The organism is Vitreimonas flagellata, assembly GCF_004634425.1.
Classification (GTDB): Bacteria; Pseudomonadota; Alphaproteobacteria; order Caulobacterales; family Aquidulcibacteraceae; genus Vitreimonas; species Vitreimonas flagellata.
This window is the reverse complement of record NZ_SBJL01000001.1, coordinates 704,702-760,088: the sequence shown is the minus strand read 5'-3', so window position 1 is coordinate 760,088 and position 55,387 is coordinate 704,702. Positions and strand designations below refer to the sequence as shown.

Annotated in this window: 54 protein-coding genes and 1 tRNA gene (2 of these 55 cut by a window edge); 32 read left to right on the top strand and 23 right to left on the bottom strand. The window is 61.0% G+C overall.

The features are described 5' to 3' along the window. Nucleotides 1-152 carry the 3' end of a hypothetical protein gene (locus tag EPJ54_RS03870; protein WP_135210343.1) on the top strand. It extends 388 nt beyond the left edge of the window, so 152 of the gene's 540 nt are visible here — the last part of the coding sequence; its start codon lies beyond the left edge, outside the window; its stop codon occupies nucleotides 150-152. An 81-nt stretch (nucleotides 153-233) separates the two neighbouring features. After that, nucleotides 234-310, top strand: a tRNA-Asp gene (locus EPJ54_RS03865). Nucleotides 311-1,568: 1,258 nt separating this feature from the next. Here the strand turns inward: EPJ54_RS03865 and EPJ54_RS03860 are convergent. The 4 genes from EPJ54_RS03860 to EPJ54_RS03845 all read right to left on the bottom strand — a co-directional run bounded on the left by EPJ54_RS03860 (nucleotide 1,569) and on the right by EPJ54_RS03845 (nucleotide 4,388). Next, nucleotides 1,569-1,862 carry a hypothetical protein gene (locus EPJ54_RS03860; protein WP_135210342.1) on the bottom strand — a complete coding sequence of 98 codons (294 nt, stop codon included), beginning with the start codon at nucleotides 1,860-1,862 and terminating at the stop codon, nucleotides 1,569-1,571. A gap of 103 nt (nucleotides 1,863-1,965) precedes the next feature. Beyond that, nucleotides 1,966-2,211 carry a hypothetical protein gene (locus EPJ54_RS03855; protein WP_135210341.1) on the bottom strand — a complete coding sequence of 82 codons (246 nt, stop codon included), beginning with the start codon at nucleotides 2,209-2,211 and terminating at the stop codon, nucleotides 1,966-1,968. 146 nt (nucleotides 2,212-2,357) lie between these two features. After that, nucleotides 2,358-3,467, bottom strand: coding sequence for a relaxase/mobilization nuclease domain-containing protein (locus EPJ54_RS03850; protein ID WP_135210340.1), 1,110 nt, complete (start codon nucleotides 3,465-3,467; stop codon nucleotides 2,358-2,360). Between the two features lie 405 nt (nucleotides 3,468-3,872). Beyond that, entirely contained in the window at nucleotides 3,873-4,388 is a 516-nt protein-coding gene (locus tag EPJ54_RS03845; protein ID WP_135210339.1) for a S26 family signal peptidase, read from the bottom strand. Nucleotides 4,389-4,578: 190 nt separating this feature from the next. Here EPJ54_RS03845 and EPJ54_RS03840 point away from each other — a divergent pair, with 190 nt between their 5' ends. The 4 genes from EPJ54_RS03840 (at nucleotide 4,579) to EPJ54_RS03825 (ending at nucleotide 8,065) form a co-directional block, all read left to right on the top strand. Beyond that, on the top strand, nucleotides 4,579-5,289 hold the full coding sequence (locus EPJ54_RS03840) for a hypothetical protein (protein WP_135210338.1): 711 nt from the start codon (nucleotides 4,579-4,581) through the stop codon (nucleotides 5,287-5,289). Between the two features lie 173 nt (nucleotides 5,290-5,462). Further along, on the top strand, nucleotides 5,463-6,770 hold the full coding sequence (locus EPJ54_RS03835) for a hypothetical protein (RefSeq protein WP_135210337.1): 1,308 nt from the start codon (nucleotides 5,463-5,465) through the stop codon (nucleotides 6,768-6,770). A gap of 207 nt (nucleotides 6,771-6,977) precedes the next feature. After that, complete coding sequence (locus EPJ54_RS03830; protein ID WP_135210336.1) at nucleotides 6,978-7,205, top strand: hypothetical protein; 228 nt, start codon at nucleotides 6,978-6,980, stop codon at nucleotides 7,203-7,205. A gap of 578 nt (nucleotides 7,206-7,783) precedes the next feature. Then, complete coding sequence (locus EPJ54_RS03825; protein ID WP_135210335.1) at nucleotides 7,784-8,065, top strand: hypothetical protein; 282 nt, start codon at nucleotides 7,784-7,786, stop codon at nucleotides 8,063-8,065. Nucleotides 8,066-8,268: 203 nt separating this feature from the next. Here EPJ54_RS03825 and EPJ54_RS03820 read toward each other — a convergent pair whose 3' ends face one another. Beyond that, nucleotides 8,269-9,393: an acyltransferase family protein gene (locus tag EPJ54_RS03820; protein WP_135210334.1), complete on the bottom strand. Its 1,125-nt coding sequence runs from the start codon at nucleotides 9,391-9,393 to the stop codon at nucleotides 8,269-8,271. Nucleotides 9,394-9,629: 236 nt separating this feature from the next. Between EPJ54_RS03820 and EPJ54_RS03815 the strand changes: the two genes are divergently transcribed. After that, nucleotides 9,630-10,013, top strand: coding sequence for a VOC family protein (locus EPJ54_RS03815; RefSeq protein WP_135210333.1), 384 nt, complete (start codon nucleotides 9,630-9,632; stop codon nucleotides 10,011-10,013). A gap of 198 nt (nucleotides 10,014-10,211) precedes the next feature. Then, nucleotides 10,212-10,637: a DoxX family protein gene (locus tag EPJ54_RS03810; protein WP_135210332.1), complete on the top strand. Its 426-nt coding sequence runs from the start codon at nucleotides 10,212-10,214 to the stop codon at nucleotides 10,635-10,637. A 139-nt stretch (nucleotides 10,638-10,776) separates the two neighbouring features. On the opposite strand, the gene EPJ54_RS03805 is transcribed toward EPJ54_RS03810, so the two are convergent. After that, nucleotides 10,777-12,012 (bottom strand): SUMF1/EgtB/PvdO family nonheme iron enzyme, encoded by a 1,236-nt coding sequence (locus tag EPJ54_RS03805; protein ID WP_167755564.1) that lies wholly within the window; start codon nucleotides 12,010-12,012, stop codon nucleotides 10,777-10,779. A gap of 93 nt (nucleotides 12,013-12,105) precedes the next feature. Here EPJ54_RS03805 and EPJ54_RS03800 point away from each other — a divergent pair, with 93 nt between their 5' ends. Both EPJ54_RS03800 and EPJ54_RS03795 read left to right on the top strand, forming a co-directional pair. Further along, nucleotides 12,106-14,067 carry a dynamin family protein gene (locus EPJ54_RS03800; protein WP_135210330.1) on the top strand — a complete coding sequence of 654 codons (1,962 nt, stop codon included), beginning with the start codon at nucleotides 12,106-12,108 and terminating at the stop codon, nucleotides 14,065-14,067. An 84-nt stretch (nucleotides 14,068-14,151) separates the two neighbouring features. Continuing rightward, nucleotides 14,152-16,140, top strand: coding sequence for a dynamin family protein (locus EPJ54_RS03795; RefSeq protein ID WP_167755563.1), 1,989 nt, complete (start codon nucleotides 14,152-14,154; stop codon nucleotides 16,138-16,140). Between the two features lie 185 nt (nucleotides 16,141-16,325). On the opposite strand, the gene EPJ54_RS03790 is transcribed toward EPJ54_RS03795, so the two are convergent. Continuing rightward, on the bottom strand, nucleotides 16,326-17,294 hold the full coding sequence (locus tag EPJ54_RS03790) for an ArdC family protein (RefSeq protein ID WP_135210328.1): 969 nt from the start codon (nucleotides 17,292-17,294) through the stop codon (nucleotides 16,326-16,328). A 103-nt stretch (nucleotides 17,295-17,397) separates the two neighbouring features. Beyond that, nucleotides 17,398-17,739 carry a single-stranded DNA-binding protein gene (locus tag EPJ54_RS19710; RefSeq protein WP_167755562.1) on the bottom strand — a complete coding sequence of 114 codons (342 nt, stop codon included), beginning with the start codon at nucleotides 17,737-17,739 and terminating at the stop codon, nucleotides 17,398-17,400. Nucleotides 17,740-18,135: 396 nt separating this feature from the next. Here EPJ54_RS19710 and EPJ54_RS03780 point away from each other — a divergent pair, with 396 nt between their 5' ends. Next, entirely contained in the window at nucleotides 18,136-18,423 is a 288-nt protein-coding gene (locus tag EPJ54_RS03780) for a helix-turn-helix domain-containing protein (RefSeq protein ID WP_135210326.1), read from the top strand. A gap of 23 nt (nucleotides 18,424-18,446) precedes the next feature. Here the strand turns inward: EPJ54_RS03780 and EPJ54_RS03775 are convergent, their stop codons facing one another. Together EPJ54_RS03775 and EPJ54_RS03770 are read right to left on the bottom strand one after the other, a co-directional pair. After that, nucleotides 18,447-18,779, bottom strand: a complete 333-nt coding sequence (locus tag EPJ54_RS03775) for a hypothetical protein (RefSeq protein ID WP_135210325.1) — start codon at nucleotides 18,777-18,779, stop codon at nucleotides 18,447-18,449. A 151-nt stretch (nucleotides 18,780-18,930) separates the two neighbouring features. Next, entirely contained in the window at nucleotides 18,931-19,173 is a 243-nt protein-coding gene (locus EPJ54_RS03770) for a helix-turn-helix domain-containing protein (protein ID WP_135210324.1), read from the bottom strand. A gap of 106 nt (nucleotides 19,174-19,279) precedes the next feature. Here EPJ54_RS03770 and EPJ54_RS03765 point away from each other — a divergent pair, with 106 nt between their 5' ends. After that, entirely contained in the window at nucleotides 19,280-19,750 is a 471-nt protein-coding gene (locus EPJ54_RS03765; protein WP_135210323.1) for a hypothetical protein, read from the top strand. Nucleotides 19,751-19,774: 24 nt separating this feature from the next. Here the strand turns inward: EPJ54_RS03765 and EPJ54_RS03760 are convergent, their stop codons facing one another. Further along, complete coding sequence (locus EPJ54_RS03760; RefSeq protein ID WP_135210322.1) at nucleotides 19,775-20,506, bottom strand: helix-turn-helix transcriptional regulator; 732 nt, start codon at nucleotides 20,504-20,506, stop codon at nucleotides 19,775-19,777. A gap of 179 nt (nucleotides 20,507-20,685) precedes the next feature. On the opposite strand from EPJ54_RS03760, the gene EPJ54_RS03755 reads away from it, so the two are divergent. The 13 genes from EPJ54_RS03755 to EPJ54_RS03695 all read left to right on the top strand — a co-directional run bounded on the left by EPJ54_RS03755 (nucleotide 20,686) and on the right by EPJ54_RS03695 (nucleotide 36,551). Beyond that, nucleotides 20,686-22,698, top strand: a complete 2,013-nt coding sequence (locus EPJ54_RS03755) for a type IV secretory system conjugative DNA transfer family protein (protein WP_135210321.1) — start codon at nucleotides 20,686-20,688, stop codon at nucleotides 22,696-22,698. Between the two features lie 4 nt (nucleotides 22,699-22,702). Continuing rightward, on the top strand, nucleotides 22,703-23,167 hold the full coding sequence (locus tag EPJ54_RS03750) for a hypothetical protein (protein WP_135210320.1): 465 nt from the start codon (nucleotides 22,703-22,705) through the stop codon (nucleotides 23,165-23,167). Continuing rightward, nucleotides 23,164-24,132, top strand: a complete 969-nt coding sequence (gene trbB / locus EPJ54_RS03745) for a P-type conjugative transfer ATPase TrbB (RefSeq protein WP_135210319.1) — start codon at nucleotides 23,164-23,166, stop codon at nucleotides 24,130-24,132. The genes EPJ54_RS03750 and trbB overlap by 4 nt, the downstream gene beginning before the upstream one ends. Next, nucleotides 24,129-24,461 (top strand): TrbC/VirB2 family type IV secretion system protein, encoded by a 333-nt coding sequence (locus EPJ54_RS03740; protein ID WP_135210318.1) that lies wholly within the window; start codon nucleotides 24,129-24,131, stop codon nucleotides 24,459-24,461. Before trbB ends, EPJ54_RS03740 begins: the two co-directional genes overlap by 4 nt. A 42-nt stretch (nucleotides 24,462-24,503) precedes the next feature. After that, entirely contained in the window at nucleotides 24,504-24,767 is a 264-nt protein-coding gene (locus EPJ54_RS03735) for a VirB3 family type IV secretion system protein (protein ID WP_135210317.1), read from the top strand. 12 nt (nucleotides 24,768-24,779) lie between these two features. Continuing rightward, entirely contained in the window at nucleotides 24,780-27,230 is a 2,451-nt protein-coding gene (gene trbE, locus EPJ54_RS03730) for a conjugal transfer protein TrbE (RefSeq protein WP_135210316.1), read from the top strand. A 9-nt stretch (nucleotides 27,231-27,239) separates the two neighbouring features. Next, nucleotides 27,240-27,962, top strand: a complete 723-nt coding sequence (locus EPJ54_RS03725; protein WP_135210315.1) for a TrbJ/VirB5 family protein — start codon at nucleotides 27,240-27,242, stop codon at nucleotides 27,960-27,962. A gap of 1 nt (nucleotide 27,963) precedes the next feature. Then, a complete protein-coding gene (gene trbL, locus EPJ54_RS03720; RefSeq protein WP_167755561.1) occupies nucleotides 27,964-28,986 on the top strand; it encodes a P-type conjugative transfer protein TrbL in 1,023 nt (340 codons plus the stop codon). Next, on the top strand, nucleotides 28,983-29,666 hold the full coding sequence (trbF, locus tag EPJ54_RS03715; protein ID WP_135210313.1) for a conjugal transfer protein TrbF: 684 nt from the start codon (nucleotides 28,983-28,985) through the stop codon (nucleotides 29,664-29,666). The genes trbL and trbF overlap by 4 nt, the downstream gene beginning before the upstream one ends. Next, nucleotides 29,663-30,505 (top strand): TrbG/VirB9 family P-type conjugative transfer protein, encoded by an 843-nt coding sequence (locus tag EPJ54_RS03710; protein WP_135210312.1) that lies wholly within the window; start codon nucleotides 29,663-29,665, stop codon nucleotides 30,503-30,505. Before trbF ends, EPJ54_RS03710 begins: the two co-directional genes overlap by 4 nt. Further along, entirely contained in the window at nucleotides 30,502-31,563 is a 1,062-nt protein-coding gene (locus tag EPJ54_RS03705; RefSeq protein ID WP_135210311.1) for a TraB/TrbI/VirB10 family type IV secretion system protein, read from the top strand. Before EPJ54_RS03710 ends, EPJ54_RS03705 begins: the two co-directional genes overlap by 4 nt. Next, complete coding sequence (locus tag EPJ54_RS03700; protein ID WP_135210310.1) at nucleotides 31,560-31,874, top strand: helix-turn-helix transcriptional regulator; 315 nt, start codon at nucleotides 31,560-31,562, stop codon at nucleotides 31,872-31,874. Before EPJ54_RS03705 ends, EPJ54_RS03700 begins: the two co-directional genes overlap by 4 nt. A 153-nt stretch (nucleotides 31,875-32,027) precedes the next feature. Then, nucleotides 32,028-36,551, top strand: coding sequence for an AAA family ATPase (locus EPJ54_RS03695; RefSeq protein ID WP_167755560.1), 4,524 nt, complete (start codon nucleotides 32,028-32,030; stop codon nucleotides 36,549-36,551). Nucleotides 36,552-36,653: 102 nt separating this feature from the next. Here EPJ54_RS03695 and EPJ54_RS20360 read toward each other — a convergent pair whose 3' ends face one another. Beyond that, on the bottom strand, nucleotides 36,654-36,836 hold the full coding sequence (locus EPJ54_RS20360) for a sigma factor-like helix-turn-helix DNA-binding protein (RefSeq protein WP_420823025.1): 183 nt from the start codon (nucleotides 36,834-36,836) through the stop codon (nucleotides 36,654-36,656). Here EPJ54_RS20360 and EPJ54_RS20015 point away from each other — a divergent pair. Beyond that, nucleotides 36,771-37,040, top strand: coding sequence for a helix-turn-helix domain-containing protein (locus EPJ54_RS20015; RefSeq protein WP_239590742.1), 270 nt, complete (start codon nucleotides 36,771-36,773; stop codon nucleotides 37,038-37,040). The two genes, EPJ54_RS20360 and EPJ54_RS20015, sit on opposite strands and share 66 nt — an antisense overlap. An 80-nt stretch (nucleotides 37,041-37,120) precedes the next feature. Here EPJ54_RS20015 and EPJ54_RS03680 read toward each other — a convergent pair whose 3' ends face one another. Together EPJ54_RS03680 and EPJ54_RS03675 are read right to left on the bottom strand one after the other, a co-directional pair. Beyond that, a complete protein-coding gene (locus EPJ54_RS03680) occupies nucleotides 37,121-38,452 on the bottom strand; it encodes a hypothetical protein (RefSeq protein ID WP_135210306.1) in 1,332 nt (443 codons plus the stop codon). Next, entirely contained in the window at nucleotides 38,449-39,978 is a 1,530-nt protein-coding gene (locus EPJ54_RS03675; protein WP_135210305.1) for a DGQHR domain-containing protein, read from the bottom strand. The genes EPJ54_RS03680 and EPJ54_RS03675 overlap by 4 nt, the downstream gene beginning before the upstream one ends. 180 nt (nucleotides 39,979-40,158) lie before the next feature. Between EPJ54_RS03675 and EPJ54_RS03670 the strand changes: the two genes are divergently transcribed. Further along, nucleotides 40,159-40,773 carry a BglII/BstYI family type II restriction endonuclease gene (locus EPJ54_RS03670; protein ID WP_239590741.1) on the top strand — a complete coding sequence of 205 codons (615 nt, stop codon included), beginning with the start codon at nucleotides 40,159-40,161 and terminating at the stop codon, nucleotides 40,771-40,773. After that, the gene (locus EPJ54_RS03665; RefSeq protein ID WP_135210303.1) at nucleotides 40,706-41,467 is read left to right on the top strand and encodes an MT-A70 family methyltransferase; all 762 of its coding nucleotides are present in this window, start codon (nucleotides 40,706-40,708) and stop codon (nucleotides 41,465-41,467) included. The genes EPJ54_RS03670 and EPJ54_RS03665 overlap by 68 nt, the downstream gene beginning before the upstream one ends. A gap of 392 nt (nucleotides 41,468-41,859) precedes the next feature. On the opposite strand, the gene EPJ54_RS19700 is transcribed toward EPJ54_RS03665, so the two are convergent. The 3 genes from EPJ54_RS19700 to EPJ54_RS03650 all read right to left on the bottom strand — a co-directional run bounded on the left by EPJ54_RS19700 (nucleotide 41,860) and on the right by EPJ54_RS03650 (nucleotide 45,427). Continuing rightward, nucleotides 41,860-42,036 (bottom strand): hypothetical protein, encoded by a 177-nt coding sequence (locus tag EPJ54_RS19700; RefSeq protein WP_167755558.1) that lies wholly within the window; start codon nucleotides 42,034-42,036, stop codon nucleotides 41,860-41,862. Next, the gene (locus EPJ54_RS19695) at nucleotides 42,033-42,347 is read right to left on the bottom strand and encodes a single stranded DNA-binding domain-containing protein (protein WP_167755557.1); all 315 of its coding nucleotides are present in this window, start codon (nucleotides 42,345-42,347) and stop codon (nucleotides 42,033-42,035) included. Before EPJ54_RS19695 ends, EPJ54_RS19700 begins: the two co-directional genes overlap by 4 nt. 314 nt (nucleotides 42,348-42,661) lie before the next feature. Further along, nucleotides 42,662-45,427 carry an AAA family ATPase gene (locus EPJ54_RS03650; protein ID WP_135210300.1) on the bottom strand — a complete coding sequence of 922 codons (2,766 nt, stop codon included), beginning with the start codon at nucleotides 45,425-45,427 and terminating at the stop codon, nucleotides 42,662-42,664. 179 nt (nucleotides 45,428-45,606) lie between these two features. Here EPJ54_RS03650 and EPJ54_RS03645 point away from each other — a divergent pair, with 179 nt between their 5' ends. Beyond that, nucleotides 45,607-45,834: a hypothetical protein gene (locus tag EPJ54_RS03645; RefSeq protein WP_135210299.1), complete on the top strand. Its 228-nt coding sequence runs from the start codon at nucleotides 45,607-45,609 to the stop codon at nucleotides 45,832-45,834. A 55-nt stretch (nucleotides 45,835-45,889) separates the two neighbouring features. Here EPJ54_RS03645 and EPJ54_RS19690 read toward each other — a convergent pair whose 3' ends face one another. Next, complete coding sequence (locus EPJ54_RS19690; RefSeq protein ID WP_167755556.1) at nucleotides 45,890-46,063, bottom strand: hypothetical protein; 174 nt, start codon at nucleotides 46,061-46,063, stop codon at nucleotides 45,890-45,892. Between the two features lie 470 nt (nucleotides 46,064-46,533). After that, on the bottom strand, nucleotides 46,534-46,848 hold the full coding sequence (locus EPJ54_RS03640; protein ID WP_135210298.1) for a hypothetical protein: 315 nt from the start codon (nucleotides 46,846-46,848) through the stop codon (nucleotides 46,534-46,536). 227 nt (nucleotides 46,849-47,075) lie between these two features. Between EPJ54_RS03640 and EPJ54_RS03635 the strand changes: the two genes are divergently transcribed. Further along, nucleotides 47,076-48,833: a toll/interleukin-1 receptor domain-containing protein gene (locus EPJ54_RS03635; protein ID WP_167755555.1), complete on the top strand. Its 1,758-nt coding sequence runs from the start codon at nucleotides 47,076-47,078 to the stop codon at nucleotides 48,831-48,833. Here EPJ54_RS03635 and EPJ54_RS03630 read toward each other — a convergent pair. Further along, on the bottom strand, nucleotides 48,830-49,648 hold the full coding sequence (locus tag EPJ54_RS03630) for a hypothetical protein (RefSeq protein WP_135210296.1): 819 nt from the start codon (nucleotides 49,646-49,648) through the stop codon (nucleotides 48,830-48,832). The two genes, EPJ54_RS03635 and EPJ54_RS03630, sit on opposite strands and share 4 nt — an antisense overlap. A gap of 253 nt (nucleotides 49,649-49,901) precedes the next feature. On the opposite strand from EPJ54_RS03630, the gene EPJ54_RS03625 reads away from it, so the two are divergent. Further along, a complete protein-coding gene (locus EPJ54_RS03625; protein ID WP_135210295.1) occupies nucleotides 49,902-50,642 on the top strand; it encodes an endonuclease/exonuclease/phosphatase family protein in 741 nt (246 codons plus the stop codon). A 547-nt stretch (nucleotides 50,643-51,189) separates the two neighbouring features. On the opposite strand, the gene EPJ54_RS03620 is transcribed toward EPJ54_RS03625, so the two are convergent. The 3 genes from EPJ54_RS03620 to EPJ54_RS03610 all read right to left on the bottom strand — a co-directional run bounded on the left by EPJ54_RS03620 (nucleotide 51,190) and on the right by EPJ54_RS03610 (nucleotide 54,633). Beyond that, complete coding sequence (locus EPJ54_RS03620) at nucleotides 51,190-52,506, bottom strand: hypothetical protein (protein WP_135210294.1); 1,317 nt, start codon at nucleotides 52,504-52,506, stop codon at nucleotides 51,190-51,192. Next, entirely contained in the window at nucleotides 52,490-52,822 is a 333-nt protein-coding gene (locus EPJ54_RS03615) for a hypothetical protein (RefSeq protein ID WP_167755554.1), read from the bottom strand. Before EPJ54_RS03615 ends, EPJ54_RS03620 begins: the two co-directional genes overlap by 17 nt. 104 nt (nucleotides 52,823-52,926) lie before the next feature. Next, the gene (locus EPJ54_RS03610) at nucleotides 52,927-54,633 is read right to left on the bottom strand and encodes a patatin-like phospholipase domain-containing protein (protein WP_135210292.1); all 1,707 of its coding nucleotides are present in this window, start codon (nucleotides 54,631-54,633) and stop codon (nucleotides 52,927-52,929) included. 214 nt (nucleotides 54,634-54,847) lie between these two features. On the opposite strand from EPJ54_RS03610, the gene EPJ54_RS03605 reads away from it, so the two are divergent. Next, nucleotides 54,848-55,387, top strand: partial view of an endonuclease gene (locus EPJ54_RS03605; RefSeq protein WP_167755553.1) — the 5' portion only. The gene runs 300 nt beyond the window's last position; only the first 540 of its 840 coding nucleotides appear in the window; it begins with the start codon at nucleotides 54,848-54,850; the stop codon falls past the right edge of the window.

Genomic DNA, 55,387 nt, shown 5'->3' with positions numbered 1-55,387 from the left:
CTTTTGTCGGCGTAGCCGGGCAGGGTGGCTCTGAAGCGCTGATCCCGAATGATCGGCTCGAAGCGCTGCTGCGCGTGACCTCGCCGACCATGCGCTGGGAAGACCCGATCCGCGCGCCGCAATTGGCGGCATTGCCGGACAGCACGCCTTAGAGGCTGCAGCTACAAAACCCGTCCGTGCGCGCTTGACCGCCCGAACGGGTTGGCCTAATTCCGCGCCTCTCGCGAAGAGACGCGGGTGTAGCTCAGTTGGTTAGAGCGCCGGCCTGTCACGCCGGAGGTCGCGGGTTCGAGCCCCGTCACTCGCGCCATATTTTCCAAGGACTTCCTGGGAAATTGGTGATGGAACGGCCTCACGTTCCATCGGATTTCTAGAGCGATGTTCCATCGCGCCACGATTTTTGCCCTTAGCTTCAGCCTCGATAAGCGCCTGCGCCTTCGCGCGCTTTGAGAGCGATTGGCGCGACTTCACCACCGTCGAAGGCGTGTAGGTCGCTTCCAGGAAGGCCGACTTATCCAGATTGTTGGCCAGGAGTTCGGCCCGATCCTCGCGGCTCATGCCGCCGATATCGGCCTCGACATTGGCCGTCCGGCGGATGTCCAGCATGACACGGGTGTCGCCGGGCATGATTTCCTCCCGTGTTAGCCGGAAATGGCGCTCCCAGCGGTCTTTGACATAAGGCCGCCAGCCATCCGGCTGCCTAAGCAACTGATCGTCCTGGCCCAGCTCCACGCCCTCGGCTGCGGCGCGAGCGAGATAGCGGTCGAGCCGGGCGCACGTATCCGCCGACAGGGCGTGTTTCATCGCCCGCTTGGTCTTTTTGCGGCTTGTCTCGATCCAGCGCTCCTTGCCGGTGCCCAGGACGTTTCTGAGCGCGATTGAACGCACATCCACGGGCGAGAGGCCGGTGTCATAGGCAATCCCGATGCCGAGCGCTAAACCCCAGCGCCCGCGCGCCTCAGCGCCTTGCTGGAGCGCTCGGATCTCGGAGGCGAGGAATATCCCGCTCCGTCCCGCCGGCTGAGGATTGGGCACGCGGCCGATCGGAGCCTTGGCGATGAGCTGGTAGGAGGCCGCTGCATTGAGCAGCGCCCTCCAAATCTTGAGCACCCGGTAGCGGTGGGAAGCGCTGCATTCGCCGCGCTCGGCAGCGTTATGGAGCTGGCGATGAAAGCCCTCGCTGTCGGCTGTGGATATCTTTGTCAGGCGCTTTAGCGCCAGCCGGCGTCCATCGACCTCGGCTGTGTCAATCACCGGCCAGACCCGGTGGTAGTCTTCCTGGCTCTTTCCCTCCTTGGCTTTCCAAGCCTCGGTGCGCTGGTAGCGCTCAAAGAAGTCGCCAAGGGTGCCGACCGGATAGATTGACTGCGGCCCAGGCCCATCGCCGTTCAGGCGCGCGCGCTCGGCCTCGAGGTTCAGTTTGCGCGCCTTCTCCCAGGCGTCGGGGCCATCGGGACCCAGCGGCACGGATTGAAAGCCGAGCTTTCGAAGTGCGGCTTGTGGCTGCCAGTAAGCGCGATTGTTTCTTTTGACGACGTAGAAGGGGATGTTGATCGCGGTCATACCGCTCACCTCCGTTTGCGTCCGCCCAGTCGCGCAACGCCCATCTGCTCGGTCATCTGCTGGTCCAATTGGCTTTCGTCAGTATCGGCGCTGGCGGCTTGAGTTCCGCAAATCAACCGGACGCCGTCTTCGCTGCATTCGATCGATGCGATCTCAAGTCCCGCCGCCTTGGCGGCTTTGATCATCGCTTTCACCGATGGCCGTTTGGGGCGGCGCACTCGGCGGTGATGATCGAGCGATTGGTCTTCCTGATCAATCGCAGAAAAGATGCGACCTTCAGTAAAATGTTCGATCGACATGAGTTAGCCCTCGTAGAGAGTGGGCTTTGAACGATAATGCCCTCATTCAGGTGCGGCTGCGACGGGCAACAAGCGGCACCAATCAGGACTCTTGACGCGGGAATCATCGCATCAATCTCCCTGCGACGACGGCGAGACAGCCGATCATACACCGGGTGACGAAGGCGGCGCACACAAACGCGAGAAATACTCGCCCTGGATCATCCGGGTGCAAGGTCAGCGCGATCTGCATCGCCGCTAATGCCACCAGGATTGGCGCCATCCACAAGAGCGCGAAGGCCACGACCCGGGATGCGAGTTCAAAAACCAGTCCCAGTGCGACGATGATAATAAGCGACATAAACAGCATGACGACGCCTCCGAGGGGTAGGCGTCACAGCATTGGCCCGAACATGTGCCGATCCCGGCCTAGCGGGATCCAGTCACTTCCTGCGCACACAGGGCGAACAAGGGCTTCTGCAAAGAATCTGGCAGCGCCGAGCCCATTCTTCAAGTTCAGCGATCGAGCAGGCCTTTTCTTATCTCTCGAACCGCCTGGTGCTGCGCCAGCCCGCGCTCCACACGCTCTCGCATCACCCGCTTTCTGATGTCGAGATGAAGTTCCATGGCGTTGAGGCGATCGCGCCAGTCCGGCGTAAACTGAAAGACGCCGCGTCCGACCGGCTTTGCCAGGCCCATGCGCTCCAGTTCCTGCACGCGGGCCTTTAAGGCCCGCGTGAGGTGCGGGTCATCATTGGGTGCGCAAATCTCGGCCACGCGGACTTTCTGGTCCGGCGCTTGCGCCTCGATCATGCGGTCAAGGCGTGTTGGTCCATGCCGGCGCGCGTCACGGTCGAGCGCCATCCGCTCGTGTTCAGGGGTACGGTTGCCCAGCCATTCGGTAGCCACATCGCGGGCGATGCCGCGGAATCCGTGCTTGATGAAGTCGCGCGGGAGGACGAGGTCCTGGCCGTTAGCGCGACGGCCGCGAACGATGATGTGGGTATGGGCATTGTCCGTGTCGTGATGATCCACCGCCACCCAGCTCAGCTTGGTGTCGAGGGCCGCTCCAGCCCGCGCCATGACTTCACGGGTGTAGCCGGGCAGATCTTGGAGCCGCTGCGCTTCCTCCGCACTTAGAATGATGCGGAAGTGCCGGCGATCTGATTGCGCCCACGCTTCCAGACGCGCGCCGCCATCCACCGCATCTTGGTTGGCGTCGTAGAAGGCGCCGCGCTCGCCGCCGCGCTCCAGATAGTCGGCATGGGTTCGCACCACGCTGGGCTTCTTTTCTGTGTCCGATGCACTCTCATCTGCCTCGAGCGTCGAGGACGGGCCGTCGCGGGCCGCGGCGTCGCGCGCAACATATTTGCCATGAGCCTTGAGCGCAGCCGCGCCACCGCCGGCATGGCTGAAATAATGGATCTTCGCCACGGCGCGTTGGCGAGCATCGAACGCGGCGGATCCGGAGAAACCGGACGATGAGAATTTTTGCGAACGAGGAGCTTTCGCCTTCAGGCGCTTGCTGAGTTTGTCGATCAGCTTCTGCGCGGCGCCAGATCCACCACGCCCGCTTTGGCCCTTACCTAATCTCCCGACCAATGTGTCTTGGTCGGGACGCGTCATGCGAATCGAACGATCAACACGCAATTGATCGACGCCGATGGCTGGCATCGCCAGAAACGATGATTGCAAAAGACGATCGAAGCTTGTGCTCATCGTGTTTGCTCGCGGCCTGTCGCGCGGCCCGCACCAATCAACGCGGCCCGCAAAAAGTTCTTTGCGCGTAAGCGGTTTGCGCGGGCACGGCCCGCGCCTTTATCTTGCGAAACAACCTTTTGATGTCCCGTCATGCTGCGAGTGTATTGTTTTTCGCGCTTCTACGCATCTGTGTTCGCCCAAAAGATGCGCTGACAAACACACAAGAAAACACAGCACGTAGATACCAGCGAACTCTGTCGTGGCGCTTATTTGCAAAAGGCATGGCTGAGATCGCAGTCATACGTGAAGCACTTCGCAAGCTAGGTGCGATCAGAGTGGACGCCACGCTGCTTCGATCAATGACACCGGCGTTGGGCCCCAGTAACGCCCGTCGAAGGAATCGTCGGTGTCCCCGAGCAGAAACACTTCGCCCTCAACAAGTGTTCTGCAGCCCTCCCATGTCGGCAATGCGCGGCCCTGTTCATCGTGTGTGCTACGAACCGCGACCTGCACGCCGTCAATCGAGAGCACCTGGTCGTCGGCGCAAACCTGTTGACCCGCGATGGCTGTGACCCGCTTCAAGAAGAAGTCAGAGCGATCGTCATAGCCACGCAAGGCAGTGTACTCGGGTGCGACATCGATCGCGGCTACGGTCACAAAGCTGCCGATCGCCAGGGGGACGTCCGAGCGTAGATAGAAGCCAGAAGGAACGCTGTCAGAGGGATTGTAGATAAGCACGCGTTGGGCGCGCCACGCCGTGATCACAGAGAAGACGCCGGCGATCAGCGCCACAACGAGGAGACCTCGCTTTAAGGGCGTGCGAAGCGCAGGGCCGGGTCGTGACATGTCGATCCATATTGCCCGTCACCTCACGCTGTTGCCAGAGCGTGGCAGGGATGCGCTCAATTGCGGTCATCGGTAGGAATATGTCGGGGAGACCGTCCGTGGCCCTTTCGAGACACTCGACTTTGTCAGACGTACGCCCGATTGTGCTGCCTGAACCGCATTGTTCAGCCACTTTGAAACAGGAATTCGGATGTTTCTAAAGGCAAGCACTTGGGCCTTGGTTGCTATCGTCGGCTGGTGTTGTTTCGCGCCACTTGGCGTCGCACAGACGCTGCCAGAGAGCGCTTCACCGCGCTCCGGCATCATCGTGAATTCGAACAGTCTGCAAGTGAATGAAGGGGAAGTCGAAGAAGGCGAGGTGGTTTTCGCGATGCCGGCCCGCTACGCTCGAACGGGGCGAGTTACCAATACTGTGACTGGGCGCCCGAGCCTCAATTTTTACTCCGGCAATTCGTCTATTCCTGCCGGTACACCGGTCTTCTCTGGTAGATTTGAGGGCGTCGGCGAAGTCTGGTGCGCTGTGCATGATTGGCATGAAGCGCTGCGGACGGTCTGCTTCCAGACGCGTAGCTCCGGCACTGCGATAACATTGGTGGGCAGCGCCTACACCGGGTTCGCCTTGGAGCGAAACCGCGCGCTGGAGGAAGCGCCAGAAGTCATCGATGATCCCTCGGCGGTCGAAGATTTTCCGGACATGGAGATGGTCTACGTGTTCGATCGCTGGAGAAGGGCTGAAGTTCGCCTGAGAAAAGGGTTGCGCGTCAACGGAGCGATCCACTGGTTGGAGACAGTTGCATATGATCGGGCTGCGAACGGTTCAACATCGTTTCGTATGGGACAAAACGTAATCCGGTTGTCACCCACGAGCGAAAGCACTTTGCGGGCGGAAATCCTGCCGTGATTGCGTCGAAGCTAGACATTCTCGATGGCCGCGGCGATCGTGCGCCGAATTGACGAGTGTTTTGAGCGCGCCGGTCGCTCGAAAAATTTCACAGATGGCGCGGGGCTGGCCCAATCGAGACATTTGGAAATTCGTTGCGTATAGTGATCGCCAGTGCACGGCGGATAATCGAAATGTGGCAATGGACTGGCGCGTTGGGATTGGTTCGCCAAGGCATGGTCGCTGTCGTTATGCTCGCGTTCGCCACTTTTGCAGCGCCGGTTTCAGATTCTGTCGCTGAGCAACATGAAGCCGTTGACGCCTTGGAAACGGCGTTTTCAGAAGTCGCACGCCCGGTCGGCAGGTTTACGCTAAGTGGCTGCAGCCCGGCGCCCCACAATCCAATCGCCAATGATGGAGCGTCCTTGGTCGTGCGCTGTAGCGGAGCGCTCCGACTACTCCACGTGCAAGATTTACTCAACGGTGAGAGCGACGGTGCCAGCGCCCCATCGCTCGAATATCCGCGCTGTCCGGAGCCGCGCGGGTTTGCCCCGCCCACAATGCATGTCGATGGTCCAAGAGGTAGTGTTGTTTTCCTCTGCGAAGGGCGAGCGACCCAAACGGCACAAGGGCTTCAGTTGCCCATCTTCGTTTCAAAGGATTGGGCACCGAGTTCGCAGCTCATCGTTGCCAATGATGGAGCGACGACCTCTCTTCAGGACGCGCAATTTCACCCTGCTCGCGGAATGAATGTCTCTGATGTGGGCAACCTCATGGTGGTCACAGCGGACATCGAGGGCGAGCGAGTTGCGGTAGTCATCGATGTTGAGCGCCGCACATTGCACCGGGTATTGCACGCCTCAAATCTGCCATTTGCAGGAATGTCGTCGGGCTACCGTGACTTCAGATCGGCGATGTTTGCGCGCAATTCAACAACGGTGATTGCATCTGTTGATCGCGAGTCTGGACGTCCACCGTATCGCGTTAACACGCTGGTGAGGTGGGAAGAGGATGGGACGATAACGGGAATAGACCTCATGGAGCACGTGGATTTGCCCATCCGTGTCAGTGGAGCCTTCGCTAGGAGCGGGGGCCTGATTCCGGTTGGCGTGCAGTGGCAGGTATTTCGCGATGGGATCGAAGCGCCGGTCAACCAGCTCCATGGGTTTCGGACATTTGCGTTTTCCCGATCGCCGCAGCGAAGCGAGCGATCATATTTGGATCCGGCGTGGCTAGACCCGAGAGACATGTGGTTTGGCGACAATGCTCAGGCCCAAACGCGGTACGCTCAAGAGGCAGGTCCTATCCATTGTGAGGTGCAGGCGCATGGCCGGCAGTTGAACCGAGTAGTTCTCGCACGTGCATGGGCCATTCGACCATTTGCGGCTCGATTGTTCGCGGACGAGCCATATGTGAATTGCGCGATCGATGCCGTGTCTGAAACGCTTGTTGTTTGGGGAAGTAGTGGCGTGGTGCAGGTATACGCGCTTCATGCCAACTGACCTTGTCGCATAAGGGTCCGCTAGCACCGGGACTTGCCCGCGAATGACTTTCTACGGCGATCGTGAGCCGAATTGACGAGCAGGGCGGCAAAGGCTCGATTGGAGCGAGGCGGCCACTCGAAAAATTTCACCAATGGCGCGTCGCTTGGCCCGGAGCAGACACAGGAGTGGTCTGCACTTCTGAGTTCGCTGCGGTTAGGATGGGCCATGCTTGATCGGGTCGGCACCGCCGCTGTGGGACTTCTGTGCATCCTCTTGGCGTTCGGCTTTGTTGCGTTGCGTGCCGATTTTCGAGAAAGAATCCGCGAAATTTACCTCAAGCATTTTGGCAACGACTATCGGCCATCGCTGTTTGCGCTGTATCTCATTGCCTTCGTATTTTTCGTGCTTGGTGCGTCTTTGGTCGCCAGAGCCATTCGAGGCGAGGTCCTCTAGCGTCCGCTCACGGCGAGCGTGCGCCCAGTTGACGGGCAGGGCGCCATCGGCAGGTTTGGAGCGCGCCAGCCATTCGGAAAAAATGTTGAACGGCGCGCGTCTGGCCCGAAGCGGACATTGCTTCGGTAAGCGTCTCGTTTAGTCTCAGTGCCATGCACATCATGGCAGCAGGCAATGTCGAAGCACCAGCATGGTTGGTCCTTCGTTCGCGTGGCTACACAGTTGAGCGCCACATTCGCGCTCACCCTTCGCAAGATGTTTGGACTGCCAGTAAAGGGAATCAGAGCTTTTCCGGCGAAGGGCCGATCGAGCTTCTTGGGGTTGTGACAATGTTTGAAGAGCGCGGAAACGCTTGGCAGGCCTCTGACCCGGAGATAAGCGAGTTCCTGACAACGTTTGATATGCAGACCTGAAGCATCATCGTCCGCGATCGGCGATCGTGAGCCGATTTGCCGGGCAGGGCGGGAACGGCTGGACTTGAGCGACTAAGCCACTCGACAAACATTACGATTGGCCTGGTGCTGGCCCAATTGAGACATTCGGCGCAGTCGGCGATAACGCTCGCGGGGAGGCACCACGTGCAGTCTGTTCGCAAGCGTTTGGAGTCTTGGAAGGCGATCCAAGGTGTCTTGTTCGTCGCCGTGATTATAGTCGGGCTTCAGCGCTTTCCATATCAAGGGCTGGTCGTAATCGGCCTATTCATAGCCTTCTACATTGCGTTCAGCATCTACATGGACACGCGCTGCGCATCGTGCGGCAAGCACGTGCTGCCAACGACGGGGTGGGAGACGCGTAAGGCCGGGCGCAGTCCCGATCGCTGTCCGCATTGCAGCACTGACCTGCGCCGCGCGTCGGTCTAGCGTCCGCCGCCGGCGACAGAAAGAGGTTGACGAGACCGTCAAGGATGGCATGGCGGCGGAAGCGCTACCGCCAGAAAAAGATGGGCGAGGGTAAGTAATGCTCTTTTTCTTCAACGCAGCAGGCGCGAGCGCGGAGTCGATGCGCAGCCAATGGCCTTTCTGGTGGGAGGGCATGTCTGCGAGCGACGCGGCTGCGGGAGATATTACGGACTATGTTGTGACTTTCCGTCGCCGCCGCCGCTAACCACAAAGAGGCCGCGTCGCTTGCTGAACTTCGAGAGAAAGGCGCGAACTGGTCCGTCATAGAAGCGATCAAGCGCAAGCGCGATAACCACGACCAGCGCGGAAGATACCAGAACGGCGGGCCAGCCAAACGCGCCAAGCGGTTCGCCGTAGAGCTTGATAACAATCAGATTGAAGAACAACAGCAGCGGCGCTTGGACGATGTACACCGCGTACGAGCTTCGTCCGAGCATGTCGGCGATGACGCTGGTGAAGCCGCGCGACGCAGACTGCGCGCCGACGGCGATCAACAACGGAAACAGGACAAAGACAGATGCGTAGAAATACACATCGACGAGCCACGTCGGCGGCCGCCATAGCAGCACCGCACCCAAGATGATCAGCAGCGGGAGCGCCGGCATTCGAAGCTTAGACGTCGCGCCAGAGCGATGCAGGCGGAAGAGAAGGGCGCCGGCGAAGAAGGCGAAGACAACGCGCGCGCTTCCCGCAAATATTCCCGCATAGATTGGGCCGCCGGATGCATCACTTCCAGTCAGCGGAATGGCGGCAATTGCAATCGCACCGAGCGCGACGATGGAGGCCAACCGGGCCGTTGTCAGTGTCGGCGCGAGAAGCGCGAAAACGATATTTGCCGCCATCTCGAAGAACAGCGACCAGGCCGGTGCGTTGAGCGGAAAGAGCAGGGTGTTCTGAGGAATGATCCCTGGCGGTGTTGGAATGAAGAACACTGACAGGCCGAAGCTGAGAAGCAGGCCTGCAATTGGGTAGTCATGCCACCCGCGCCAGACGCCGTAGAGAATAAGAGCGAGTCCTAGCGCCGTGCCGAGCACATGCAGTGGCGCTAGTCGAATGAAGCGCACGCGCAGGAACGTCCAGAGCCCCATGCCGTCGCGCAGCTTGTGCTCGTAGGCGTGCGCGATCACGAAGCCGCTCAGCATGAAGAAAAGATCGACCGCCAAGTAGCTAAACGGCAGCACCTCATTCACGCGCTCTGCGGAGTCTGTCTTGAACGCATGGCCCAACAGCACCGCCAACGCCGCGACTCCACGTAGGCCGTCCAAAGTGACAAACCGCTCTTTGTCCATGCCGAAATGCTACCGTGCAGACGCCGCCCCATCTGTGACAAAGAGCACTGAGGGGACCAATGGCGTCCCTCGGCGATCGTGAGCCGAATTGACGAGCAGGGGGCCAACGGCAGGATTGCGGCGCGACGGTCACTCGAGAAAGGTTGCGATTGGCCTGGCGCTGTCCCTTTTCCAGCGATCGAGTGACAACGGCTCGAAGCGCCTAGATACGAGTGCGCGCGACTTGGGAGCGAAGAATGTCTGAGCCAACGCCTGTCGGCGCGTTTGCTATCGTGCCCAGCAACGAGTTGCTTGCCGCAATCCCCTTCTGGGAGCGCTTGGGCTTTGCGCGCACCGGTGGCGACCATCAATACGTCATCATGACCGGCTGGGGCTGCGAGGTGCATCTGACCCAAGCAGGCAAGGGACCCTGGCGCGTGCCTGCGGAAAACAACCCCTTCGGAGTCTTCATTCGCACACCGCATGTCGATGCCATCGCGGCGCGTGTCGATGATTTGATCATCCGTCCCGGCGGCATTCTCCGGCACCGTGAATGGGGCATGTATGAAGTCGGCATCACCGGCCCCGACGGCCTCTTGGTTCGCGTCGGCTGGCCCTCAAGCTTAATCAAGGGCGATTAGTCGGGCGTCTGGTATCGGCGATGGCCGGCCGCCACTAAAGGAATGTGACCAACGGCGCTATTGGTCGCTGACCGCATGGGGTTGGACCACGCCATTGATGAAGTGTCGCGCGGTGGGGGTCGTGGGCCAGAGCAGCCGGTAGCGTCTATTGTTTGCAAGTGCGCTGTGCGCGAGCGCGTGAGGGCGTACGGTGTCGGGATGGCCGACGCGAAATTTCCAAAGGCGACCTTCAAACCTGATCATCCATTTTTGCGCACGCTGGCCCTTAGCTTTATTGTCGGTTGGTTCGCGTTGGGCGGCCTTGGCCACTTCCTTTTTACGAACGCCTTCGTTGCAATCGTGCCGGACTATGTGCCGTTTGCCCGTTTCATGGTGCTATTCACTGGGGTTTGTGAAATCGGCGGCGCCCTTTGCTTGGTGATCCGGCCAGAATTCCGCCGACCGATGGGATGGGCGCTCATGACGCTGACGGTTTGCGTCACCCCCGCCAATCTTGGGATGGCGCTAGACGCCAATCGTTACCCCGCAATCGGCGTGCTTGGGCTTTGGCTTCGGCTGGCGTTCCAGCCGGTTCTCGTTTGGCTCATCTGGTGGAGCACGAGTGCTGGTGGAAAAACGGCTTAGAGCGCGCCATTCGAGAAATATGCTTGTTCGACGGGCCGCGGCGCAAACTGGAGGAGGAGCGATCCAGACGGAATTGAGCGCCTGCCGCTTGGCGTCGGCGGAAACTTGCCCCCTTGATTTCTAGCTTGCTGCGGGGGGCTCAGAATGTTCGAGCAACGCGAAACCCGCGATAGTTGATGCGCGTGCTGGGTGGGCTACGATCACGTGCGGCCGAGCGCAGCACGTGACCCATAAAATTCCACGCACCGCCGCGCGACACGCGTTGCATTTTTTCGCCACTGAGCCAGGCGTCGCCATTGTCGGGCGCACCAACATAGCTGCCGTTCCAGCAATCTTCACACCACTCAGACACGTTGCCGTGCATGCCGGCAAGGCCGAATCCGTTGCTCGGTTGATCCGCCACGGGCTGGGTATGGGCCACCGCCGCGCCGGCGCGCGCATCGCCGTAGGAAACGCTTGCGTCGAACACCGCTTGGGTAGGGGACAGCGACGCGCCAAAAAAAAAGGGCGTCTGCGTGCCTGCGCGGCAGGCGTATTCCCACTCTGCCTCACTCGGCAGCCTATAGCCGAAGCGACCGGTTAGCCCCGATCGGTGATTGAGCCAGCCAATGTAGGCCTGAGCGTCGTTCCAGCTCACATTGATGACCGGACGGTCGCCGCGGCCCCAGCCTTGATCGTTTGCGTGCGGCAGGTCCGCGCCGTCGCTGCGTGCGCTGTCCCATTGTCGAAATGTGATGGGATACTTGGAAAGGGCGAAGGCATAAGCCAACGTCACGCGATGCTGCGGACGTTCGGCGTGATCCGACTTTGCCTCCGTCGGTGGAGCGCCCATTGTAAAGGCGCCCGTGGGCAATGTGACCATGAGCGGGGTCTCAAGTGTGCTTTCGGCGTTCGGCGTATCGCGCCACTCAGAACCCGGTCGCAGACGCGCATCATCCCGACTTGAGGCAATTTTACGTTCGATCGCCCGCATGAGCTTGACAAAGCCTGGGTGCGAGTCCGCGCCGTCGAAGGACGTTAAATCCGCGTAGTCGATGCCCTGAAAGTCGACGCGAATGTCGCGGCCGGTTACGGGCTTGATTGCTGCCGGCGTCAAAATATCGAGGTCGAGCGCCAGTAATTGCTCTTTCATGACCCATGGGCGTGTGAATGCGAGGGGCGACCAGCATCCGACAACGACCGCGCTTGCCTTCAGCGCTTTGTCGATAATGTCGGGAAAGCTATCGCCCGCGTCGAGATCGGAGGTGTCGAAAAAAATTCGATAGCCTTTGCGCGCAATCGCGTCACGAATTTGTACGGCATGCTCCCGCTCGACGCGCGGATAAGAAATGAAGATAAGCGTGGCCTCAGAAATTCCATCCGCTTTCGTCGTCATTCCATCCGCCCCATCTCGGAACCGAGTTGCGCTCACAGCGTGCACAACTATAGTTAGAGCAAGCGGCAAGAACAACAGGCGCGGAGAACTAGTGTGGGGGACGACGGGTCTGGTCGCGTTCAAGACGCGCAGCCGCATGCGGATTATGTGGCTTTTCAAGCCGAACTGATCCGAACCGCCGCGGACCTATCGCGCCTGAGCGCCGATGCCCGCGTTGTCGATCAAACCGAATTGGCAGAGAAGGCCGAAGAGCGGCTTGAGCATTTGGCGCGCGGCGCGTTCGTGGTCGCACTCGTTGGCGAATTCAAGCGCGGAAAATCCACGCTGGCGAATGCCTTGCTTGGCGCTGAGATCATGCCCGCCGACATCGCGCCTGCGACAGCGACGATCAATCGCGTGGTCTATGGGCGCGAACCGCATGCGCGGCTACTACTGCGCGATGGTCGCACCGAAACCATCGCCATCGAAGCACTCGCCAACCATGTCACGAAGTTGAGTGACGCGTCGGCGGCCCGTGCGGAGGCGATCGCCGAGGCCATCATCGCTTACCCGACGCGGCTCTGTCTGAACAATGTTGAATTGCTGGACACCCCCGGCCTCGGCGATGAGGCGGCCATGACGGAACGCACGGTCGCCATGCTATCGAGGATCGACGCTTCGCTTGTGGTGACAAGCGCACTCTCGCCGATGGCGCAGTCCGAACTGAATATGATGGTGCAATTGCTGCACCACGTCGATGAAACCCGCATCTTCATCGTGGTCAATCAACTTGACCTGATCGATGAGGGTGATCGTCAGCGCCTGCTGGAAGGCATCGGCAAGCGGGCAGCCACCGTGCTGAAGTCGACGCCACGCGTCTATGGGATTTCTGCGCGCGAAGCTCTATTGGCCAAGCAAAACAAGGATGCGGGTCTGCTCGCGCGCAGCGGAGTCGCAGCGCTTGAAGACGCCCTGGAGACCTTCATCGTGCGCGACAGCGGCGTCGCGCGCCTGCAAGCGGCCAATGAAACGTTGGAGGTCTTGGCTGCTGGCGTTGTCGAGCACGCTGCCGCCGCGCAGGCCAAAATCGAACAACAAGAGCAGGCCGACATAGCCCGCCTCGCTTCACTTGAGTCGGCGTTGGATGGCCTGAGCCGCGATGCCCGCACTTGGCTTAGCGACGCCGCCAAACGCCTGTCACATTTTCAGGAAGTGGCGGGCGCGGAAGCCGAGGCCGTGCAAAGCGCGTTGAGGTCGATCGCAGACTCAAAAGTATCAAGCCTTGATTTCTCTGAATCCTATATCAACGATCCCGACTCACGCCACGCAATGGTCAGGCGCGAAGTCCATCCTTCGCTCACCGCAAAATTCGAAGCGGTGGTCAACGCCGGCCACAAACGTGCGACGGAATGGACGAGCGAAGAACTGCTCGCGCTGAACACTTTGACAGCGCGGCTTGATTGGCTGTTGGCGCAAGATCTCACACGCGAAGCACCGGGCGATCCTACGCCGGCCGCCCCAGATGTGTCGGCGGCAATTGGCGCCTCACTGGACAATGTTACGAGCGCAATTGAGAGGTTTGATTTCGGCTATGATGGTGAAACACATTTGAGCAGCGCGCTCGGGCAGATCGTAACGAGCAGCACGGTGCGCGAAATCTGGGGCATGTTTAGCAAGGACGATTCCGCTTTGCGCAATCAGGCGAGCGAGGTCGCCTCCACGGTCCGGTCCGGCTACAAAAGCCACATCAACGGGATGATCGGCGGTACGCTTAGCGTAATCGATCTATCTGGGCGGATCAAAACCGCGAGCATCGAGATCGCACGCGGCATCTCCGCAAAGGCGCAGATCGCGGTCGATAGGATCGAGGCGATGACGAAAGAACGCATTTGGGCGCTGCGCGTGCAACGCGAGCAGCTCAATGGATCACGAGCGCGCGGCGCCGAGCGCGTCAGCGTCGCGCTGAAGTTTTGCGAGGCGGCGCGCGTCAGCGCCAGTCGGCGGCGCGAAACGCTGCGAAGCATGATTTCGTCATCAACGCCAGCGTTGCCCGAGAGGCCGTTTTCGTCGTTCTGAAAGGTCTAGCTAGCTATGAGCGAACAACAAGCCGCGCCCATCGAACCCTCGTTCTCCGGCTCGTTCATCGACTACCAGCGCGTCGTGCTCGATCTGTCGACTGATCTGCGCACATTGCGCAAACATGCCTTGGAGCTCGGGCTGAGCGGTGTCGCACGAGAGATCGCATCTGTGCTCGATCGGCTCGAAAAGAACAAATTCGCGGTCGCGGTAGTTGGCGAATTCAAGCGCGGCAAGAGCACCTTCATTAACGCGCTGCTCGGTGTTTCGGTATTGCCAACCGATGTCTTGCCATGTTCGGCGGCGCTTAATCGCGTGACCTATTCGATCGAGAAGCGCGTCACCGTCACCTACAAGGACGGCCGTGTTGAAGATATTCCGTACGACAGCCTGCCGAGCTACGTCACCAAATTGACTGAGCAATCCGAGGCCGTGGCAGCGACGCTTGCGGAGGCGACAGTCTATTACCCCTCGCCCTATTGCCAAAACAATGTCGACGTCATCGACACGCCCGGCCTGAACGAGGATCAAGCGATGACGGCAGTGACATTAGGCGTGCTGCCGCAGGTAGACGCCGCTATCATGGTCATAATGGCGCAATCGCCGTTTAGCGATTTCGAGCGGGAGTTTCTTGAGGACCGCTTGTTAAGCGTGGATCTCGGGCGCGTCATCTTCGTCGTAAATGGATTGGATCGCCTCAACAGCCCCGATGAAGCCAAGCGGCTGTTGGAGGGCGTGGAAGGCCGGATCAAGCGTAATGTGTTTGAGCGGGCGAAGCGTCAGTTCGGGGCGGACTCCAATGAGTATGAGACCTATCTGCGCAAGATCGGCGCGCCGAAGGTGTTTGGACTCTCCGCCCGCGAGGCTATCGAGGCCAAGAAATCGGGTGATACACAACGCCTGGAGCGCAGTGGTTTTCCTCAATTCGAGCTGCAATTGGAGAAGTTTCTGACCGAGCATCGCGGCGTGATCATGCTGCAAGTACCGCTCAATCGTTGCATAGCCAGCGTACGTGATATTCTCGAAACCCTGGCCTTGCGGGAGGCTGCACTCACCCTTGAAGTCGAGGATTTCGATCGCGCGATGGCGGAATCCACCACGATGATTGAGAAGGCGCGCGAGCGTTGGGCGCAAGAGCGCATGGCGATGGTGGATGCGGGCAATGTCATTCGCAAGCGCGCAGGCGATATGGGTGTGCTGTTTATGAGCAAATTGCCGAAAGCTGTGGAGGCCGCAATCCAGGCTTTGGCGATCGACAATGACAATCTGTCGGGTGACGCCCGAAAAACCTTGGATAAGAGAGTTCAGGCCTTAGTCACGAAGACCACTTCGGAAGTGATGGACGCTTTTGCTATGGAGCTCCAAAGCGAGGTTGAGGGCGCCATCAACCGGGAAGCGGCTCGGTTGAACGCATTTGATGTCCAGCTTTCATCTCTCATGAGTGAAGTGGGCAAACGGTTTCAGCAGTTTGATACAGAAGACAAGTCGACCAAAGTGACAGAGGGTGTGCTCGCCGGAGTAGCTGTCTGGTCGGGTTTTGGAGGGATTTGGAGTGGTTACCAAAGCGCCGGTTGGAAGGGCGCCGGCGTTGGACTGGGCGCCTCAATCGGGACTGCAGTGTTGGGCTTTGCGGGTGCGGCAGCGCTTGGTCTGGGCGCCGCCTTCGTCTTCCCGGTGGCCATCCTAGTCGGCGTGGCGAGTATCTTCACGGGCAGGTGGCTCAGCGACGCGTTGTTCCAGGAATCCCGTGTCCAGAACTACAAAGAAAACGCGATCAAAACGGTGCGAAAGCACATCGAGCGCGACCTCGGCGTCGATGTCGTGACGCTTCATTTCCAGGACGCGGCGACTGGCGCGTTTGAGGCGTTCCGTAAGAGTGTGTCTGAAGCCTCCGAGGCAAAGCTCAATGACACCACCCAGCAGCTGCACGAAACCCGCGAGCTTTATTCCCGAAGTCGCCAGTCCAAGGAGCGCGATCAAGTCGCGTCGCGCGCGCTGCATGCTGAATTGCAGGAAATCGCCTCGCGCGCCTTCAAGCTGTCGCATCAATTGGTTGTAAGTGAAGGCATCTAGGTGCGTTCTGCCTGGCGAACTGTGAAATGACGGCTCAAGGAGCGGGGCCGCTCCAAACATGTCGGTGTTCGCGCCCGACAGTGCGCGTCATTCGACGGCGCGCGTTCGCGAGCGTAACCGAATGCGAGCTGCCATACCGGATCAGGACGAACGGCGGCGCGCCGCTCAGCAGCTTCCTTTCAGTCTTATGGCGATCTCGCGGGGTCCGACAAGCTCGGCACGTCTTCTGGGGGGCCGGCCTTGGCTGTGAGCCAATCGATAGCCGCCTGCGCTTTGGCGCCCGCGGACAAGAAAGCGCGCGGTTCATCGCGGATGACATTGAGCCAGCTCGCGCAATAGGCGGCGTGATCTTCCAGATGGTCCGGCGGCAAGCCGATCATCGCCCCCAGCATGGCGCTGCCAATTTCGGCCGTGAGTTCCTCACGACTCCTCGCGCGCGGATCAACGGCATAATCCTGCAGCCGATTGAGGCGGGAGGGGTGGCCGGTGAAGTGGATGAGTTCGTGGAGCCTTGTTGCCGTCTCCTGTTCAGCACTGACGAAGGCTTCAAGTGGCGGCATGTGGATCGTATCGGTCGCTGGCGAATAATAGGCCATGGCGCCGCCGACTCGAACCTTCGCGCCTGAGCGCGCAATCCAAGCATCGAGCACCGTTTGCGGAGGCGCCTTGGGCGCGATCTCGGCGCCGAAGCCGGTCGGAAGTTTGTCGATCTGCTCCACGTTGAAAACATGAAAGAGCTTGAGAAAGCGGTAGCGGCGGGTCTCGCCGTTGCCGGCGCTGGTTTCCGCATAATCGCCCGAGCCATGCTTGGCCGTCGCCTGGCCATAATAGACCACAGGGCAGGCTTTCTCGCCCTTGCGGACCTGACCACCAAGTGCGAGCGCCTGGCGATAGGTCAGCCAAGTGCGCTTGGCATGGCCACGCGCGATTTGTGCTGCCCAGAGCAGCGGCACGTTGGCGCCTCGATAAGGTTCGCCATTGCATCGCAGCGGCAGCCCAGGCGTGGCGGCCAGAGCGCGATTGCGATCCCACGGCGCGCGCCAGGGCATCACGCCTTTCTCCAGCAGTCGTGTGATTTCGGCTGTGACGTGAGTGAGGGCGTCGTGCGCCGATCGTTGCGGCGTGGACGTCTTGAGAGCGTTCGACTTGGTCATCGGATCTGTCCTGCTGGCGCGCGTGTGCCTTCGCGATCACGCGCGATGTTGAGAGAGTGAGGAGGTGGAACGGCCGCGCTCGTGCGCGGCCGTAACGCTGCGCTTAAGCTTCGGCGGGGGCTCGCGCGGACTGAGCCTTCGGCTTTTCGCCGCGTTGGAAGCCCGTGATCTCGAGCGTGGTCTCGTAGACTTTCTTGTCGGCGGTCTTGTCGCGCACGCGCGGAACGAGGCGGCCTTGGAGGGTCACGCTCTGCCCTTTGTCGAGGTCGGTCAGCAGACGCTTGTTGAGGTCAGCGTCGAATGACACGCAGCGGATCCATTCAGTGGCGGTGAATTGGCCATCGCGGCCTTCGACGAGCCGATCGGCGGCGAGAGAGATCGAGACGGTGTTGTTCTTGTATTGGTTGATCGAGCCGATACGGCCGTTGGCGGTGAAGCAGAACATGAGGATTTCTCCCGAAGCGCCGGAGAGCTCCGGCTGGCGCTGCGGGCCTCGCCCGCGATGGTGATGCGGGCGCTTGTGGGCATGAGGAGGCTGGCAAGGGGTCGTGGGACACGACCAAAGGCTTGCCCCTTGCCAGCCTCCGCCCACATGCGATGCGCGCTCACTGAAGCGGGAAGGACCGTCGGCGTCGGCGGGTGCGTGCGGTTGGGAGAAACGGCAGAAGTCCGCGTTGCGCATCCGGTCTGCGGCGCACGTACCAATTCCAGACGTAAGACCTGAAGTGCTTGCCGCCGCAACTTGGGGTGACTTGGGTCGAAGGTTTTCTGTTGCAGCGTAGGGTTGCTTCACGCCGGGCGCGCATCAGATCAATGGCTTGGGGACGGAGAAGAACGCGCTGTGGCTAAAGCAAATAAGAAGCAGGCAAAGGCGAAACCCGCAGCGAAGACGCGATCTCTCGGGCCGCGCACAGCGGGCTCTGTCGATGCAAAAATCGGTGCGCTCATCCGCGAACGCCGTCTGGCGATCGGTGTTTCGCAAATGCGCCTCGCCGAGGCGCTTGGGATCACGTTCCAGCAGATTCAGAAATACGAAAAGGGCGTCAATCGCGTTGCTGCAAGCACGCTGATGCGGGTTGCGCGCACACTGGAGTGCAAAGTAACCGATCTCTTGCCCAACGACGCATGAGCGTTGGAGATTGCGCGCCGATTTTAGTCGTCTTCAGGTAGGCGCCGGCGCACTATTTCCTTCGAGGCCAGGTCCTGGCGGTCAGCCTCGAGGGGATTTTCCAACGGCCCCCAGGCCCACGCCATCACGCAGGCTTCTTTTGCGCCGCATCGTGAACATTTGAGCGAGCGGGTGAGATCGCGCGTGTAGGTGCCTGTGCGCCAGGTTTGCGCGACGCGCCCCCAAAGCCATTTATCGCTGTGCTTGCAGGCCGTGCAGCTTATCCAGATCCCCTTGGTCCCGCTTTCGAGACCGATCGGATAGCCACGCTCTTTGTCGTTCCAATAGATCACGGTCGCGTCCCCACGCGACCCCATGCGGCGTCACTCTAGGAAACTCAGCCAGGGCAGGCAAACCCATGCGTCACCAGATTGATGCGCCAATTCCACTGTGAGCTTCAGCGCAATTGCGTCCGAAGCGCTCCGCGATCGGTAGTCGACCAAATTCCGAAATCAAAGCGCCGGGCGTTCAGCTCTTCTTCTTCAGCCTGATGCCGGGGCCGCCATCGGTGGTGTCGCCTGAGCCCAAGAAGATGATGCCTTTGCGCTCAAGTACGGCGCGCAGGCGCTCCATATTGTTTTCGTACATTTCGCCATTGCCGGTCTCAAAGCGGCGAATGGTGGATTCACTGACCTTGGACGCGGCTGCCAGATCCGCAGCACTCCAGCCGATGGCGATGCGCGCGAGCCTCAATTGCAGCGGCGTGACCATGGGTGCTCATTCATTCCTGTTGACAGGTAGATGATTTCCTGTCACGTTGATGAAAATCATTTACTCTGCCTGCGGTTGGCCCGCGTGATTCCGATGGGACGGATTCATGACCATGCGTCGCGCCCTTATTCAAGCCGAACCAGATGTGATCGGTCCCGCAACGATCGCCTCGGATGACGCGCGATGCGCCGAACTTCTGGTTCAATTTCTGCGGCTGCAGCGTCTGTCGGATGCGGCCTATGCGCGTGTGCCAGGCATTGAAGCGGCCCCGCGTGAGGGCGTGAGCGCACGGCGCGAGGCGCTGGCCGCGCGCGCCGAAGCGCTCGATTGGAAGATCGATGCCAATGTGCGGGCGCTGACCCTGCATCAGGCAAGCTCCTGGCGCGCGGTCGCACTCAAACTGATTGCCTGGCGGCGCTACAGCGCATGGGGGCGCCCGCCCGGTTTCATCGATGCCGACCAGATGTTGGCGTTCTCCGCCTATTGCGACGCGCTCCGCTTGGGTGACTTGGCGATGATGGACCGAGATGACGACAAGGCGGTCTGGGCGTCGATCGCGGGTGTTGGCGCCAGCTGAACCCCGTCATCTGTTTGGCTGCGTCTAGGGCTCAATCTGCCCGCTCAGCACCGCTCTGACGGCTGCTTGCACTCTGCTGGAGACGCGGAAGCGAAGTCTGACGGACTCGATATGCCGGCGGACGGTGGCGACCGAGATGCCGAGGTCGCGCGCGATTTCACCATCGGTGCGGCCGCGCGCGCTCAATTGCAGACATTGGCGCTCGCGGATCGACAGTTTCGGCGTGGGGGCAAGCGGCGGCGCGCACAGAAGGGCTGCACGATGGTGGGTGATGACATTGGCGAGTTTGGCCGTGGCGTACGCGGCCGGATCGACATCCACACAATCTGTGACCAGCGACGAAGAGGCGGCGAGAAAGAGCGTTGGCGCCAGTGCATGCGTGCGACCAAAGCGAAGCCCGCACTCACGCGCTTCCGCGAGGATGCGGCGCTGGCGCCAGGGCAGGCCCTGATAGAAGTCCGGATCATGCCAGAGAAAGTCCGACGCGCCGGTTTCGACGGCCCGATAGACGGGGTCGATCAAGAAATAGCGTTGGGTCGAATAATGGCTGACCCATTCTCTCGGATAATTGCAGAAGACATAGGTCGCCCGATCAGGATGCAGCGGATCGGCGTGCCCGCCGAGGGCCGCGTAAGCAAAGCCGAGCGCGCGCATCCGGGCGTCCCAGACGCGTTCGAGTTCTGGCAATGAGGCTGCGGCTTCGCAGGCTTGTGCGAAATCCAGCACGGCGTCGTCGATCAAAGGCGCGGACTGCATCGGCCCTCCAGCTTCAACCTTCTCCGAGCCTATCACACCTCCGGTTGTGTGCCCAGACGAGTGGATTCACCCAATCCTGGTGACGATTCTCGCGAACCAGCGGCCATGAGCGGTCGCGTGTTTGCTGTGATGGTTGCAATGACTCGAAGCGGCTTTCGCAGCGGGCGCAGATTGTCCGCATGGCGATGCAATTCACCACCAAGCAAGTCGTGCAGATGTCTCTCTTCATGCTGTGTGTGGGCGTGCTGGGCTCAGTGGGCGCAACACAAACGCTCGCGCACATCTTTCGCTATCAGCCAGCCCTTGGCGATGCGTTCACTTTAGGCGGCGGGCGGATCTACGCGCCTTGGGCGTGGCTTCAGTGGGAACGCGCATGGGGTGCAGATTATCCGCGTCCCTTTGCAATCGCACGGCTCATGGGCGGAGCGGGGCTTGTCTTGGCGTTTGTGGCGCCAGCGCTGACGCTTCGACGCGCGCATGCGCTGCGTCCCTTTGGCGAGGCTGCGTGGGCGAGCTTCGCTGACATTGAAGCTGCTGGGCTCTTTGCCAAGGGCGGCACGATCCTCGGTAAGATCGACGGCGAGATCATCGCCTTCGATGGTCCAGAGCATCAGCTGCTCATCGGCGCCTCGCGTTCGGGCAAGGGCAGGGGCCAAGTGGTCCCGACCTTGCTCGCCTGGAACGCATCGGCCCTGGTGCTCGATATCAAGGGCGAACTCGATCATGGCGATCCGCGCCATGGCTTTCCGGGCACTTCGGGGTTGCGCGCACGACTAGGTCCGGTGCTGCGCTTTGCGCCCACCGATCCAAACTCCAATTGCTTCAATCCATTGTTTGAAGTGCGGCGCGGATTGAATGAGATCCGCGACATCCAGAATATTGTTGAAGCCCTGGTGCATCCTCAAGGAGAGACACGCGGCGCCGAGCTCTTCTGGAACAACAAAGGCAAGGAGATCATCACCGGCATCATCGTGCACGTGCTCTATAGCGAGCCGGTTGCGCAGAAGACTTTGGCGCGGGTGCGCGAAAAGCTGCGTGACCTCGACGCCACCGCCGAAGAGATGCGCACGAGTCTGCATCGTTTCAATCCGGAGACGGGCCTGGCCGAAGTGCATCCCGAGGTGCTGCACGCGGCCCAATCCTATCTCGCCAGCGAAGAGCGGCTGCGTTCAGGCATCAAGGCGACGGCGGAATCCTTTTTCGGCATGTTCGCCGATCCTGTGGTGGCCGACAAAACCGCGCGCTCTGATTTCCGTATTGGCGATCTGATGTGTCTCGATCAGCCGGTCACGCTCTACCTGCAGCCGCCGCCTTCGGATGCGCCGCGTCTGATGCCGCTGATGCGGCTCTTCATCAATATCGCCGCGCGCGCCTTGATGGAGGATCAAACCCGCGATGGTATGGGGCGGGAGAAGAAGCATCGGCTGCTGATGCTGCTCGATGAATTTCCTCAACTCGGCCGGCTCGACTTCTTTGAGAAGATGATGGGCGCGATGGCGGGCTACGGGGTGAAAATCTACCTCGTCTGCCAATCGCTCAATCACATCATCAGCGCCTATGGCCGCGACAATGTCATCCTCGATAACGCCCATATCGTCACGGCGTTCTCGGCATCGGATCCCGAAACGGCCAAGCGCATCGCCGACATGGCGGGCGAAGTATGGGAAGTGCGCCCGCACGAAAGTGAACAGCGCCCGCGCGCCGTGCTGGGCGCACGCAAGGGCACGATCACCTACCGCGAAGAGCGTCGGCCTTTGTTGTTGCCGGCCAATGTGCGGGCCTTGGCGCGCGATGAAGAACTCATCTTCGTCGCCGGCGCCAAGCCCATCCGCGCCAAGAAGCTGCGCTTTGATCAGGAGCGTCTCTTTGCCAAGCGTCTGCGCCCGCCAGCGCCGAAGGCGGAGAGACTGACGGCGGCGCATGACTGGGAAGACATCCGCCTATTGGGGCGACTTCCACCCACAGCCAAGCCGCGTGCAAAGGCCAAGATCGAGCACCGCGCAGTGCTGACGCCTGCGGCGCAGCCGACCGCCCAATCGGATTTGTTCAAGCAAGATGAGGACGCCGAGTCGGCGCCGACATCGCCGACGATTTCCCAACTGGTGCTGGCTGGCCTGCGTTCGCCGCAGGCGACAGACCCCAAGACGCAAGACAGCGAGCCGCCCAAGCGCTCGCGCGCGACAGGAGTGTAACTCGATGTCGCGCGCACCGGTGAAGACCTATCTCGATGAGGGCCTGGCCGCGGCGGTGTCGCGGCTTGCGGCGGTGCAGAACCGTTCGGAATCCGCGATCATTGCCGACGCCGTACGCGCACGTTTCGCGAGCTCATCGGAGGCAGCGGGCAAGGCCGATGGCGAGACGCAAAAGCGCCAGCTCAATCGCCTGGAAGCGCGTTTCGACAGACTCATCTGGGATTTGACGCAGACCAAGCAGGCGATGCTGCTCTTTGTGCGGGTCTGGCTTGAACACAATCCCCCGCTCGATCCCGAGATTGAGGACAGCGCCGGCGCCAGCGCCGAGGCGCGCTTCGAACGCTTCCTCGATCTCTTGAGCCAACGTCTCATCGCGCCGGAGGCAGGCGATGACCTGCTCGATCGCTTGGAATTTGGCGAGACCGCAAACGGCCATGACCGCGCAAAGGCGGGGGCGGGAAATTCATGACCCACGCGCACGCCATCGTCCAAGCCCGGCGCCGCTCTTCGCTGGCGCGTGCTCTGGGGCCTGCGATCGCCGAGGCTTTGGCGGCCGCCGATGTGGTGGAGGCAATGGTCAATGTCGATGGAAAACTCTGGCTCGATCGCGTCGGTTCTGGGTTGGAGTGCACCGCGCACACGCTCTCGGTCTCGGATCGCGAGACGGCGATCCGCATTTTGGCGCACGAGGCCGGTGAAATGGTCGGCGAGGCGCGCCCCGCGCTTGCGGCCATTCTCCCAGAATCCGCGGCGCGGGTGCAGGCCCTGCTGCCGCCGCTGGTCGAGGCGCCGATCCTCGCCATCCGCAAACGCCCAACCCGCATTTATTGCTTGAGCGATTATGTGGACGATGGCGTTGCCACCGCCCGCCAAGCTGACGTGCTCGCCGAAGCCGTGAAGGCGCGCGCCAACATTGTCGTCGCCGGCGGTACGGGGTCGGGCAAGACCACCTTGCTCAATGCGCTCTTAGCCGAAACGGCCTTCCGCGACGCGCGGATCATCATCTTGGAAGACACAGCCGAGCTTCAATGCAATGCGGCCAATTGCCTGCAGCTGCTGACCAAGCGCACGAGCCCGACGATCGGCATGCGCGATCTGGTGCAGATGAGTCTGCGTCTCAGGCCCGATCGGATCGTTGTCGGCGAAGTGCGCGATGGCGCAGCGCTTGAGGTACTCAAGGCCTGGAACACGGGCCATCCCGGTGGGCTGCTGACGCTCCACGCCAATTCCGCCCACGACGCGCTGACGCGACTGGAAGATCTGACGCTTGAGCAATCGGCGCATGCGCCCCGACGTCTGATCGCGAGCGCAGTCGATCTCGTCGTCTTCATCACGCGCACCGAAACCGGCCGCGCCATTGCCGACATCGCGCATGTGCGCGGCCTAAGCGGCGATGCCTACGACATCCAATCCATCGAGGGGACAAAGCCATGAGAACGGCAAGCCATATGATTTTGCGTGCTCTGTCGCGCAGCAGCGTCTGCGTGATTGTGTTGTTGGCTTTGATTGGGCCTGCGCACGCGTCCGGCTCCGGCATGCCGTGGGAAGGCCCGCTCGAACAGATCGTCGATTCCATCACCGGGCCTGTGGCGCGGGCGGCGGCGGTCATCGCCATCGTCATCGCCGGCGTCACCATCATTTTCTCCGAGGGCGGCGGCGGGGTGAGGAAGCTCGCCTTCGTCGGCTTGGGCGTCGCTGTGATGTTCGCGGCGGTTTCGTTCTTTCTCGATTTCTTCGGCTTTGCCGGGGGCGCGGTTCTTTGATCACGCTCGCCACAGATCGCGCCTCACAAAGGAGATGCCACCATGCTCGAAGAGCCAGAAGGATATCGCACGCCTTTGCGTACCTCGCTCACGCGCCCGATCCTGATGGGCGGCGTGCCGCGCGCCTTCGCAATTCTCAACGCCACGATCGGCGCTGCGATCGGCTTTGGCCTGCAGCAGCCTTTCATCGGCTTGCCACTCTGGGCGCTGTTGCAGGGTGCTGCCGCCTGGGCCGCGGCGCGCGATCCCTGGTTTCTGGAAACCTGGCCGCGTCACCTGGCCAAGCCACTCTTCTTCGAAGCGTGAGGGCGTAATATCATGATCGATCTTCGGCCCTACAGACACGCGTGCGCCAAGCTCTCGGATTATCTGTTGTGGGCGGCACTCATCGCCCCGGGCATTGTCCTAAACAAGGACGGCGCCTTCCAACGGACGCTGCTCTTCCGCGGTCCCGATCTCGATTCCGCGACACCGTCGGAATTGATGGGGGCGAGTATCCGGCTCAACAATGCGCTCCGCCGTTTCGAAGGCGGCTGGTGCATCCATGTCGAAGCGCGCCGCGCGCCCGCGCCTGGATATCCCGACGCGGATTTTCCTGACGCGCTCTCCTGGCTGATCGACGAAGAACGTCGCGCCGTCTTCGAGACGGCCGGCGCGCGCTTCGAGAGTGCGTATTATCTGACATTGACGTGCCTGCCGCCGGCCGAGCGCCAGGGCAGGCTGGAGAACCTCTTATTCGAAGGCGGTGAAATCGGTGCGGGCGGGCCGGTCGATTATCGCCATCACCTCGCGCGCTTCGTCGAAGAGAGCGATCAGATGTTGGCGCTGCTCGAAGCTCTGATGCCGCAAGCGCGCTGGCTGAGCGACGAGGAGACGCTGACCTACCTCCATGATTGCGTATCCGAGCGTCCCCATCGCGTGACGGCACCCACGACGCCTTTCCACCTCGACACGCTTTTGACCGATACGAATGTGATCGGCGGCTTAGCGCCTCGGCTTGGCGCCAAGCACCTCAAAATCATCTCGGTCCGAAGCTATGTCGCCGAAACTGAGCCAGGTCTATTGGACGCGCTCAACCGCTTGGCCATCTCGTATCGCTGGGTGACGCGGTTTTTGCCGATGCCACGCGAAGAGGCGCGCCGCGAGTTGGAGAAGATCCGCAAACGCTGGTTCTCCAAGCGCAAGGGTCTGATGACCATGTTACGCGAGGCGCTCTTCAGGGAAGAATCCGCGCTGCAAGACAATGACGCCGCCAACCAGGCCGGTGACGCCGATATCGCGCTCCAGGAATTGGGCGCCGATGCGGTGGGCGCGGGCTTCGTCACTTTGACCATCACCATCGCCGAAGCGGACGAGAGCGCCGCAAACGAAGCTGTGCGTCAGGTACAGCAGAGCGCTGACGGCCTGGGCTTTGTGACACAAGTCGAAACCGTCAATGCCGTCGAAGCGTGGCTGGGCTCATTGCCTGGTCATGCCTATGCCGATGTTCGCCGTCCCATTCTTCTGACACCCTCGCTCGCACATCTCTTGCCGACGAGTGCGGTCTGGGCGGGCCCGCTGCGCAATGCGCATTTGGCTGGCCCGCCCTTGATGTTGACCGCGACCGATGGAGCGACGCCGTTTCGGTTAAGCCTGCATGTCGGCGATGTCGGTCACACCATGATTGTGGGCCCGACCGGGGCGGGCAAATCGGTGCTGCTGGCGACGCTTGCGGCGCAATGGCTGCGCTACGAAGGCGCGCAGATCTATCTCTTCGATAAGGGGCGTTCAGCCCGCGCCACGATCTTAGGTCTCGGCGGTGATTTCTTCGATTTGGGCGAAGAAGGCGCGTTGGGCTTATCGCCCTTGCGCGACATCGACCGGGACGATGAGCGCGCTTGGGCAATCGATTGGCTCTGCGACATCCTCAAAATGGCATCTGTTGCGGTGACGCCCGAACTGCGCGCTGAAATCTGGCGCGCACTCGACATATTGGGCGCACGCGGGCCAGAGGATCGCACGCTTTCGCTCTTCACCGCTCTGGTGCAGGAAGAAAACGTCCGCGCGGCCTTGGCGCCTTTCACACATGGCGGCCCCTATGGACGGCTGCTCGATATGGATGCGTCGAGCTTAGGGGAGGGGCGCGTCCAGGCGTTTGAGATGGATGATCTCATGCGCCGACCAAACGCGGTCGGGGCCGTGTTGGGTGCGCTCTTTCACGCGCTTGAACGCGGGTTTGACGGCCGACCTACCTTGCTCGTGCTTGATGAAGCCTGGCTCTTCTTGAAGGACAGCTTCTTTGCCGCGCAAATTCAGGATTGGTTGAAGACGCTGCGCAAACGCAACGTGGCGGTTTTGTTCGCGAGCCAGGAATTGGCCGACGTCGAGGCAAGTCCGATCGCCTCCACCATCATCGAAGCCTGCCACACGCGCATCTTCTTGCCCAACGATCGCGCGCGTGAGCCGAGGTCACGCGCCTTCTACGAGGCGCTCGGACTCAACGCCCGGCAAATCGAGCTCATCGCATCCGCCACGCCAAAGCGCGATTATTATCTGGTCTCTCGAGACGGTGCGCGCCTCTTCGAATTGGGGCTGGGTCCGGCGGCACTGGCTTTTGTTGGCGCCTCCCGACCCGAGGATCACGCGCAGATGGATCGCGTGCTGCAGGAAGGAGGCCGCGAGGACTTTGCCGCGGCCTGGCTCGACATGAAGGGCCTCAGCGAGGCCGCCGATGCGATCCGACGCTTCAAGACCCGGACTTCACCACCATCGCTAATCGCCGCTGAATAGGAGGGGCGCATGTTCGTCAGACACTCACGTCGTTTGTTTGCGGCCATCTTGGCCTTCAGCCTCGGCTTTGCACCAGCGCGCGAGGCGCGCGCCATCACGGTCATCGATCCCAGCAATCTGGCGCAGAACATCCTGCAGGTCAGTCACATGATCGAACAGGTGCGCAACCAGGTGCAGCAGATCGAGCAGGCGACGGCGATGCTGCGCCAAAATCCGCTGCAGCTCAGTCCCGAATTGTCGCAATCGATTGGGCAAGCGCGGGCGCTGTTTGAAAGCGTTGAGGGGCTCGCCTTCGAGGCCAGCCAATTGGGCGCGGAATTGCGCGCGCTCTACCCTGAAACCTGGGAGGCGTTCGAACTGGGCGATGTCCTGGCGCAATCTGACCAATGGATGCGCCAAAGCCGGGCAAGCCTTGAGCGCGCCATGGAAGCCGAGGCCCGCGCCGCGGAGCGGCTTGGCCAGACACAAGCGCGCATCGAGCGCGCGCTACAATCATCGACCGGCGCCGAAGGCCAGACCGGCGCGATCCAGGCCGGCAATCAATTGCTCGGCATCCAAGCTTCGCAACTTGCCGACATCCACGCGCTGCTGATCGCGCAGGGACGCGCGTTAGAGACCGAGCGGTTCGAGCGCCTCGCGCGCGAGGAACGCGCGCGCGAAATCCAGCGCCGTGCTTTCCCTGGCCAAATTTCAGCGACGACAGCGCATGCGCGCTCGGCCTTCGGGGACTGACATGGATCCGACTTCGGTCAATTCCTTCCTCGACCAATTTCTAGCCGTCGCCGATTCCGGTTTCGGCTTGATCCAGGGCGATGTGAGCTACGTGCTGAATGCGTTGATCGTGATCTCGATCACATTGGCTGGCGCACAATGGGCATTGGCCGGCGAGGCGCCGATGGCGCCGTTCTTCCGCAAGGTTCTGTTCGTCGGCTTCTTTGCCTTCCTTGTGAACAATTGGCCGACGCTCTCCAACGTCATTGTCCGCTCGGGCGCGCAGCTTGGTCTCAATGCGGGCGGCGGCGCGCTGAGCATGGCCGAACTCCACAATCCCGGACGCGTCGGCCAGATCGGCATCGAGATGTTCGGTCGCACGGTTGCGCTCGCCGAGGGGATGAACTTCTTCGCCGACACGATGACGATGTTGCTCATCTTCATCGCAGCACTCTTCGTGGCGCTGGGCTTTTTCGTATTGGCGCTCCAGCTCTTCGTCTCGCTGATCGCCTTCAAGCTTGGCGCGCTTGCAGCTTTCGTGGCTTTGCCATGGGGTGTGTTCAATGGCACGGCCTGGGTGGCGGAGCGTCCGATTGGCTGGGTCGCGGGCTGCGCCATACGGCTCTTTGTGCTGGCGCTGATCGCGTCGGTCTCGATCAGCTTCGTTGAAACGCTGCCGCCACAATTCGTGCTCGATGATGGGGGTGGGCTGCAGGTGCTCTTCTTCGGCTTGACGGTGCTCGCGCTCGCCTGGTTTGCGCCGATGCTGGCGAGCGAAGTTGTGCAGGGCCAGCCTCAGCTCTCCGGCGCCGACGCAGCGCGCACTGCGATCGGCACGGGCTTCACAACGGTCGCGGGCGGCATGGTTGCCTACCAGGCTGGCAAGAACGCCTTGAAGCTTGGCGGCGCGCTCGGCGGCGGCGCGATGCGCATGATTGGCGGTGCGCGCAACACTAAGGGCGGGGGCCAAAGCGGCGGGCGCCGTCCCGCCATCAATTATGCGGCGATGCAGCCGCCGCGCAAACCTTCCGGAGGACGCCCATGAACATGCCATTCCGTGCACCAGCGCGTTCGTACGCGCCCGAACCGGCAGAGACGCCGTATCAACGCGCACGCCAGGAATGGGATGCGCGCATGGGGTCTGCCGTGCTCTCAGCGCGCGCCTGGCGCAGCATGGCCTTTGGCGCGCTTGCCCTCCTGGGTGTGAGCGTCGCGAGCCTTGTCATTGTCGCCCTTCAGCAGCGCACCTTCATCCACGTCGTTGAAGTCAGCCCCGAAGGCCAGGTGATGAATGTGCGCGCCGCTGACGGGCGTTGGTCGCCGAATGAAGCGCAGATCGCCTACCATCTGGGCCAATTCATCCGTCTTGTGCGCTCTCTGCCGACAGACGGCGTGGTGCTGCGCGAGAACTGGATGCAAGCCTATCGCTTGCTGACGCCGCAAGCGGCAGCACAGCTCTCCGAGATCGCCCGCCAGGACGATCCGTTCCTAAGCCTGGGCCGCGTCGGCCGCACCGTGCACATCCGTTCCATCATCGCGCGCTCTAACAATGCTTGGGAAGTGACGTGGGTCGAGCGCGCCACCAACGCGACGGGCTCGACCGATCCTGAAATCTATTCCGGCGTCTTCAGTTTGACGACAAGGCCGCCGCGCAACGCCGACGAGCTCGCCAACAATCCCTTGGGGCTCTTGATCTCGGACTTCTCCTGGAGCCGGCAGCGATGAATTGGACACCCACACTTCTCGCCGCCGCCATCGCGCTCGCCATTCCAGCGCAGGTCGACGCGCAAACGCGGCGCACACGCGCGGAAACCCCCTTGGAGATGCTGACGTCGGCCAACGATGCCTCGCGCCAGCGGCCAAGCCGAGAGGGCTTCCAAGCCGCGCGTCAAATCTATTCGTTTGAGCCCGGCGCGATCTATGAGCTCTACACCAACCCCAATTATGTCTCGACCATTCTGCTGGAGCCCGGCGAGAGTTTGAACAACATCGCCGCGGGCGATACCTCGCGCTGGATGGTGACGCAGGCTGACGGGGAAGCCGAAGGCGAGGGGCGCACCATCGTCCTGGTGAAGCCGCAAGCGGCGGGTCTGCGCACCAATGTCGTACTCATCACCGATCGTCGGACCTATCTGATTGAAGCGATCTCGCAATCGGGTTCAGCGTATTCCGCACAGGTCGCCTGGTCCTACCCGCAAGCGGAGCAAGCGCTTCAAGCAACGACTCCGCTCGACGGTCTCAATTTCAATTATCGCATTCGCACGATGCGCGGACGCACACCTTCCTGGTCGCCGGTGCGCGTCTTCGACGATGGACGCCGCACCTGGATCGAATTTGCCGGCGATGTTGTAGCGAGCGACCTACCGCCGCTCTTCGTCATCACCGGCGAAGGTGCGGAACTGGTCAATTATCGCATCACGACAGCACAAAACGGTCCGCGCTATGTAGTTGATCGCATCTTCGACATTGGAGAGCTTCGCCTTGGTACGCGCGCGCCACTTGTCGTGCGTATTGAGCGCAACCCAAGCCCGCCGACGCCACGGCGCCGGAGTCAGAGGCCATGACGATCGAAACCGAAGCCGCGCCTTCGCTAGACGTCCGCGCCAAGCCGCCATCGCCTAAGCGTCTCTCCCGCAAGGTGCTGATGGCGGGATGCCTAGGCGCGGGCGCAATTATCGCCTTTGCGCTGGTCAATGGTCTCTCCGAGCATGAAAGCGCGCGCGGCGAAACCCAGAACGCCATACAAGCCGCCGCGGGCCCGCCTGAAAATATCGCCCAAGCATCGGCCGACTATGATGCAGCCTCTCTGCAATATGGGCGTTACGACCTTCACGATGCGGATGATCTGCAGCCTCCCGATGATCCGTTGTGGACCGGTGGCGCGAACGAAGCCGGCGCGTCTCGTGCTCACGCGCAGGCCGACCCCGAGCGAACGCAAGCCGCCCCAGATCCGCAGCAGCTCGCGCGCGTGGCGCCAATCCTGTTCGTGCGAGAAGTGGAAGCGGACAGAGGGGGGGATAGAGATGCTACTCTCGCCGCGCGCCTGACGCCGCCGCGCTCGCGCTACATGCTGCAAGCGGGCCATGTCATTCCAGCGGCTTTGATCACGGGGTTAAACTCCGACCTGCCAGGGCAGGTGAGCGCGCAGGTGACGGCGCCCGTGTTTGATTCCGTCAGCGGCGAGTATCTGCTCATTCCGCAGGGCAGCCGCCTGGTCGGGCGATATGACAATGCGGTGCGCTACGGCGATCGACGTCTTTTTCTAATTTGGACCCGGCTTATTCTGCCGAATGGCTGGAGCATCAATTTAGAGGAGATGGCGGCGACTGATCCCTCGGGCGCCGCAGGTCTCAGCGATCGCACCGATCATCATTTCGATCGGTTGGCCGCGGCGATCGGATTGTCGGCGATCATTTCGGTCATCGCCAATGAAAGCGAGGACGAGGACGAAGGGGGCTCGCTCTCACAAAGCGTCGGCGATGCGGCCGCACAACAAGCAGCGCAGAGTGGCGGACGTATCGTCGATCGCGAACTCAATGTGCGTCCATCGATCACGATCCGGCCCGGCGCTTCGGTGCGCGTTCTGGTGACGCGCGATCTCGTGCTTCGAGCTTACCGATGAAGCTCAGGAATTATCTGCCGCTCAAAGCCGTGATGGAGGATCTGGGCGTCAGTCGGTGGACACTCTGGCGCGCGGCTGCGAGCGATATCGCCGGTTTCCCAGAACCCATCCGAGTGGGCCGGCAAATCTATTGGAAGAAGTGTGAAATGGACCAATTAGAAGCCGCACTCATGAGCTTTAGGGGCCGCTGCGCGTTCGACCGCAAGCGCAAGCACGAGAAGAAGCTCCGAGCACTCAAACGATCACGGGCAAAAGCGGCACCCCGCAAGCAAGGGCAGAAGGGAGTTCAACGGGATCTCTTTGGTTCGTAACGATGTATGGGACGCAGTGGCAAGCGTCACGACGCTTTTGCGCGCCTCCTGGTGCAAATGTTGACGGCGTTTTGCGACGTCTTGTTCGTTCGACGTGACTCGGCAATCGACCGTCGCTAATTATCCTTGTGCGAAGCGGGCGAGGAGGCCGAGGTGGTCACGAGGACATTCCGGCTTTTTGTCTCATCTACTTTCAGGGATTTTACAGAAGAACGTCGACTTCTGCATGAAGAGGTCTTCCCCGAACTTGAACGCCTCTGCGCCACGCACGGATTTGGCTTCCGTGCCGTGGATATGCGCTGGGGCGTGAGCGCGGATGCGCAGATTGATCAGCGCACAGCGGATCTATGTCTCGAAGAGGTCGTGGACGCCAGAGCATACCCAGCGCCTAATCTTCTGATCCTGTGCGGCGATCGTTACGGTTGGGTTCCGCTGCCCTACGCGATTGCCGCCGATGCCTACGAGGCAGCAATCCGTTGGCTCGCGATCGGGGACAATGCCGAAATCGTAGCGGTGCTCGACCGCGTCTATCAGCGCGACGAGAACCATCGCATCGCGGGTGCGCTTCTGGCGTCCGCCGGTGAGACCATGTCTGCCTATACGCTGCGGGCAAGGGAAGGGGATCTCGCCGACTTTGCAGACCCCAACGCCTGGATGCTGATTGAGACGCGTCTGCGCCATGCTCTGCAAGCCGCCGCGCATCACCTTCACCGAGCGGGGTTGCTCAGCGATGAGTGTCGTGACCAGACCGTCTTGTCACTTACTGAGCAGGAAATCCGACAAGGACTGACCGGTGTCGCGCCGTCCGCGATTGCTTGGATTCGCACGACACATTCAGCTGAGCCAGGCGCGCGAGCACTTTCGGATTTGGTTGGCAGATTGGTGCCCGCTGATCAACTGGCCTTCGGTGACTTCAACGCTGCCGATTATCAAGCGACCTTTGTTTCAACCGTCACCGGGAAACTCAAGGCGGCGATAGAGCGGCACATCACATCCGTCCAGATCCGAACGCGCGCCGCCGACGCAGCTCTTCAAGAAGAGCGTGACGTGCACAATGCATTCGCTGAAGAGCGGGTGCGTGTGTTCGTGGGACGCAGCAGCAATCGGGCGGCGATCGAAGATTACCTCGATGCCGACGTGCGTCATCCGCTGGTGCTGAAAGGCATTTCCGGAGCGGGTAAGTCTGCGCTCATGGCGCGCGCGGCGGTGGATGCCGAAAACAGGGGCGGTGTCCCTGTTGTGAAACGCTTCGTCGGCGCCAGCGCTGCCTCTACGGAGCAGCGCTCACTTCTCATTTCGATCTGCACAGACCTGGAGGCGCTCGGTGTCACAAAAGCGGTCGGACCATGGGAAGAGGACGCCAACCGTTTTGTCTCCCAGGTCAGGACCTTTATCGCCGCCATCGCGCAGCCTGTCACGATCTTCGTAGACGCGCTGGACCAGCTGCGTGCGCCGTATCGAGCTGCGTGGCTTCCGGACGAGCTACCAAAGGGTGTGAAGATTGTAGTCTCAACGCTCGAAGACGAGGCGTACGCATCCGAGAGCACGATCATCCGTGGACTGACGCATGCCTTACCCGATAACGGAGTTCTGGAAATTGAACCCCTAAGGCGGACCGATGGTGGCGACATCCTCGCCGACCTTCAGCGCGATGCGCAGCGGAGCCTGACCAAAGAACAGCAGGATTATATCCTGGACCGCTTCGTCGCGGCCGGTGCTTCACCGCTTTATCTTAAAGTCGCGTTCGCTTTGGCGCGCCGCTGGAGGTCCAGTGACGATCCGCGCGCGCGCGGTCTCGCTGACGATGTCGCGGCCCTCATCGGACAATTCCTCGACGAATTGTCGAGCGTTCGTCACCATGCGCCACAGCTCGTCGCGCGTGCACTCGGCCTCGTTGCCGCGGGACGAGAGGGGGTGAGCGAGAGCGAACTGCTCGCAGTGCTTTCCCGGGATCACGAGGTCATGGCAGCAGTGTCGTCGGAGCAATTCGGCGCGAGCACCCAGCGGCTGCCAGACTCTGTTTGGGTGCGGCTGCGCAGAGATATGCAGGCGCTCCTGGTCGAGAAGGGAAGCGACGGTGAGAGATTGCTGCAGTTCTTCCACCGCCAGGTCGCAGAGGTCGTGCGCATACGGTTTTATGATCGGGATCGGAGCAGATTGCACCATGCGCTGGCGGAGTTTTTTGAACCGGAGCGGGATTGGCGGGCTGACGATCTAACCCTGAGCCGCCGCTGCATCGTCGAACTGCCCTTTCAGCTACATCATGCAAAACAGCAGGATCGTCTCGACGCGCTGCTGACGAATCCCGCTTGGATCGACAAGAGTGTTGCGGCCTTCGGTGGAACGATTGAGGTTGCCGCGGACTACGAGAGCTTCGCGTCGTCCGACGACGCGAAGCTTATCGGCCGGACTCTGCGCCTGATCGCCGGAAACGTGGCGCGTGATCTGCGCCAGTGTTTGCCTCAGTTGCACGGTCGCTTATTGCACCTTGCGAGCAGCACCTTCCTTTCAAATTGCTTGGAGCAAATGTCGCCGGGAGCAATCTATGAAACGCAAGCGGCGCTTACGCCCCCCGGTGCGGAATTGGCGCGGTTTGAACCAGGAGACCGGGCGAGCCGCGCCGTAACCGCCCTCGCTGTTTTGCCTAATGGGGTTCTCGCTGTCGGCCACAGCGATGGCAGTATTAGGGGTTGGGACCCAATTACTGGCGCCGAGGCGGTTCGGTGCAACGGGCATGAAAGCGCAGTGCGTGCTTTCGCTATCTTGCCGGATGGGCGCTTGGCGAGTGGCTCTGATGACAAGAGCGTCCGCGTCTGGGATGCAAATACGGGCTCAGAACTTCTTCGGTTGGAAGGCCACCGCTATCCCGTCAAGGCCCTGGCGGTGTTGGCCGATGGGCGCTTGGTCAGCGGTGGCGATGAAATAACTATTCGGGTCTGGGACGTAAGCTCTGGTGTCGAGGTCGCGCGGCTCGACAAGGGCCTCGGAGGGGACGGGGTATCATCGCTTGCAGTGTTGCCTGATGGGCGCCTGGCAAGTGCCTGGGCACATTCCGGCATTCGTATTTGGGACATGCGAACTGGCGCCGAGATGCTCCAGTTGCGCCGTTCAACGAACTCGCTTGGCCCCACGGTGAGCGCGCTTACCGTTTTGCCGAACGGGCGCTTAGCCTGCATTGCAGAAGGCAAAATTCAGGTTTGGGATGTGAACGAGGGTGTCGAGGTCAGCCACGTTGAAAATCACAAGTCAGCGGCGTTTCTTGTGGTCACGCCCCAAGGCCAAATCTTCGCGGGCTCGCAAAATGGCGACATCCGCACTTTCGGAGCGCCACATACTAAGACGTTTAAGTTGGAAGGACACCGGGAAGAGATCACTGTACTCGTCGCGTTGCAGGATGGGCGACTGGCTAGCGGCTCCCGCGACAACAGTGTGCGCATTTGGAATCCGCAGGCGGCGCCTGGCGCTGTTTTGCCCGACAAGAACAGTCAGGCGGTAGAAGCGCTGGCGCTCCTCCCTGACGGGCGCGTGGTGAGTGGATCTGGAGGTGCGCTGGGGGTGTGGGACACAAAGTCCTGCGCAAGAGTTGCTGAATATACTGGCCGCCCAATCCCCGAGAAGTTCGGAGGGCACAAGCATTTCGGCGCTACGCAGATTTACGCGCTCCTGATTCTTGATGACGGAACCGTAGCGAGTGGTTGCGGAGACGGCGTGCGAATCTGGGATGCAAATGCTGGCGTCGAGCTTAGCTATTTTGATACCGGCGCCTCAGGTGCCCGCCTGTTGGCCGCGCTTCCTGGTGGGCGCTTGGTCGCCCCGAACAAAGTCATTTCACATCAGGATGGAGCCTATTCAACGCGCGATTTTCTGAGCATTTGGGATGTCGCGACCGGCAAAGAGGTGTCGCAAATCGAAGCGGGCTACGTCACTGCGTTGGCAGGGTTGCCGACGGGGTGCTTGGCAATTGGCTATTTTAATGAGGTTAGAATTTGTGACGTCGAAGCTAAAGTGGAGATCGCGCGGTTCTCCACTTCGCACGCTGGAGGTGATAGCGCTTTAGCAGTGCTTCCCGATGGCCGCGTCGCTGCGGCCTCAGGAGACGGAGAGTGGGTTGCCGTCTGGAATACACAGACTGCGGAGGAATTTGTTGTGTCCCGGCGCGCTTCAGCTTGGAGAAGTGTGGACAGGCACTATGCCCACAGGCTTGCGGTGATGGCCGGTGGATTGCTCGCCGTGAGCGCGGGGACAACAGTGCGTATCCTGGAAGTTCTCAGTCGCACTGAAGTTGGCCGTATAGAACTCGATGGCGAAGTGCGTGCCCTTCTTGGTTTGCCCGACGGGCGGCTTGTGGTCGGAGACAATCTAGGTCGACTGCATTGGCTAGCGATCAAGCCCGCCCGGCCAAGAATTGATATCGCGCGCCAATTGACTGCCCCGGCCCTGCTTTCAGCGTCGGCGACATTGCCTCACACGACCTCCAATGCGCCGCCGACTGCAAAAACCTCCGCGCCGAGCACTGAGAATTCCCTTCCGGCCGAAATCACCAACCTACACCCAAAAACCGCTGCGCCCAAAGGGCCGCGCAAGGTGCTGCTCCCCACAACATTCTTCGCTTTGGCGTTGCTCGTCGCTTTGGCCGCTGCAGCACTTTGGATAATCTGGATTGGTCCAGAAGGTTGATATGCGTCGCGATCTCGTGGACGCACTCTGGATCGGGTTATGCGGCAGCGCGGTCAGTCAATGCGCAGCGCTGAACCGCCGCGCAGCATTGGGGCGGGGTGGCTAGGATGTTTTCGCCGCCGAAGCCGAAGTGGCGTCTTTCGCACCACCCTGAGCCTCAAAGGCTGCCCGCGCCGCAGCGATTTTGGCGAGCCCGCGGGAAAGATAGTGCGGCACCGTGTGGCGCGACACGCCCAAACGCTTGGCGATGTCGGCGTGCGAAAAACCCTTCAGCTTGAACCACAAAAGCGCCAGCCGCTCCCGTTCAATCAGCGAGAGTTGGCCGAGACGCTGGGCAAAACGCAATCTTACGTCGCCAAAGTCGAATTGCATGAACGTCGTCTCGACATAGTGCAGCTCGTTGAATGGCTACGTGCGCTTGAAGTAGATGAGCGCAAATTCTTCGCTGAGATTCTCAAAGACATCCCAGCGACAAAGCAGAAACGCTGAGCGAGCGCCGCCGGCCGCTTGGGGGCAGTTTCGGAAATCAGCGCACGCTGTTTGCGACGATAGCGGACGCAGATGTTGGACTATCCAGCCATCGTCCAGAGCGCTACGCGCTCGCAGCTCCCGATGCTCGTGAGGGCGGTCGAATGAGCCATGGTGAATTGATGGTGGTTGGTGGTCTTGGTGGCGCCAAACAAGCGCAGGTCGGCTATTAGATCTCGAATGTCCGCCCAGAGGTCGGTCAAGGGGGTGGGTGGGCCAGACAGTCCCCAGAAGCCGCGATGAACACCGACTTGGTCTCTCCAGAATTCGAGATCTGCTTTTGCAATGCCGGCACGTTCGAATACGCGCTGTGTTGCGGTCGAGGCGATACGAAGGAGCAAACAGGCACGAGATATCACTGCGAGTTCTGCGTGCTTCGTTGAGGCTGGCGAAAGCTGCGAATAGTGGAAGAGTTTGGAGTCTTCTCGGGCGGTTTTCCGCCTCAGGAAATCAAACCAAGCGTCTTGGCTTGCCTGGGACCACGCGTGCTGTGCGACGCAGGGTCGAATGTAGGCTTCAAAACGTTTGCGATGCAGGCGTGGATTGAGGCCGGTGCGGCCTAGGAACGCTTTCTCGAGGCTTAGTCGCAAGATGTATCGATCAATCTCGTCAAACCCTGCGGAATGGCTCGTCTCCAGCGCCGACCAGAGGTCGATTACGAAGGCGAGTGCATCCTTGAGCAATGGCTCCGCGCGGCCAGTCATTCCGGAAGGACGATAGCTAGCTTCGTTGCGAGCGCGCTGGTCGTCGCCCATCAACATCAGGTCCATGCCCCATTGGAGAAACCAATGCTGCGCATGCGCAGAGATAATTGTGCTTCCGCCTAGCGGTGCCAACCATGTCTCCAAAGATTGCCCTCCCGGTCGCACGAGGTTCGCCAGGTACGGACCCGAGCGAACGTCGTTGGCCCACCACGAAATACAATCCCATACGAAATTGTGCGTGCCCTTTGGATTTGGAAGTTCGCGTACGCTGTTTGCCGCATCAACTATGAAATGCCGCGTGTTCATCACGCCGATGCCTTCACACGCGAGGATAGACATCGCGGCACGAAGCTCTGCGTAGTAGGCGAGATGGATGGCGCTCTTTGAGTCTCCGCTGATGAGCGCCTGGAGCGAGCGCCCCAGGTACGACCATCCATCAGTGCAATGTAGAAGCGTACTAACGGCGATGTATTGTGCGAGGTGGCCCCGTTTGATCGTTCCGCTCTGGCGGTCTGCTTCCACACGCATGATTGTATCTAGGCGATACCGATTGGCTGGCGAGAGCCACCGTTTCGCGCGAATTGTGGAAGTTGCGCTACCCAACGTGTCTTCAATCGCCTTGGTTGAGGCGAGCGGAATCATGCTGGAATTTGCGGCGCTCAGGCTCAAGCGAGCGCCTCAACTCTTTCGACCATCGATTTCAAAGTCGAGCTACTAGAAACGAGGTGCTCTAGAATTCTCCGTCGCAGTTCTAGGTATCCACCGCTTCCTCTGTAAGCGAGCTTTGCCAAGCGTTGCTCCTCGGACAGGTTGGGGGCGGCGCTTGAACGCCAATCAAAGGTGGCGAGGTTCTTGGCTATGTCATCCAGCACACCGGCAATTTTTTGCTCGCTAATCCCCCTCAAGGCATTGCTCACCGCTGTCTCATCCGCGGCTCCCGCTGCCTCGTCAGCGGCCCACTTGTCGAGCGCGAGGCGGGAAGCGCTTGCAAAACAAAGGTCGTTCAGGACGTGCAGAAATCCTCTGACGCCTTGGTCCGTATTGATCAACGCGTAGGGGCCGTAAAACGCGGCGTCGTCTGATTTATTCTTCGCAACAGAACTTTGACGTAAATCTTGAGCCCAGTCAGCGTTCGTATTCGTGATCGCACGATGCAGTGCCCGAGCCGCATAGATGAGGAAAGCGGCTTGCTGTGCTCGGCTCCACCCGAGAACTTCGTCGTCGTCGTCATATCGGCCGCCAAATAGGCCGCCGAGTTTTGACCCGCGTGAACGCCACTGGCGCACAAACGTTGCGGTGAGGGTCTTTATCCACGCGGATTGGGTGACGCCGCCTGTGTCCTTCTGGCCAAGCATATTGATGCGGTGAAGCCAAGGGCTGTCAGGGTGTGACCACATCGCTTCGGTCAGTTCTTGAGCTCGTGTCTCGCGATACACGGGGTGCCCATCGGTGCTGTCGAGCCAATCTTCGCCGCGGAGTAGCGGATAAAGGTCAAACGCCAAGCTTGCGTTGATGCGCTTAGGTTTGATGTTGATGGTCCAGAACAGATACGCCTGCCAACTAATGTCGAGTCCGTAGAAGGCCACAACTGGCAATTCGAATGATGTGTTCTGTCCTCCAAAAGCAAACAGGCGATGCTGCCCATCAACGATCTCCATTGGCGGGAGATTGGATGGGCGCCACGACGGTACCCATGCTGAGTACGGCAACTTCAGCGAGGCGATCGCGCCTGCATCTTCGATCTGAATGAGGTCCTCTGCCGCTACCGATCCGCCGAGAGGCCGTCGGTCGATGTCGCGCAAAATATTCACGACAATTGCGGTCGGCAGCCAGCCCGGCTTGCGCATCGAGTTATACGCATTGCTGCGGCGCTGAGCATCCGAGAGGGTCGACCAAGGGAATCCATATTCGATGTAGCGAGAAATTTCCTCAGAGCGTTTCTCGTCGTGCTGGCGCTGTATCCCCAGGTCCTGAGCTCGCGGAGTAGGATTGGTGGCGTCACGCCGACTCACGCCACAAAGACTTTTGAGTTCGACGGCAGGTATCGAGCAAAGCAGGAAACTGGGTTCCGGCTTGCGGCGATGTGCTTTTTCGGAAAAGCCAACATTTTCCCAGCCTGCGCGCCACTGATTTACGCGAAGCGCCGGGATGCTGCGCCGTTCGGGTGGTTGCTGCTTGCTCTCTGCGTCAGTCATTCGCGCTACGGTAGCAACGGCGCTCAGAACCGCCAGCCCTTTTTCGGTCGGGCGTGACCCCAAGCGCTAGATTTTTCAACGCGGACCCTGGGGGGCTGCCAACGAGCAAAACGACTGGAAGGGAATCGGGCTCCGTGCGCATCTCAGGGGATGGTCACGACACATCTCATTCCTGGCGATTTGGCTGACCTCTATGAGGTGCATGAATGGCGCAATGCCGCAGGCGTGATGTCCACTGCCTGTCCGCAGGAATGGCGGGAACTGTTAGATTGTCTTCGGTCATTCCGCTTGTTGCGGAGCGAGATACTTATTCCGGGTGGGAATCGATCCTTCATTTCGGATCGCTTTGAGAAGCCATTCAATGAGAGAGGCTGGACGGAGCGCGAGTTTCGCACCGGGATACAGGTCGACGGCGAAGTTACACCGTCGCCCACGCACTCCGTGGACTGCTTCAAGGGGCGGGTTGCGCTTGAGCTCGAGTGGAATAACAAGGATCCATTCTACGATCGAGACTTGAATAATTTTCGGCTGCTGTTCGAACTTCGTGTGATCGACCTCGGAGTCATCGTTACACGCTCTGACCACCTGCAGGACATCTTCAAGCAGCTAGGACGTGGCGCAAGCTACGGTGCGTCAACCACTCATATGTCGAAGCTCTTGCCGAAGATTCAGGGCGGCGGTGGCGGTGGATGCCCGATTCTAGTATTCGGGATTACGAGGAATCTCTATGTCGAAGATGAAACGCCCGAGCCAATCTCAGTTAGCTTTGAGCCTGGAGAAGACGCCGGCGAGTGAACTATTGGCGTTCACTAAGGGGCAGCGTTTTTCCACAATCCTGGCGGATCCGCCTTGGCAGTTCCAAAATCGCACAGGCAAGGTCGCTCCAGAGCACCGGAGGCTTTCACGATATGAGACGATGACGCTCGAAGAGATTTGCGCGTTGCCCGTTAGCATGGTCTCGGCAGACACCGCCCACCTCTACTTGTGGGTACCCAACGCGCTCTTGCCCGAAGGGCTTCGCGTCATGGAGGCGTGGGGGTTCAAGTACAAATCGAACATCATTTGGCACAAGGTGCGCAAGGATGGCGGGTCCGACGGCCGCGGTGTTGGATTCTACTTTCGGAATGTCACGGAGATCTTGTTATTTGGCGTGCGCGGGAAGAATGCACGCACCCTTGGACCTGGGCGCAGTCAGGTCAATCTTCTCGCGACGAGGAAGCGTGAGCACTCGCGAAAGCCGGACGAGATTTTCCCGATTATCGAGGCATGTAGCCCTGGCCCGTATCTGGAGCTCTTCGCGCGCGGGACACGTCCTGGATGGGCGCTTTGGGGCAATCAAGCTGATGAAAGCTATGCTCCCACGTGGGACACGTACTCTAATCACAGTCAGTCGAATGTGGTTTCGATTGGCAAAGTGAAAAAGGCAACTGAGAAGGCCACAAGTGAACGTCGCAAGCCATCGCCATCCAAGAAACGAAAGTCCGCGTAGTGTCGCTGCTAGCCGAGAACGTGCACGAACATATGCGCGGCTTGGGTCTAGGAGCGTTGGCCCACGCCAACTGGCACGCGAACCGCAAAAGTTTAGAGAATAAGTACTGGTCCGAGCTTTCGGTACTTCAAGCGTCGCACGCGGGCGAATTGTTGATCAAGGCGAGGATCGCGCAAGAGCATCCATTGTTGATCTTGACGTGACCCCCGTTTCTCATCCAGCCGCCACTGGAGTCCGGTCGTCATTGATCCGCTCCCCAGCCACTTAGCCGGGCTTATCAAAGCCACGCCCTTTCAATCGCGAACCAAACTTCTTTCGTCGCTCATACTGGCTTGACGTTTCGCCATTGAGCCGCTTGGCCCTGGCGATCGCCTTCACATCGCGCAAGGTTTTCACTTGTGGCAGGCCACACACATCAATTGATACGGCTTGCCAGGTCGCAAAGCGTTGGGCGTTGAGTGCTCGGCGATCAGGCCTTCCGTTTCTTCGCACTCGGCGACGCAGCACGTGCCGCCTTGCGCCTCGAGCAACGCATCGTATTCGCGCTGCGTGAGATAGAGCCGGCTCATTGGCCGGCTCCTGTGATCGGTTCAGGCAATCGCTCGATCTTTCGAGCGATGAAGACCAAGCTGAAGAACCCAAGTTCGCCGACCTGGCGGCGATGTTGCTCGATCTCGCCATCGACCCGGACCTGATCACCTTGGCGAAGATGTTGCGCCGCGATCTTGCGCGGATCTGCGTCGCGAACGCTGCACAATATCCATGACAGGCGGGGTTGGGCGTCAGTGCGTGCAACCAGTGTTTCAAGGACGAGCGTCGTTTCATCGGGTGCATTGGTCAGGACAGAGCTGACTGTGCCGGTGAGCGTGAATGAAAGCATGGAGGAGATCCGACGCCGGAAGCGCCGGCGGCGCGCCGCGAGCCGTCCCCGCGACGTCTTGCGTTTGGCGCACGCGGGATCGAGGACGCGCGCAAGGGCGCGTCAGCGCCGAGGGCTTGCCCTTGCGCGGGGCCGCCCGCGTGCGATGCAGATGAGGAGCGGGGAGGGCGCGCGGCGTGTGCGTGCGGGCCCAGCCAACCGATCGTGTCAAAGCACGCTGGGGCCGCTTCGGGGCATTTGCGGAAGTGGGCGATTCCGTCGACCGCAGCGGACTCAGTTATAGGCGGGCGTGCGGCATTCGACGGCGCGGCGCTTCAGCGTTTCGACAATGAAAAATACCAAACCTTCGCCGCGCCGGGCGTCGGTTCATATTGGAAGCTGTCTTCCAGGGTTTCGATCGCCGCCAGAACGGTCTGCAGCGCGGCGGCGGAGTAGGCGCCGCTGCTTCCCGTCGCCCAGTGGGATACGAAATTGCTGGTGATGCTGGTCACGCGCTGGTCAAGCGCCGTTTCCTGCGCCGGCTCCAGAACCAGATCGCCAGCCTTCTTGTGCAAAGCCACCGCGTCCTGGACGGCTTTTAGAAGCTTGCCGACCATCTTCTGCTCATCGCTGTACGCAATGTCGATCGGCACCGGGATCCGACATTTGCTGATGATGAAGCTGAGTTGGTACTCGAGGTACTGCCGGATGAAGGGTGCCGCGTCCGTCGCGCGACCCTGGTTCAGCAGGTCCTTCGTTCCATCGCGCACCTTGTTGATCGCCCCCGTCTGCGGGAGCACCGCCAACTGCGGCGTCCCCTCAAGGCGTTGGTGCTGCCAGCCCGCGCTGTTGCCGTTGGTGTTGAACAGCTTCTCCAGCATGGTGTCATGGCTGAGAATGATGATCTGTGGACCGTCTGCCACCTCGGGGCGGGCGAACTGCAGTCGGATGACGTCGATGAGATTGAGCTGGTGTCCGGCGTCAAGGCTCGAGGTGACGTCGTCAAGGATCATGAACTTGGGCGCGCCGCCGTAGAGCGACGCGGCCGCCAGATAGACCGAGACCGCGAACCCGTTTCGGAAGCTCTCAGACAACAAAGCCTGGGCCGAGACATCCTTCAGCGACCAGAACTCCGTCAGGCTGATCGCGATTTCTTCGGTGCCGGTTCGCTTGGCCAGCCCGGGGACAACGGATTGGCCCATGATCGCCTTGAAGAGATTGCGGCAAACCGGGAGCACCTTCTGTAGGCGCTCATTCGCCATTGCGCTCTCGGCGCCGGCGAAGGCCGTGTTCGCGCCATCGACGAAGGTCTTGATGCGAGCGATGCGGTCTTCGATCGCGCTCTCGCGGGCATGGGCTTCTTCGTGGTTGGCGACGTCGCTCCAATGCGTTTGGAGCCGACGACTGACGTTGATGGCATTGGTGGCGGCGGCCATTGATGGCGGCAGGGTGCCGGCCAGGGTGTCGCGCGCCGTGCGCGCCTCCGCGAGTGAGGTCGCAATTTGTGTGCGGATCGTCGCGAGGTGGGTGGCGAGCGTCGTTGCATCCGCCGCAGTCAGCTCGCCCTTGGCTCCCCTTGCGAGAAGCGGTTTCAGGGCTTCAACATCGGCCACCGGCAGATGGGCTTTGCCCAACGCGGAGACTTCAGCCCAGGAGCCAGCCGTCCACGCCGCGACGCCGGCCGTGGTTTCTTCATCGACCTTCTCATACTCGGCGATCTTCGCATGTACGAGGTCCAGCACGGAAGAGCCGTCATCCCGGTCGCAGGTGGGGCAACGGCTGCTCGGCCAGGCGGCTTGCACAAGCACCTTCTCACTCGCGCGATAGACTTCGTTCAACAAGTCACCCGCCGTGAGGGCGACCGCAGCGTCGCGGCGCGCGGCGATGGCGGCCAGCTCCTCCACTTCCGCTTCCGATGCTCCCTTCTTCTCGGCCTCTTCAAGGTTCGAGATCGTCTGCGTCAGCTCGCCGTGGCGCTTCTTCGTTTCTCCGCCTTCTTCCTCGATGATGGTGCTCAGGCAGGCGTCGAGATCGACCTGGGCGAAAGTCTGGCCGTCGCAGTGCTTGGCGAGCACCTGGATGCCGCTGAGAGCGCTATGGCAGCGTGCTTGCGCGTCGGACCTTTCGGTCGCTGGCTCCAGCGGCTCCTTGATCAGGATTTCGTAGTCGGCCCCGATACGCGCGGACACGTCTGCGATTGATCGGCTGGCGGCCTTCTTGCGCGCGTCCACCGCAGTCCGGTCAAAGTGATTATTGAACGCGCGCGTGTTTGAGAGCATGTCGAGTGTTCGGCGCATGGCGGCGTATTGCGCCAGACCGAGCAGCCCCGCGAAATTGCGACCGCGGTTCAGCGACGTTTCACTAATGAACCGCTGGAAGGTTTGCCCGTCCAACAAAACGAACTCGCGATAGAGCTCTTCCAGCAGAGCTTCACCATCGACGCCGTTCGTTGCACTCACTGTCCGCTTGCCCGTGGCGTCGAGCTTCACCGTTATGGCGATCGACGCGGAGCCGTCGGTCGGCTTGACCTTGAGGATGACCGTGCCGACTCCGCCGCTGTGAAAGCGGTTCAGGTAGTAGTCACGGCCTTTTTCCGCGGCGTGCAAATCGTCGAGCTTCGGAATGCTCTTGCGCAGCGCATAGGTGAGGGCGTCGAAGATCGAGCTCTTTCCGACGCCGTTGGGTGCGGAAATCGAACTGACGGCGCTCGTTTTGAATTTGAGGATGAGCGGTGCGTTTTCATTGTTGATGCCCCGAAAACCCTCGATGTCGAGTTGCTCGAGGAGCCAGCCGACGGTCGCTTTGGTGGGCGCGGTAAAAGGCGGCGTCTGCGAGACCTCGTTCGCGCCGGCTTCGCTGGCGCCGCTCTCCGCTCCGGCGGCAGCGGCCTGTTCGGCCTTCGCCTCCTTTGCGGCCTCTGCGGTCTTGATCGCTGTCATCAGGTGATCGAGGACGGCTTCTCGGTCGAGCCGTCCGTCCGCATGGGCCTGAACATCGACCAGGAAGTCGTAAGCCAGATCTTGGTCCAGTGACCGCAGATGCTCGTCAAACAAGGCGAGGTTTTCGGCGAACGTGCCGGTATCTTTGAATTTGATCGTCATGATGTTTCACCCGAGCATGGGGTTTAGCGGAGCGGGACAAGATTGCTACCCTCGATTGCGACGGGCGCTTCCATCTCGCCTGGGTGTGTGCTCGGCGTCTAACCGTCGCTCCGGGCGAAGCGCAGCGTCTGGTCTGTACAAATGAGGTGGACACCACGCCAGGGATCCGAGGCGAGCGCATGACGAGCGGCGATCGCGCCCCGTCCGTACAAGACAGCAGATTGCGCTGTTCATTCGGCGCGGCGACCAACCGAGTGATGCCGCCCGACATCGATCTCTTGGCGACCCGGGCGTTGGTGATCGAGGTGGGCGTCAACACGACGGCGAAATGCGTCATCTCGCCGAGGCCGGCCTCCATCTTCTCGCGCAGGCTGTCGCCGGGTTGCGCCGCGTCGCTCGAAGGCTAGGCGTTGAGCACATCGCCGTGTCGGTGGCGTGTAAGGCCGCGGAGAGGCGGGGTAGCTAGTACCCGAACTGCTCAAGCGCGAGATGAGCGCCGAGCATGAGCGGCACGGTCGCAACGGACACAAGCATGCCGACGAAGAAGGCCAGACCCGCCAATTGCCAAGCGGGGCGCGCAGTCTCTCCGGCTTTGATCTGTCGATAGTCCAAGTCGACGATGTAAATCGCCGCCACGCTGCCGGCGGCCAAATTCGATTGCAGCGATGAGCTGACGTACTGCCAGGTGCGTGGCCGAGGGACGCGGAGTCACGCAAACCACGACCGCTTCCGCCGTATAGCGGACGGTCGACGACTGCTATACGGCGCGCATGCGAGAACAGCCGTTATTGGGATACTTTTGACGTCTATTTCCGCTTCTCAAACCCACGCCCACGCCGCCGCGATCCATATCTCTTCCGGCGCTCATACTGGCTCGACGTCTCTCCGTTGAGGCGCTTAGCCTTCGCGATCGCCTTCACGTCCCGCAACGTCTTCACTTTGTGACAGGCGACGCACATCAGCTGATCGGGCTTGCCGGCCTTGAGTGCATTCGGCGTTGAATGTTCCGCGATCAGGTCTCCGGTCTCCTCGCAATCCGCAACGCAGCACACCGCCCTGGCGTTCAAGAAGCGCCGCATGCTCGCGCGCCGTGAGATAAAGCCGGCTCATGATTGCTCTCCATCGTGCGGAGAGGGCAGGCGCTCGATCGTCTGGGCAACAAAGCCCACGCTATGGAAGGCAAGTTCGCCAACCTGGCGGCGGCGCTGCTCGATCTCGCCTTCGATGCGGACAAGATCGCCCGGGCGAAAGCATTCCAGGATACGCGCACGCAGAGCATGATCCCGTGCGACGCAGATCACCCAGGCCGCGCGTGGTGATTGGTCTGGACGATTAAGCGGAGACGAGATGGCAAGCGTGACTTCATCGGGTGCAGTCGTCAGCACGCAGCCGATCGTGCCGGAAAGAGCAAAGGAGAGCATGGCAGACAGTCCAGCCGGATCGCGCCGGCGCGCGCCGCGAGCCGTCCCCGCGACGCCTATGTCGAGCGCACGCGGGAAGAGGGCGGGCGCAAGGCGCGCGGAACGCGCCCGTGAGGCTTGGCCTTGCGCACGCCCGACCGCGTGCGATGCTGAGGCTAAAGGGGACAGGATCGGGGCGAAGTTTACCGGCTTTCAGGCTTGGGTCAGGCTGGTATAGTCCGCGCCACATGCCGTACCGCTACGCCGCTTTCATATCATACTCGAGCATCGACGCGGCGTTCGCCAAGCGCCTCCACCGGACGCTCGAAGTCTACCAAGTGCCGAAGTCACTTGGACAGGTGCGGATCACTGAGGGCGGCAAGTCGAATCGGATCTATCCCGTATTCCGTGATCGTGAAGAGCTCGCCGCCGGGCAGCTGAGCGAGGGCATTGAAGCAAGCCTTCGCGCATCTTCGGCTCTCATCGTTGTGTGCTCCAGCGCTGCGGCCGCCAGTCAATGGGTGCAAAAAGAGATCGAGTACTTCAAGACGCTGCCGCAGGGCGGACGGATATTCTCGATCATAGCAGAAACTGTCCCGGCTGATGAGGCGGGCAAGGATCGCACGCGTGCGTGTTTGCCTGTCGCACTTGGTCCTGAACCGCTCGCGGCAGATGCTCGCTCCGGCAAAGACGGATTCCGGTACGCGTTGCTCAAGCTCATCGCGGGTATAATCAACGTGAGCCCGGGCGTTCTGCGTGACAGGGACAAAGCCCAGCGTCAGCGAAGTCTCGTGCAGCGTGTGCTGCTCGGCGTTGCCGTTGGTTTCTTTGTCCTGACAGGTCTTTCAACCGTCGCAGAACTCGGACGTCGCAGCGATCTGGCGCGCCGGGGTGAGGCGTTTGCTGCGCTTTCGCCTGTCGCGGCAGTGCTCCGCGCTGAGCCTGATGGCGCGAACCTGGCGGCGGGTGATATTGTTCGAGGAGCAGCTTTGCTGCGTACGTCGGCCGAAATATCTGCGACCGGGTTCTCGGAAGACGAGCGCTTTGCCGTTATCGGTCTGAGCGATGGCTCGCTGCTGCGATTTGCTTCGGAAACGAGGGAAATGGCGCCCATCAGCTGGACCCGCGCGTGCAATGACAAGGCCGACACGATCTGGAATGAATGTGCAGTGTTTGCCGTCGCCGTTAGCGGCGACCGCATTGCATCCGCCGATGCCGACGGCAACGTTGCCGCCTTCGACCGGGACGGCGCTCTTCTCGCCCAACATCCGATGCATGATAGCGCAATTGTGGGGCTGACGTTGCTTCCAGGAGCGCGCAATCATCTGATCAGCGCCGATATCCAGGGCGAGATGGCAGTGTTGTCGTGGCCCGATTTGCGCCCTCTGCGCCGTATCGACGCTGGTTGCCGTGTGACTGACCTTCGCGCGCGCGATGGTGATTCTGTCCTGGTTGATTGCGCTGACGGGCGCGGCCTCATTGTGCAGGCAATGGACGGCGCCGTCATTGCGATCCCGCCGGAGCGGCGGTCTCTTGGCGCATTTCAGCTCTCTGATGTCGTCGAAAATGATGATCGCGCGCGTCTGCGTGCGCACTTCCCAGCCCCGGCTTCTGGCCTTGAGCGCATTCTCGCGCAGTCTGACCGCGCAGTTGTCGCGATTGGGGAAGAAGGTCCCATGATTTTTTATGCCGAGAGGTGGATGCGCGCTCCCTTTGTTGAGGAGTGGAGCTATGACGGACGAGGCATCGAACTCAGTCCCGGCGGACGATTTGTAGTGCTGAGCGCGCGGGGCCAAACCCGTCACGGCGTGATCGATCTCGTCGAATATGCGGAGATGGACATGCTGCTGGCCTCGTCCTCGCACGTGCGCCAGGATGTATGTCGTTCACGCTGGGCTGATGCGCTGCCCAGCGCTACACAAGATCTTTGCGCGCGCAGGGGGCTGCTTTCGCCTGCAGGCTGGATGCAGGCGCCTCAATCCTTCGCCGATCTTTGGCGACGCTAACAGCCGCCCGCGAGAGGGTTCTCGCCTCTCACAGGTGCGAGACTTCCCGACTGCATCTGATAGAGCACAGTGTCGTCGATACGATCACCGAGGAAGCTCCCAGTGAATCGGATAGCCATGTCGTACCCGGCCGGCGGATCGATAACGATACCGACAACTTCGTCGCCTTCGCCGCCGATGCCGTCGTTCCGGTAGGACACGAACTCGCGCGCCAATATCTCTCTTGGGCCGGTGGGGCCGAACGTATAGATCTGCGCAAGTTCGACGATGCAGCCCATCCCGCCGCCGCTGTACCGGCTGAGTAGGGCGGGCTCTCCGTGCAATGTAATCAATTCAGCCTCGCCGCTGCGTCCATACTCTCCGTGGCCGCCGAAGTCGGGGTGCGCGGAGATGAGATCGTAACCGCCGGCTGCTGCGGGTCTGAGATAAAAGGCCGACAGAAACCCGCTTTCGGCATGCGCGGCGTCATCCGAGGTTGTCGCTGTGATCAGGATAGGGGTATCCACGCCGCCAATAACAAAGAGTGGCGCGGTCTGCGGGATCGGACCGGCGGCGCCGAACTCCCCGCGCCGTCCGGGACCGATGAGAACGCCGGTTGTTGCATCGGCGTCGGGGTAAAGTGAACGCATGGCGCTAATGCTGCGCGCGTCCGCCATCGGTAAAGCGTTGACGCCGGTTTCTCCGACGCCCGCAGAATCGGTCTCATTAGACGCGAGGGAGATCGGCGGAGCACCGGCCGTGTCGCTCTTGCTCTGCCAGAAATACCAAACGCCGGCTGCGACCAGTACAACCGCCACCAAAGGCCATGCCCGCATCTGATCCCTCCTGTCCGACAATCGAGATCACCAACGCCGGATACCGGCATGGCGACAGCCATCGATAGCGACGAAACGCTTGCTGGTCCACGAACACCGGAGTTTGCCGGCTTCTGTTGTCCTTTGGCCGAGGCGTCGCTTACTCATGAAGAGTTCGCGACATCTCGTCTGGAGCCCGATTTGGCCTCCTCAAACCAATTTCTCGCCGCTGGTCGCCACCGCTAAGCTGCGCCAGCCACACAAGCGACCAGAAATGAAGATCGCCACGTACAATATGCGTTCTGGAGGACGCGGGCCGTCTCATTGGCGACGCATAGAGAACGCCTTGCCGCCCGACATTCTCCTGGCGCAGGAAGCTGCCGATCCAACGGATTTGTTTGCAACCGATCCCGAGATCGATTGCACCTGGAGTGCGGCAAGCTCAGGCGCGAAGCAGCTGAAGTGGGGGAGTGCGGTGATCGTGCGCGGCATCGTGCGCCAGACTTTGACTGTGCCGGGCTTTGAAGGCTGGATCGTCGGGGCGGAGATCGATGCGCCCAAGACGTTGGGAGATGCGCGGCCGCTGCGTGCGTTTTCGCTGCACGCCCCCACACGTACCGGCGTCTCTTATGTCGAACTTGTGCATGCGGCGCTCGACGCGATGGCGCCTTTCGCCGATGGCGCACATCTGATTATCGGCGGCGATTTCAACCTAACGATCTCGCCGCCCTCTGCATCTGAGAGCCGCAAGATCAAAGCCCAAGAGCAGGCCATCCAGGAACGCCTCCGCATCGAATTCGCCTTGGCCAATTGCTGGCGCTCGGCCAATCCCGAAGCGCCGCTCGCCCAGACGCTGCGCTGGTCGCGCGATCCAAGCATCGCCTATCATATCGATGGTCTCTTCGTGCCGCTCAACTGGCTCTCGCGCCTTCGCGCTTGCCATGTCGTGACCGGTGACGATTGGCTCAGCCTCAGCGACCACAACCCTATCATCGCTGAATTCGATTTCGGCTAGCAGTTCGGCGTCGAGCGATATCGCGCATCCGCGCGAGCGATCGACGCGGACCGGCAAAGTCTAACGGCGCCGTGTCTGGGATGCGTCAGCGATAGAAGCCCGCCAGGGTCGAGACGCGGCACGCGGCTCGGTCGCGCAGCGACTAGAGCGCGGGCCCGCGCTTAGCGGGCGACGCCCAAAATAATTCTCCGCCCGGCTGCCAATCCCACCCCGCTCACTCGTCTTTCCTCAAGACGACATGCGCCCAATCTCTCTCACCCGCTCAGAGCTCCACGCTCTCGTCTGGACGAAACCCCTCAACACGCTCGCCCCTGAACTGGGCCTCACCGATGTGGGCTTAAAGAAGCTCTGCAAGCGCCATGACATCCCAACCCCGCCCCAGGGCCATTGGATCTCCGTCCATCACGGTCGCGCCCGTCCGCACGCATGCGACGCCCCGCACTAAAGGGCCTCCGCTTGCGCTGCCGCTGCGCTCGAGGGTCCGAGGCCGCATTAGGCAATACACGGAGGCGCTCGACGCGAGGGCGCGTCCGCTTGCATCGGCGTGTCAGTTGCGAAAGCCGATGGCGAGCGCGGTGTAATCCTCCACCTCGAAGCTCGTCAGATCTTCGCCAGTGACATATTCCAGACCGATCTTGAAGCGTCCGGTGTCGCTTGGCGTGAGCGCAAGCTCCGCCACCAAGCGATCAGCGTCGCCGCCATCCTCGGTGAAGGCGTCGCGCACGCGATAATCGCCAGTGAGCGAAATCACACCGACCGGCGTTCGAATATAATAGCCGAGTTCGAGATTGCCGCCGATGCGCCCGTATTGATCCATGTCGAGCAGGGCGGTCTTCGCCCCTGGATCGCCCACTTCGGCGAAGTCGGCGACGAACGTCAAATCCCACGAGCACTCGCCGCCGAGGCACCCTTGAATGCGAAACTCGTTGCCATAGCGGCCAAGCCAGATCGGGTTGTAGGTGAGTTCGGCCGTCGTCACGCTGGACTCAAAACCGTCGTCGGTCTCCCAATCAAAAGACGCGTCGAAGAAATGCCCGTCAGGTAATAGCGCGCTTGCGTTGGGGGTCTGTTCGTAAAACGAGAGCAAACCGCCAAAACTGAGATCATTGATTTCCTTGTCTGACGTCGACGAGTGCGTGCGATGATAGCCGAGATAGGGGCGCAGCTCCGCATTGCCGAAGGGACGCGAGATCGTCGGCAGAAGCGCCACACCTTCAAAAGAAGCTGTCTGCTCGCCTGTCTCACGGTCGTCGCGCCCTGACAAAGTCGCGAACGAACGATCGCTCCGCGCATCGGCTTGCGCGCCTTCGAGATCGCGGGCGATCTGAATGCGCCCGAGATAGGTGATCGCGGGATTGACTTGGCGCTGACGCACGGGTGTGTCGCTTACGGGCGCGACCGGCGTCTCCGGCGGCGCGCAGACCACGTGCAGCCAATTGGCGTCGAGCGAGAGAAACCCGCGCACGCGCGCCTCGCGGCTAGCGGGCGCGCTTCGATCCACGACCACATGGGTCCGCTCGGAATCCTCGGCGCCGTCTTCAGCACTGTTGATGATGAAAGCGGTTGCCGAGAACGCAAGACGCCAACGCGCAAGCGCTTGGCCTTCAAGCCCCTCGGCCGTGGGATTGTCGCGCACGAGCGCAACTGAATTTTCCCCGAACCGGGCCAGATTCTGCCGCTCCGACTGAAGCAAGATGACCTCGTGGGCCTGCAAGGCATGCTCGAACACGAGTTCAAGCGGCACTTGGCCGCCGGCCGCGCACGCCTCTTCCGGGATGTGCTCCTGGATCCCTTGCGCGAACGCAGGGGAGGTGACGAACGCGGCGCATAGGGCCGCGGCACTGAGTTTAAACGACCTTGGCATTGGTGTTCACCGAAAGAACCTTGTTCAGGGCCGAGTGCGCCCAGAAAACCGTCTGGTCGGCGGTTTGCGCATAGAGGCTGGCGAGTTCACTGGAGTCAGGCTCAAGTTTGAGTTTGTTGGCGTGCGGCTTGAAGGTCTGGCGCAATCGCACCGCAACTGCGCCGAGAAACGTCCCCAACAGCCGCGAACTCTGAAAGCCGTAAGCTTTGTCCCACTTGCCGGACGGTTTGTATTTCTTCCCGAGGCTATCGAGCTCTTGAGCAAAGGCTGCTTGCACCGCAGCGATCGTTTCGAACGAGCCAATCGTTTTCGCCATCGTCATGCCCCTCCCGCACGCTAAGCGGTCAAGTCAACCCTAGATAGCGCGTCTCGACAAGTCCTATCGCCGCGCGCGCAAGTGTAATGCGTACGACATCAAGCTCAGTCGATTTGAATCCGCAGCCGCACGAGTGGTCGCGGCGAGAGCGAGCGCGGCGGCTTTGTTGGAAACAATTTATTGGCCGCCGCTACGGCATCGTAGCCGCGAACGACATCGACAAAATAGGGCTTCAGTCGCTGATAGCTTTTGGCTTCGGTCTCATAGCTGATCATGAGCGGGCGGAGGTGCTCCCAGGCCTTGTCGGCACCGTCGGCAAAGTCGGACAAGGCCTGGTACGACGCCATCATGCGTCGCCATTGATGTTCACGCAGCACGAAGGTGCTGTCGATCGCGTCAGCGGCTTCCTCGCCATATTTCAGAAGTTTAGCGACTGTCGCCGGCGCCATGGCGAGGTTCAAGCCGCCTTCGCTTTCAAGCAAAGCGACGCGCACGATCCGATCGCGGTAGCCGGGCAGCGACGATTGTAATGTGTCTTGCCAATCCTTTGCTGAATTGAGCAGCGCCATGGCGAAGCCGCCGAGCCCCTTGAACTCCCAGACCGGCAGCGCGTTTCCCTCATCGGCGGTGGCCGGCATGTAGGCGCGTCGCGGCGCATCCTTCATGTCGTCGGGCAGCGGATCGAGACTGATGGCAAAAGTCGGGCGCTGCGGCAGCGATTGGTCGAAGAAATGGATCGGGAAATTGCTGCAGACGCCGCCATCGCTCAGTAAGCAGCGACGCACGCGCAAGGGTTTTGCCGCCAAGCCCAGTGCTGCGCTCTTTTCCTTCTCGGCATAATCGATCGCGTAGACGGGCAGGGTGCAGAGCAGCACGGGAAAGCTGAGACTCATCCGCGTGGCGACCACCACCGGCAGATTCTTCGGTCCTACCATGTCGAGCACGTCGGGCGCTGATGTATGCAGAGGCCCAGGCGTTGTTTCAGCGAGCGCGGCGATCACGTCGGCGGGAAAGTAATTCTTCCACTCGTCCAGTTTGAAACCGATCTTGACGCTGCCGAAATAGGGCAAAAAGTGAGGTCGCCGCAGCGAGAGATTGGTCGTCACCATTCGCAACTTTACGCCGCGCTTGCCTTCGCCTGCGGCGTTCTCAAGATCGCCGAACGTCAGCGGCGCGTGTTTCTCTTGGCCGAACGCAATGTATTGCAGGCTCTCGTGAATCCATTCCGTCAGCGCCGGTTTGTCCGACCCTGGCGTGCGCAGGCCTCGGCAAATGCCGTAATCATTCTTCTCAAGTGCCGTCAGCATCTTTTGTGTGATCTGCACGCCCGGGCCCGCGACCGCGCCAAGGAGTGCGCCGACGACAGCGCCGATGGGACCGCCGAACAGAAAGAACGCGCCGCCAATCGCCGCCGCACCCAGCGGGATCGAGGCCGGAAAGGCGTTGAACACGCCGCCGATCAGATCGAGCGTCGACCCGCGGCTCGTCGCGGTTTTCAGTAATTTGAGCAACGGCTTCAGCGCGGGCGTCGGCTGAAACAGGTCCTCAAGAAGAGCAGGGAGCGCCTCGGCGCGTTCGGCTAGGCGCAGAAAGCCGCCGGCGTCGCCGCGCGCGACCCGCGCATATTCGGCAGCGGCGGTGAAGGCCGCAGCGATCGCGCCGGCCGACGCGCCGCCGATCGATTGAAAGCGATAGCGGTGCGCAAGCTTCACGATCGCGCGCGGATAGACGACGCCCGAGGTAACTCCGCCCTTCATCACGAGATCGCAAGTCTCTTTCGCGGCGAGGATCGCCTCTGCGGAATAAGTCATGAGCGCTCCTTCGGCGCTCAATTATTGTGAAGCGCCGTTCGATGTTCTGACGCATGGCGTGCCGCATGATGCTGGCCGGTCGCCTCGATGCGCGCCGCGTGAATTCACACGCGCCGCCGGCGCATCGACGTGCCGAAAGTCTTTCGTGACTCCCCAGCTTGTGGATAGCGCTGCAACTGGAGATATGCTAGCGAAAAAACCGGGAGGATCGATCATGCATCGCGCATTGTTCTCGCTTATGTGCGTCACGCTTGCTGCGTGCGCCTCAGCGCCGGCGACTTCATCCACATCCCCATCGCAAGCCGTTACTATGTCGGCGCCGGCCGGCGATCGCATGATGACGACGCGGCCGCGTCTCACCTGGGCGCGCCTCGACGGCATGGATTGGCCAGCGCCGCAGCAGGAATTCACGCAATACAATACGCGCGTGCGCGAGACGCTTTGGCTTGAGGTCTATAGCGGCGGCGGCGTCGAACTCTATTGCCGCGCGCGTTTCACCGGCGCCGAAGCCGCTGTGCAGATGACCAACGACGTCGAAATGCAGCTGGAGCACGTCTACCCGGCCGACAGCATCGCCGACCATTTCGGCTATACAAATCGCTCCTGCCGCACGCCGACGCCGGGCGTCGCGGCAGCGGACACTGACGCTGGCCTTTGCAAGGCGGCGGCCGCAGATCTCTACAATCTCTTTCCAGCCTACGCGCCGATGAACCAGAGCCGCAGTAACCTTGCTTACGCCGAGCTCGACGGTGAG

What these genes read in the sequence shown, in the direction of transcription:
- EPJ54_RS03805 (WP_167755564.1), bottom strand. Translation starts at nt 12,012, where the DNA reads ATGACGACGAAAGCGGATGGAATTTCTGAGGCCACGCTTATCTTCATT.
- EPJ54_RS03645 (WP_135210299.1), top strand. Translation starts at nt 45,607, where the DNA reads ATGACGAGCGGCGATCGCGCCCCGTCCGTACAAGACAGCAGATTGCGC.
- EPJ54_RS03630 (WP_135210296.1), bottom strand. Translation starts at nt 49,648, where the DNA reads ATGCGGGCATGGCCTTTGGTGGCGGTTGTACTGGTCGCAGCCGGCGTT.
- EPJ54_RS03735 (WP_135210317.1), top strand. Translation starts at nt 24,504, where the DNA reads ATGCTCGAAGAGCCAGAAGGATATCGCACGCCTTTGCGTACCTCGCTC.
- EPJ54_RS03760 (WP_135210322.1), bottom strand. Translation starts at nt 20,506, where the DNA reads ATGCAGTCCGCGCCTTTGATCGACGACGCCGTGCTGGATTTCGCACAA.
- EPJ54_RS03650 (WP_135210300.1), bottom strand. Translation starts at nt 45,427, where the DNA reads ATGACGATCAAATTCAAAGATACCGGCACGTTCGCCGAAAACCTCGCC.
- EPJ54_RS03850 (WP_135210340.1), bottom strand. Translation starts at nt 3,467, where the DNA reads ATGACGCGTCCCGACCAAGACACATTGGTCGGGAGATTAGGTAAGGGC.
- EPJ54_RS03830 (WP_135210336.1), top strand. Translation starts at nt 6,978, where the DNA reads ATGCTTGATCGGGTCGGCACCGCCGCTGTGGGACTTCTGTGCATCCTC.
- EPJ54_RS03710 (WP_135210312.1), top strand. Translation starts at nt 29,663, where the DNA reads ATGAATTGGACACCCACACTTCTCGCCGCCGCCATCGCGCTCGCCATT.
- EPJ54_RS03820 (WP_135210334.1), bottom strand. Translation starts at nt 9,393, where the DNA reads ATGGACAAAGAGCGGTTTGTCACTTTGGACGGCCTACGTGGAGTCGCG.
- EPJ54_RS03675 (WP_135210305.1), bottom strand. Translation starts at nt 39,978, where the DNA reads ATGACTGACGCAGAGAGCAAGCAGCAACCACCCGAACGGCGCAGCATC.
- EPJ54_RS03855 (WP_135210341.1), bottom strand. Translation starts at nt 2,211, where the DNA reads ATGCTGTTTATGTCGCTTATTATCATCGTCGCACTGGGACTGGTTTTT.
- trbL (WP_167755561.1), top strand. Translation starts at nt 27,964, where the DNA reads ATGGATCCGACTTCGGTCAATTCCTTCCTCGACCAATTTCTAGCCGTC.
- EPJ54_RS03815 (WP_135210333.1), top strand. Translation starts at nt 9,630, where the DNA reads ATGTCTGAGCCAACGCCTGTCGGCGCGTTTGCTATCGTGCCCAGCAAC.
- EPJ54_RS03840 (WP_135210338.1), top strand. Translation starts at nt 4,579, where the DNA reads ATGTTTCTAAAGGCAAGCACTTGGGCCTTGGTTGCTATCGTCGGCTGG.
- EPJ54_RS03625 (WP_135210295.1), top strand. Translation starts at nt 49,902, where the DNA reads ATGAAGATCGCCACGTACAATATGCGTTCTGGAGGACGCGGGCCGTCT.
- EPJ54_RS03845 (WP_135210339.1), bottom strand. Translation starts at nt 4,388, where the DNA reads ATGTCACGACCCGGCCCTGCGCTTCGCACGCCCTTAAAGCGAGGTCTC.
- trbF (WP_135210313.1), top strand. Translation starts at nt 28,983, where the DNA reads ATGAACATGCCATTCCGTGCACCAGCGCGTTCGTACGCGCCCGAACCG.
- EPJ54_RS03750 (WP_135210320.1), top strand. Translation starts at nt 22,703, where the DNA reads ATGTCGCGCGCACCGGTGAAGACCTATCTCGATGAGGGCCTGGCCGCG.
- EPJ54_RS03665 (WP_135210303.1), top strand. Translation starts at nt 40,706, where the DNA reads ATGTCGAAGATGAAACGCCCGAGCCAATCTCAGTTAGCTTTGAGCCTG.
- EPJ54_RS03835 (WP_135210337.1), top strand. Translation starts at nt 5,463, where the DNA reads ATGTGGCAATGGACTGGCGCGTTGGGATTGGTTCGCCAAGGCATGGTC.
- EPJ54_RS19695 (WP_167755557.1), bottom strand. Translation starts at nt 42,347, where the DNA reads ATGCTTTCATTCACGCTCACCGGCACAGTCAGCTCTGTCCTGACCAAT.
- EPJ54_RS03615 (WP_167755554.1), bottom strand. Translation starts at nt 52,822, where the DNA reads ATGGCGAAAACGATTGGCTCGTTCGAAACGATCGCTGCGGTGCAAGCA.
- EPJ54_RS03725 (WP_135210315.1), top strand. Translation starts at nt 27,240, where the DNA reads ATGTTCGTCAGACACTCACGTCGTTTGTTTGCGGCCATCTTGGCCTTC.
- EPJ54_RS03705 (WP_135210311.1), top strand. Translation starts at nt 30,502, where the DNA reads ATGACGATCGAAACCGAAGCCGCGCCTTCGCTAGACGTCCGCGCCAAG.
- trbE (WP_135210316.1), top strand. Translation starts at nt 24,780, where the DNA reads ATGATCGATCTTCGGCCCTACAGACACGCGTGCGCCAAGCTCTCGGAT.
- EPJ54_RS19700 (WP_167755558.1), bottom strand. Translation starts at nt 42,036, where the DNA reads ATGAGCCGGCTCTATCTCACGCAGCGCGAATACGATGCGTTGCTCGAG.
- trbB (WP_135210319.1), top strand. Translation starts at nt 23,164, where the DNA reads ATGACCCACGCGCACGCCATCGTCCAAGCCCGGCGCCGCTCTTCGCTG.
- EPJ54_RS03700 (WP_135210310.1), top strand. Translation starts at nt 31,560, where the DNA reads ATGAAGCTCAGGAATTATCTGCCGCTCAAAGCCGTGATGGAGGATCTG.
- EPJ54_RS03610 (WP_135210292.1), bottom strand. Translation starts at nt 54,633, where the DNA reads ATGACTTATTCCGCAGAGGCGATCCTCGCCGCGAAAGAGACTTGCGAT.
- EPJ54_RS19710 (WP_167755562.1), bottom strand. Translation starts at nt 17,739, where the DNA reads ATGTTCTGCTTCACCGCCAACGGCCGTATCGGCTCGATCAACCAATAC.
- EPJ54_RS03860 (WP_135210342.1), bottom strand. Translation starts at nt 1,862, where the DNA reads ATGTCGATCGAACATTTTACTGAAGGTCGCATCTTTTCTGCGATTGAT.
- EPJ54_RS03810 (WP_135210332.1), top strand. Translation starts at nt 10,212, where the DNA reads ATGGCCGACGCGAAATTTCCAAAGGCGACCTTCAAACCTGATCATCCA.
- EPJ54_RS03770 (WP_135210324.1), bottom strand. Translation starts at nt 19,173, where the DNA reads ATGGTCACGCCGCTGCAATTGAGGCTCGCGCGCATCGCCATCGGCTGG.
- EPJ54_RS03790 (WP_135210328.1), bottom strand. Translation starts at nt 17,294, where the DNA reads ATGACCAAGTCGAACGCTCTCAAGACGTCCACGCCGCAACGATCGGCG.
- EPJ54_RS03640 (WP_135210298.1), bottom strand. Translation starts at nt 46,848, where the DNA reads ATGCTCTCCTTTGCTCTTTCCGGCACGATCGGCTGCGTGCTGACGACT.
- EPJ54_RS03635 (WP_167755555.1), top strand. Translation starts at nt 47,076, where the DNA reads ATGCCGTACCGCTACGCCGCTTTCATATCATACTCGAGCATCGACGCG.
- EPJ54_RS03765 (WP_135210323.1), top strand. Translation starts at nt 19,280, where the DNA reads ATGACCATGCGTCGCGCCCTTATTCAAGCCGAACCAGATGTGATCGGT.
- EPJ54_RS03620 (WP_135210294.1), bottom strand. Translation starts at nt 52,506, where the DNA reads ATGCCAAGGTCGTTTAAACTCAGTGCCGCGGCCCTATGCGCCGCGTTC.
- EPJ54_RS03775 (WP_135210325.1), bottom strand. Translation starts at nt 18,779, where the DNA reads ATGGGGTCGCGTGGGGACGCGACCGTGATCTATTGGAACGACAAAGAG.
- EPJ54_RS03755 (WP_135210321.1), top strand. Translation starts at nt 20,686, where the DNA reads ATGGCGATGCAATTCACCACCAAGCAAGTCGTGCAGATGTCTCTCTTC.
- EPJ54_RS03740 (WP_135210318.1), top strand. Translation starts at nt 24,129, where the DNA reads ATGAGAACGGCAAGCCATATGATTTTGCGTGCTCTGTCGCGCAGCAGC.